The sequence below is a fragment of the Microbaculum marinisediminis genome (assembly GCF_025397915.1).
In the GTDB taxonomy this organism is placed as follows: Bacteria; Pseudomonadota; Alphaproteobacteria; order Rhizobiales; family Tepidamorphaceae; genus Microbaculum; species Microbaculum marinisediminis.
This window is the reverse complement of record NZ_JALIDZ010000008.1, coordinates 1-56,345: the sequence shown is the minus strand read 5'-3', so window position 1 is coordinate 56,345 and position 56,345 is coordinate 1. Positions and strand designations below refer to the sequence as shown.

Annotated in this window: 55 protein-coding genes (1 of these 55 running past the window's edge); 27 read left to right on the top strand and 28 right to left on the bottom strand. The window is 66.9% G+C overall.

The genetic code is table 11. The features are described from left to right. Nucleotides 1-892: the 3' portion of a choline kinase family protein gene (locus MUB46_RS17235; protein ID WP_261617188.1), read on the top strand. 32 nt of this gene lie to the left of the window's left edge; 892 of the gene's 924 nt are visible here — the last part of the coding sequence; the start codon falls outside the window, past its left edge; it ends in the stop codon at nt 890-892. Nucleotides 893-980: 88 nt separating this feature from the next. On the opposite strand, the gene MUB46_RS17230 is transcribed toward MUB46_RS17235, so the two are convergent. Then, on the bottom strand, nt 981-1,793 hold the full coding sequence (locus tag MUB46_RS17230; RefSeq protein ID WP_261617187.1) for a citryl-CoA lyase: 813 nt from the start codon (nt 1,791-1,793) through the stop codon (nt 981-983). Between the two features lie 608 nt (nt 1,794-2,401). Here MUB46_RS17230 and MUB46_RS17225 point away from each other — a divergent pair. From MUB46_RS17225 to MUB46_RS17185, 9 genes are all read left to right on the top strand, one after another. After that, nucleotides 2,402-3,409: a thiamine pyrophosphate-dependent dehydrogenase E1 component subunit alpha gene (locus tag MUB46_RS17225; RefSeq protein WP_261617186.1), complete on the top strand. Its 1,008-nt coding sequence runs from the start codon at nt 2,402-2,404 to the stop codon at nt 3,407-3,409. Beyond that, entirely contained in the window at nt 3,409-4,392 is a 984-nt protein-coding gene (locus MUB46_RS17220) for an alpha-ketoacid dehydrogenase subunit beta (protein ID WP_261617185.1), read from the top strand. Before MUB46_RS17225 ends, MUB46_RS17220 begins: the two co-directional genes overlap by 1 nt. Before the next feature lie 28 nt (nt 4,393-4,420). Beyond that, complete coding sequence (locus tag MUB46_RS17215) at nt 4,421-5,434, top strand: DctP family TRAP transporter solute-binding subunit (RefSeq protein ID WP_261617184.1); 1,014 nt, start codon at nt 4,421-4,423, stop codon at nt 5,432-5,434. Between the two features lie 63 nt (nt 5,435-5,497). Next, on the top strand, nt 5,498-6,010 hold the full coding sequence (locus MUB46_RS17210; protein ID WP_261617183.1) for a TRAP transporter small permease: 513 nt from the start codon (nt 5,498-5,500) through the stop codon (nt 6,008-6,010). Beyond that, nucleotides 6,007-7,305 (top strand): TRAP transporter large permease, encoded by a 1,299-nt coding sequence (locus MUB46_RS17205; protein WP_261617182.1) that lies wholly within the window; start codon nt 6,007-6,009, stop codon nt 7,303-7,305. The genes MUB46_RS17210 and MUB46_RS17205 overlap by 4 nt, the downstream gene beginning before the upstream one ends. A gap of 30 nt (nt 7,306-7,335) precedes the next feature. After that, nucleotides 7,336-9,066, top strand: coding sequence for a thiamine pyrophosphate-binding protein (locus MUB46_RS17200; RefSeq protein WP_261617181.1), 1,731 nt, complete (start codon nt 7,336-7,338; stop codon nt 9,064-9,066). A gap of 84 nt (nt 9,067-9,150) precedes the next feature. Further along, nucleotides 9,151-10,377 carry an aminotransferase-like domain-containing protein gene (locus MUB46_RS17195; protein WP_261617180.1) on the top strand — a complete coding sequence of 409 codons (1,227 nt, stop codon included), beginning with the start codon at nt 9,151-9,153 and terminating at the stop codon, nt 10,375-10,377. A gap of 9 nt (nt 10,378-10,386) precedes the next feature. Beyond that, entirely contained in the window at nt 10,387-11,220 is an 834-nt protein-coding gene (locus MUB46_RS17190) for a hypothetical protein (protein ID WP_261617179.1), read from the top strand. A gap of 9 nt (nt 11,221-11,229) precedes the next feature. After that, nucleotides 11,230-12,027, top strand: coding sequence for an IclR family transcriptional regulator (locus MUB46_RS17185; RefSeq protein WP_261617178.1), 798 nt, complete (start codon nt 11,230-11,232; stop codon nt 12,025-12,027). Between the two features lie 27 nt (nt 12,028-12,054). On the opposite strand, the gene MUB46_RS17180 is transcribed toward MUB46_RS17185, so the two are convergent. The 14 genes from MUB46_RS17180 to MUB46_RS17115 all read right to left on the bottom strand — a co-directional run bounded on the left by MUB46_RS17180 (nt 12,055) and on the right by MUB46_RS17115 (nt 28,961). Then, nucleotides 12,055-12,771 carry an ABC transporter ATP-binding protein gene (locus tag MUB46_RS17180; protein ID WP_261617177.1) on the bottom strand — a complete coding sequence of 239 codons (717 nt, stop codon included), beginning with the start codon at nt 12,769-12,771 and terminating at the stop codon, nt 12,055-12,057. Beyond that, entirely contained in the window at nt 12,764-13,534 is a 771-nt protein-coding gene (locus MUB46_RS17175; protein WP_261617176.1) for an ABC transporter ATP-binding protein, read from the bottom strand. The genes MUB46_RS17180 and MUB46_RS17175 overlap by 8 nt, the downstream gene beginning before the upstream one ends. Beyond that, entirely contained in the window at nt 13,531-14,565 is a 1,035-nt protein-coding gene (locus MUB46_RS17170; RefSeq protein ID WP_261617387.1) for a branched-chain amino acid ABC transporter permease, read from the bottom strand. The genes MUB46_RS17175 and MUB46_RS17170 overlap by 4 nt, the downstream gene beginning before the upstream one ends. A gap of 2 nt (nt 14,566-14,567) precedes the next feature. Beyond that, a complete protein-coding gene (locus MUB46_RS17165) occupies nt 14,568-15,434 on the bottom strand; it encodes a branched-chain amino acid ABC transporter permease (RefSeq protein ID WP_261617175.1) in 867 nt (288 codons plus the stop codon). Nucleotides 15,435-15,521: 87 nt separating this feature from the next. Beyond that, on the bottom strand, nt 15,522-16,697 hold the full coding sequence (locus tag MUB46_RS17160) for an ABC transporter substrate-binding protein (RefSeq protein WP_261617174.1): 1,176 nt from the start codon (nt 16,695-16,697) through the stop codon (nt 15,522-15,524). A gap of 212 nt (nt 16,698-16,909) precedes the next feature. Next, a complete protein-coding gene (locus MUB46_RS17155; protein WP_261617173.1) occupies nt 16,910-17,806 on the bottom strand; it encodes a DMT family transporter in 897 nt (298 codons plus the stop codon). A gap of 40 nt (nt 17,807-17,846) precedes the next feature. Beyond that, nucleotides 17,847-18,599, bottom strand: coding sequence for an SDR family oxidoreductase (locus tag MUB46_RS17150; RefSeq protein WP_261617172.1), 753 nt, complete (start codon nt 18,597-18,599; stop codon nt 17,847-17,849). 161 nt (nt 18,600-18,760) lie between these two features. Then, nucleotides 18,761-20,350, bottom strand: coding sequence for an ABC transporter substrate-binding protein (locus MUB46_RS17145; protein WP_261617171.1), 1,590 nt, complete (start codon nt 20,348-20,350; stop codon nt 18,761-18,763). An 11-nt stretch (nt 20,351-20,361) separates the two neighbouring features. Continuing rightward, the gene (locus tag MUB46_RS17140) at nt 20,362-22,713 is read right to left on the bottom strand and encodes a sensor histidine kinase (protein WP_261617170.1); all 2,352 of its coding nucleotides are present in this window, start codon (nt 22,711-22,713) and stop codon (nt 20,362-20,364) included. Nucleotides 22,714-22,793: 80 nt separating this feature from the next. Further along, entirely contained in the window at nt 22,794-24,050 is a 1,257-nt protein-coding gene (locus MUB46_RS17135; protein ID WP_261617169.1) for an MFS transporter, read from the bottom strand. Between the two features lie 156 nt (nt 24,051-24,206). Next, a complete protein-coding gene (locus MUB46_RS17130) occupies nt 24,207-26,027 on the bottom strand; it encodes an ABC-F family ATP-binding cassette domain-containing protein (protein ID WP_261617168.1) in 1,821 nt (606 codons plus the stop codon). Between the two features lie 60 nt (nt 26,028-26,087). After that, entirely contained in the window at nt 26,088-26,270 is a 183-nt protein-coding gene (gene hemP, locus MUB46_RS17125) for a hemin uptake protein HemP (protein WP_261617167.1), read from the bottom strand. 471 nt (nt 26,271-26,741) lie between these two features. Then, on the bottom strand, nt 26,742-27,929 hold the full coding sequence (locus MUB46_RS17120; RefSeq protein WP_261617166.1) for a pyridoxal-phosphate-dependent aminotransferase family protein: 1,188 nt from the start codon (nt 27,927-27,929) through the stop codon (nt 26,742-26,744). 129 nt (nt 27,930-28,058) lie between these two features. After that, the gene (locus MUB46_RS17115) at nt 28,059-28,961 is read right to left on the bottom strand and encodes a helix-turn-helix domain-containing protein (RefSeq protein WP_261617165.1); all 903 of its coding nucleotides are present in this window, start codon (nt 28,959-28,961) and stop codon (nt 28,059-28,061) included. A gap of 124 nt (nt 28,962-29,085) precedes the next feature. On the opposite strand from MUB46_RS17115, the gene pobA reads away from it, so the two are divergent. Further along, a complete protein-coding gene (gene pobA, locus MUB46_RS17110; RefSeq protein ID WP_261617164.1) occupies nt 29,086-30,261 on the top strand; it encodes a 4-hydroxybenzoate 3-monooxygenase in 1,176 nt (391 codons plus the stop codon). Between the two features lie 22 nt (nt 30,262-30,283). Here the strand turns inward: pobA and MUB46_RS17105 are convergent, their stop codons facing one another. After that, on the bottom strand, nt 30,284-31,984 hold the full coding sequence (locus tag MUB46_RS17105; protein ID WP_425256282.1) for a hybrid sensor histidine kinase/response regulator: 1,701 nt from the start codon (nt 31,982-31,984) through the stop codon (nt 30,284-30,286). A gap of 319 nt (nt 31,985-32,303) precedes the next feature. Here MUB46_RS17105 and aroQ point away from each other — a divergent pair, with 319 nt between their 5' ends. After that, complete coding sequence (gene aroQ / locus MUB46_RS17100) at nt 32,304-32,744, top strand: type II 3-dehydroquinate dehydratase (protein WP_261617386.1); 441 nt, start codon at nt 32,304-32,306, stop codon at nt 32,742-32,744. 137 nt (nt 32,745-32,881) lie between these two features. Continuing rightward, nucleotides 32,882-33,625 carry a response regulator gene (locus MUB46_RS17095; protein ID WP_261617162.1) on the top strand — a complete coding sequence of 248 codons (744 nt, stop codon included), beginning with the start codon at nt 32,882-32,884 and terminating at the stop codon, nt 33,623-33,625. Nucleotides 33,626-33,722: 97 nt separating this feature from the next. Here the strand turns inward: MUB46_RS17095 and MUB46_RS17090 are convergent, their stop codons facing one another. Beyond that, nucleotides 33,723-34,310 (bottom strand): L,D-transpeptidase, encoded by a 588-nt coding sequence (locus MUB46_RS17090; RefSeq protein ID WP_261617161.1) that lies wholly within the window; start codon nt 34,308-34,310, stop codon nt 33,723-33,725. 55 nt (nt 34,311-34,365) lie between these two features. Then, the gene (locus MUB46_RS17085) at nt 34,366-34,770 is read right to left on the bottom strand and encodes a hypothetical protein (protein WP_261617160.1); all 405 of its coding nucleotides are present in this window, start codon (nt 34,768-34,770) and stop codon (nt 34,366-34,368) included. A 276-nt stretch (nt 34,771-35,046) separates the two neighbouring features. On the opposite strand from MUB46_RS17085, the gene MUB46_RS17080 reads away from it, so the two are divergent. The 4 genes from MUB46_RS17080 to MUB46_RS17065 all read left to right on the top strand — a co-directional run bounded on the left by MUB46_RS17080 (nt 35,047) and on the right by MUB46_RS17065 (nt 38,371). Further along, entirely contained in the window at nt 35,047-35,247 is a 201-nt protein-coding gene (locus MUB46_RS17080; protein ID WP_261617159.1) for a hypothetical protein, read from the top strand. Further along, complete coding sequence (locus MUB46_RS17075; RefSeq protein WP_261617158.1) at nt 35,205-35,639, top strand: GFA family protein; 435 nt, start codon at nt 35,205-35,207, stop codon at nt 35,637-35,639. Before MUB46_RS17080 ends, MUB46_RS17075 begins: the two co-directional genes overlap by 43 nt. 252 nt (nt 35,640-35,891) lie before the next feature. Then, a complete protein-coding gene (locus MUB46_RS17070) occupies nt 35,892-36,788 on the top strand; it encodes a beta-keto acid cleavage family enzyme (RefSeq protein ID WP_261617157.1) in 897 nt (298 codons plus the stop codon). Between the two features lie 104 nt (nt 36,789-36,892). After that, the gene (locus tag MUB46_RS17065; protein ID WP_261617156.1) at nt 36,893-38,371 is read left to right on the top strand and encodes a carnitine 3-dehydrogenase; all 1,479 of its coding nucleotides are present in this window, start codon (nt 36,893-36,895) and stop codon (nt 38,369-38,371) included. An 8-nt stretch (nt 38,372-38,379) separates the two neighbouring features. Here the strand turns inward: MUB46_RS17065 and MUB46_RS17060 are convergent, their stop codons facing one another. Then, nucleotides 38,380-38,841: a MaoC family dehydratase gene (locus tag MUB46_RS17060; RefSeq protein ID WP_261617155.1), complete on the bottom strand. Its 462-nt coding sequence runs from the start codon at nt 38,839-38,841 to the stop codon at nt 38,380-38,382. A gap of 702 nt (nt 38,842-39,543) precedes the next feature. Between MUB46_RS17060 and MUB46_RS17055 the strand changes: the two genes are divergently transcribed. Continuing rightward, entirely contained in the window at nt 39,544-40,437 is an 894-nt protein-coding gene (locus MUB46_RS17055) for a phosphatase PAP2 family protein (protein WP_261617154.1), read from the top strand. Nucleotides 40,438-40,480: 43 nt separating this feature from the next. Here MUB46_RS17055 and MUB46_RS17050 read toward each other — a convergent pair whose 3' ends face one another. After that, a complete protein-coding gene (locus MUB46_RS17050; protein ID WP_261617153.1) occupies nt 40,481-41,050 on the bottom strand; it encodes a GNAT family N-acetyltransferase in 570 nt (189 codons plus the stop codon). Between the two features lie 324 nt (nt 41,051-41,374). Here MUB46_RS17050 and MUB46_RS17045 point away from each other — a divergent pair, with 324 nt between their 5' ends. The 3 genes from MUB46_RS17045 (at nt 41,375) to MUB46_RS17035 (ending at nt 43,378) form a co-directional block, all read left to right on the top strand. Next, the gene (locus MUB46_RS17045; RefSeq protein ID WP_261617152.1) at nt 41,375-42,007 is read left to right on the top strand and encodes a protease inhibitor Inh/omp19 family protein; all 633 of its coding nucleotides are present in this window, start codon (nt 41,375-41,377) and stop codon (nt 42,005-42,007) included. Nucleotides 42,008-42,180: 173 nt separating this feature from the next. Then, the gene (locus MUB46_RS17040; RefSeq protein ID WP_261617151.1) at nt 42,181-42,720 is read left to right on the top strand and encodes a protease inhibitor Inh/omp19 family protein; all 540 of its coding nucleotides are present in this window, start codon (nt 42,181-42,183) and stop codon (nt 42,718-42,720) included. 25 nt (nt 42,721-42,745) lie between these two features. Continuing rightward, nucleotides 42,746-43,378 carry a glutathione S-transferase family protein gene (locus MUB46_RS17035; protein WP_261617150.1) on the top strand — a complete coding sequence of 211 codons (633 nt, stop codon included), beginning with the start codon at nt 42,746-42,748 and terminating at the stop codon, nt 43,376-43,378. Nucleotides 43,379-43,601: 223 nt separating this feature from the next. On the opposite strand, the gene MUB46_RS17030 is transcribed toward MUB46_RS17035, so the two are convergent. The 7 genes from MUB46_RS17030 to MUB46_RS17000 all read right to left on the bottom strand — a co-directional run bounded on the left by MUB46_RS17030 (nt 43,602) and on the right by MUB46_RS17000 (nt 50,108). Then, nucleotides 43,602-44,381 (bottom strand): succinate dehydrogenase iron-sulfur subunit, encoded by a 780-nt coding sequence (locus MUB46_RS17030; protein ID WP_261617149.1) that lies wholly within the window; start codon nt 44,379-44,381, stop codon nt 43,602-43,604. Nucleotides 44,382-44,423: 42 nt separating this feature from the next. Beyond that, a complete protein-coding gene (locus MUB46_RS17025; RefSeq protein ID WP_261617148.1) occupies nt 44,424-45,290 on the bottom strand; it encodes an FkbM family methyltransferase in 867 nt (288 codons plus the stop codon). 17 nt (nt 45,291-45,307) lie between these two features. Further along, the gene (sdhA, locus tag MUB46_RS17020; protein ID WP_261617147.1) at nt 45,308-47,149 is read right to left on the bottom strand and encodes a succinate dehydrogenase flavoprotein subunit; all 1,842 of its coding nucleotides are present in this window, start codon (nt 47,147-47,149) and stop codon (nt 45,308-45,310) included. 1 nt (nt 47,150) lies between these two features. Then, a complete protein-coding gene (gene sdhD / locus MUB46_RS17015) occupies nt 47,151-47,525 on the bottom strand; it encodes a succinate dehydrogenase, hydrophobic membrane anchor protein (RefSeq protein ID WP_261617146.1) in 375 nt (124 codons plus the stop codon). A 13-nt stretch (nt 47,526-47,538) separates the two neighbouring features. Next, nucleotides 47,539-47,937 (bottom strand): succinate dehydrogenase, cytochrome b556 subunit, encoded by a 399-nt coding sequence (gene sdhC, locus MUB46_RS17010; RefSeq protein WP_261617145.1) that lies wholly within the window; start codon nt 47,935-47,937, stop codon nt 47,539-47,541. A gap of 229 nt (nt 47,938-48,166) precedes the next feature. After that, the gene (locus tag MUB46_RS17005; protein WP_261617144.1) at nt 48,167-49,219 is read right to left on the bottom strand and encodes a MaoC family dehydratase; all 1,053 of its coding nucleotides are present in this window, start codon (nt 49,217-49,219) and stop codon (nt 48,167-48,169) included. A 4-nt stretch (nt 49,220-49,223) separates the two neighbouring features. Next, entirely contained in the window at nt 49,224-50,108 is an 885-nt protein-coding gene (locus MUB46_RS17000) for an HpcH/HpaI aldolase/citrate lyase family protein (RefSeq protein WP_261617143.1), read from the bottom strand. Between the two features lie 158 nt (nt 50,109-50,266). On the opposite strand from MUB46_RS17000, the gene MUB46_RS16995 reads away from it, so the two are divergent. From MUB46_RS16995 to MUB46_RS16975, 5 genes are read left to right on the top strand one after another with little or no spacing between them, the layout of a single operon-like run. Next, nucleotides 50,267-51,439 (top strand): NAD(P)/FAD-dependent oxidoreductase, encoded by a 1,173-nt coding sequence (locus MUB46_RS16995; RefSeq protein ID WP_261617142.1) that lies wholly within the window; start codon nt 50,267-50,269, stop codon nt 51,437-51,439. A 13-nt stretch (nt 51,440-51,452) separates the two neighbouring features. Further along, the gene (locus MUB46_RS16990) at nt 51,453-52,301 is read left to right on the top strand and encodes a bifunctional hydroxymethylpyrimidine kinase/phosphomethylpyrimidine kinase (protein ID WP_261617141.1); all 849 of its coding nucleotides are present in this window, start codon (nt 51,453-51,455) and stop codon (nt 52,299-52,301) included. After that, on the top strand, nt 52,298-53,038 hold the full coding sequence (locus tag MUB46_RS16985; RefSeq protein ID WP_261617140.1) for a DUF429 domain-containing protein: 741 nt from the start codon (nt 52,298-52,300) through the stop codon (nt 53,036-53,038). Before MUB46_RS16990 ends, MUB46_RS16985 begins: the two co-directional genes overlap by 4 nt. A 58-nt stretch (nt 53,039-53,096) precedes the next feature. After that, on the top strand, nt 53,097-54,032 hold the full coding sequence (locus MUB46_RS16980) for a threonine/serine dehydratase (RefSeq protein WP_261617139.1): 936 nt from the start codon (nt 53,097-53,099) through the stop codon (nt 54,030-54,032). Between the two features lie 46 nt (nt 54,033-54,078). Further along, on the top strand, nt 54,079-54,732 hold the full coding sequence (locus tag MUB46_RS16975; RefSeq protein ID WP_261617138.1) for a carbonic anhydrase: 654 nt from the start codon (nt 54,079-54,081) through the stop codon (nt 54,730-54,732). Nucleotides 54,733-54,871: 139 nt separating this feature from the next. Here the strand turns inward: MUB46_RS16975 and MUB46_RS16970 are convergent, their stop codons facing one another. Further along, entirely contained in the window at nt 54,872-55,897 is a 1,026-nt protein-coding gene (locus tag MUB46_RS16970; RefSeq protein ID WP_261617137.1) for an aspartate-semialdehyde dehydrogenase, read from the bottom strand. 181 nt (nt 55,898-56,078) lie between these two features. On the opposite strand from MUB46_RS16970, the gene MUB46_RS16965 reads away from it, so the two are divergent. After that, the coding region (locus tag MUB46_RS16965; protein WP_261617136.1) for a hypothetical protein at nt 56,079-56,345 on the top strand (267 nt) is incomplete at its 3' end.

Genomic DNA, 56,345 nt, shown 5'->3' with positions numbered 1-56,345 from the left:
TTCCGGCATTCCCGCCTTTGCCGGGAAAGACGTCGCGGCGGCCTCGCTCACGCGGCTCGGCGGGCTCACCAATCTGGTGTTCCAGGTGGATCTCGACGGCGAACGCTACTGCCTGCGCCTGCCCGGCGAGGGAACCTCCGAGTATATCGACCGCAAGGTGGAGGAAACCAACGCGATAGCTGCGGCTGCCGCCGGGGTGTCGCCGGGGGTGGTTCACTTCGGCGCCGATGGTGTCATGGTCACCCAGTATGTCGATCGCTCGACAACCATGAGCGCCGACCTGTTCGCGACGACGCCGGGCGCCGTCGAGCGGGCCGGCAGGGCGTTCCGGAAACTGCACGACAACGCGGGCCGGTTCGACTTCCGCTTCGAGCTGTTCTCGATGATCGACGAGTATCTCGGCCACCTGAAACGACTCGGTGCCGCAGTGCCGGACGGCTATCACGACGTCGTGGCGGACGCCGAGACGGTCCGCCAGGCCTTGTCGGCGCATCCGCTGCCGCTGGCCCCGTGCCACTGCGATCCGCTGTGCGAGAATTTCCTCGATACCGGCGACACGATGTGGATCGTCGACTGGGAATATTCCGGCATGAACGACCCGATGTGGGATCTGGGCGACCTTTCGGTCGAAGGCGGCTTTGACGCCGACATGGACCGCCGGCTGATCGAAGCCTATTTCGACGGTCCGGCGACGCAGGTCGATCGCGGCCGCATGGTCATCTACAAGGCGATGTGCGACTTGCTCTGGACGCTGTGGGGCTTGATCCAGCACGCCAACAAAAACCCGGTCGAGGATTTCTGGGCCTATTCCATCAACCGGTTCGAGCGCTGCAAGGCGCTGATGGCGACGCCGGATTTCGCCCGCCATGTCGAAGCCGTGCGCAAAGGCTGATCCGGCACACAGAACCTCTCGATTACGATGTCGGTACGGACGTGCCGGCCGCGGAGGACGACGATTTCGCGCGGCGCCTCGGCCGATCTCAAGACCCCGACTTCCCCGGGGCGTCGGATTTCGCTCCGTCGTAGCCGATCGCCTTGTCGGCCTCATGGGACATGATGAAGCCGATGGAGCGTTGGGATTCCTCGTAGAGATGCGCGACAAGGCCGGCGGCCCGGGCAAGCAGCGGCACGCCCTTGAGCGCCTCCAGCGGCCAGCCGGCGTCCAGCATCAGTGCGGGGATCGCGCCGGAGACGTTTATCGGCAACGGACGATCCATGATCGCGGGCGCGAGCTCCCCGAGGAGGCGCAGCGTGCGGACATGGTCGCCGGAGACGCCGTTGTCGTCGGCGAGCGTGAGCAGCGCGTTGGCGCGCGGGTCGCCGGCGCTGTGCTGCGGATGACCGAGCCCGGGGACTTTCCGACGTGCCGCCTTCAGCTCCAGCAACGTCTCGCGGCAGACATCTTCGATATCGCGACCGCTGCCGCGGCTTTTCTCCAGGATATCGGCGAGATAGCGCCCCGCCGCCTCGGAGCTGCCGGCGACGACCGATCCCATGCCGAGCAGGCCGGCGGACATGGCGCCCTGCCAGGCTTCGGGCGCGGCCGCAAGAGTCATGCGCGCGGCCTGGACGCTGGGAACCAAACCATGTTCGGCGATCGCGACGAGACAGGCGTTTGTCACGAGGCGCTGTTTGTCGTCGGGACGCTTGCCGGTGACCAGCAGCCAGAAATAGTCGGTGAAATCGATCTTGCCGATCAGATCGTTGCACAGATCGTTCCCGCGAACGGTGATCGCGTGTTCATCCGAGGTGGCGATCGCCGTAAAGGCTTTGTCTTGCTTGCCTATTCGCATCTGTCTTCCAGTCTTCGCGATCCGGTTTTCGCTTCTGCAGAAGTACTGATGGGCGGTCATGGGTCCCTGTCAAGGTCAAGCCCCGGCGCTTTGGCCCACTGCCGTCTGCTCTGGCCAGGGCGCAAAGTCCGGTGGGGTGCACGCTACTGCAGAGCTGGATGCGTTCACCGTAACAATTGCGGAGAATTCGAGGGGCGGCCGAGTTATCGAAGCTCGCGCAAAGGGCGCGGTGATCCCGCGGCGCTTCAATACTGCGCGCCCGGATATGATGTCGGGCCTCTCGATCCGAAGGGGAGTGCAACGACTGCTTGACCGCAAGAATGTTCCATTTTATTTTAAATAAGTTCCGCGATACGGAACAAATTCCGAGCTCGACATGAAAACGAATACGAGACGGATTGGAGGACAACGGACACTGGCGGGAAAACGCGAAGAAAATCGCTCTTCGTGGACTTCAGCTGAAAATACGATCCAAAAACAACCGTTCGCCTGGCGAGATGTGCGTCGCGTTCGAGACCGGACGCGGACATTGATCGGAGGCGATCGACAGTAATTCACGCTACGCGGTTCGGATGCGTTGGCGTGGCAGGGACAGGGAGACTCCAAGGGTGCCGGCTGGCCAATCCACACGTGCCTCCAATCTGAACATCGAGCGCCTGAAGGCGCAGTTCGGCGAGATGTGCCGGATCCGTGAGTTCGAGCGCGCTGCGATCACGGCGTCGACCGAGAAACTGGTCCTGGGCGCCATTCATCCCTCCATCGGACAGGAAGCGGTCGCCGTCGGCGTCTGCGGAAACCTGAAGCGCGACGACATCATCCTGTCGACCCATCGCGGTCATGGCCACACCATGGCCAAGGGCGCCGATGCGCTCGCCATGATGCGCGAGCTGTTCGGTCGGGCCGGCGGCACCAGCGGCGGCAAGGGCGGTTCGATGCATATCGCCGATTTCTCGGTCGGCATGCTGGGCGCCAACGGCGTCGTCGCCGCCAATATCAACATCGCCGCCGGTGCGGCGCACGCGATCAAGCTGAAGGGCGAGGACAAGGTCGTCGTCTGTTTCTTCGGCGACGGCGCGATCAATCGCGGCCCCTTCCTTGAGGGGCTGAACTGGGCCGGCGTGTTCAAGCTGCCGATCGTGTTTGTTTGCGAGGACAACGGCTTCGCGGCAACGACGCGCACCCATGCGATGACCGCCGGCGGGGGCCCTGCGGCGCGGGCGGAATCGATCGGCATCAAGGCCGAGATCGTCGATGGCAACGACGTCGTGGCGGTCGACGAGATCGCGCGTTCGCTGATCGAGGAGGCACGCCGGGGCACGCCGCGGTTCCTTCTGGCGAACACCTACCGCCTTACCGGCCACACCAGCGCGGATCCCGCGCCCTACCGGGCCGAGGAGGAAGTGCAGGAACGCTGGCTCAACGATCCGATCGAGACTGTCCGCAATGCGCTTGTCCGCGCCGGGGTCGCGCCGGACGAACTCGACGCGATGCACCGGGCGGCGGAAGCGGAGATGACGCAGGCCTACGAAACCGCAAAGGCAACCGAGTGGCCCGAAACCGCCCTCGCTTTCGCCGACGTCCAGGATATCGGCGATCCGCGCGAGGAGGCGTTCTGATGGCCCGTGTCAGCTACATCGAAGCCGGCCGCCAGGCGGTCGCGGAGGAAATGCGCCGGGATCCGCTCGTCTGGGCGGTCGGCGAGGACCTCGGCCGGGGCGGCGTGTTCGGCCAGTACACGGGCCTGGCCGACGAGTTCGGTTCTGACCGGATCTCGGACGCGCCGATTTCGGAATCCTGCATCCTGGGCGCCGCCGTCGGCGCGGCGATGACGGGCACGCGGCCGATCGTCGAGATGCGGTTCTCCGACTTCGCCCTGTGTGCCGTCGACGAACTCGTAAACCAGGCCGCCAAGGCGCGCTACATGTTCGGCGGCCAGACGCGTGTGCCGATCGTGGTGCGCGAGCCCATCGGCATGTGGCGCTCGTCCGCGGCGCAGCATTCGCAGTCGCTGGAGGCCTGGTATGCCCATATTCCCGGCCTCGTCGTCGCGGTGCCGTCGACGCCGGCCGACGCCAAGGGGCTGTTGAAAGCCGCGATCCGCTGCGACGATCCGGTCGTGTTCATGGAACACAAGAACCTGTGGCCTCTCGAGGGCGAGGTGCCGGACGGCGACGTCGTGGTCGACTTCGGCAAGGCACGCACGGTTCGCGAAGGCAGGGACGTCACGATCGTTTCGTGGTCGGCGGCGGTGCATACGGCCGAGGAGGCCGCGAAAACGCTGTCGGGCGAGGGCGTCGAGGCCGACGTCATCGATCTGCGCACATTATGGCCCTGGGACAAGGCCGCGGTGCTGAAAAGCGTGGAGACGACGGGTCGGCTCCTGGTCGTCCAGGAGTCGGTCTCGGTCGCCGGATTCGGCGCGGAGGTCGCGGCCACCGTTGCCGAGGCTCTGCACGGCGTCCTGAAGGCGCCGGTGCGGCGGCTCGGCGCGCCGCGCATCCCGATCAGCTATGCCCCGCCGCTCGAGGACGAGGTGCGGGTCACCGCGGACGCCGTCGCGGCTGCCGCGCGCGATCTCGTGACCCGTATCAACAGGTAAAAAACGTACCAAGGAAGGGAGAATGCTCATGCGTATCTTGAAAGTCGCTCTGCTTGCCGGCCTGGCCGCCCTGACGGCGATGCCGGCAGCTGCCGAGTACAAGGAAGAGTACAAGATCTCGACCGTCGTGCCGGCGCCGTTCCCGTGGGGTATCGCGGCGGAGAAATGGGCCGAGCTCGTCGGCGAGCGCACCGACGGCCGCATCAAGATGAAGGTCTATCCGGGTGCCCAGCTCGTGTCCGGTGACCAGACCAAGGAATTCACCGCGATGCGTCGCGGCATCATCGACATGGCCGTGGGCTCGACGATCAACTGGTCGCCGCAGATCAAGGAACTGAATCTCTTCTCGCTGCCGTTCCTGATGCCCGACTACGAGTCGATCGACGTGCTGACCCAGGGTCCCGTCGGCGAGAAGCTGTTCGCGATCCTGCGCGAGAACGGCGTCGAGCCGCTCGGCTGGGCGGAGAATGGCTATCGCGAGGTGTCGAACTCCAAGCATCCGATCCGCACGCCTGACGACCTCAAGGGCCTGAAGATGCGCGTCGTCGGTTCGCCGCTGTTCAACGACACCTTCACCGCGCTCGGCGCCAACCCGACCCAGATGAGCTGGGCCGACGCCAAGCCGGCTCTGACGACGGGTGCCGTCGACGGACAGGAGAACCCGCTGTCGGTCTTCACCATCGCCAAGATGCATGAGATCGGACAGACGAACCTGACGCTGTGGCACTACGTCGCCGATCCGCTGATCTTCGCGGTCAATCAGGACGTCTGGAATTCGTTCTCGCCCGAGGACCAGGCCATCGTCCGCCAGGCGGCGCTGGATGCCGGCGCGGTCGGCATCGAGGTCGCGCGCAAGGGCCTGACCGGTGGCGACAATTCCGCCATCGAGGAAGTCCGCGCGCTCGGCGTCGAGGTGATCGAGCTGACGCCGGAAGAGCGCCAGGCCTTCGTCGACGCGACCCGGGGCGTCTACGCCGACTGGAAGGAAAAGATCGGCCCGGAAATCGTCGAAATGGCCGAAGAGTCGATCGCCAACCGCTGATCGGACGACGGAAGCGGGCGCGCCAGCGCCCGCCTCCTTTCCTGTCGAACAAGGCGCGGACCCGTGTCAGACACCGGCGCAGACCTCCCCGAGAAGCCCAGCGCGAACCACGCGCGGGTGCCTATCTCGCTCGAGCGCGCGGCGGGCGCCGTCGCCATGGGGCTGATCTGCCTGATCAGCTTCGCCAACGTGGTGGTGCGCTACGCCACCGACGTCTCCTTCGCCTTCACCGAGGAATTTTCCGTCTTCCTGCTGGTGTTCATGACCTTCGTCGGCGCCTCGCTCGCCTTCGCCACGAACGAGAACATCCGCATCACCTTTCTCGCCGACAGGCTGTCGCCGCGCGGCCGGCTCGCCTGCGAGGTGATCGCCGCGCTTGCCTCGTTCCTCATGTTCGCCCTGGTGGTCTGGTACTCGGGTGAGCTCAGCTGGGACGAGTTCCGCTACGGCGAGACTTCGCCGGGGCTCGGCTATCCGACCTGGATCTACACGATCTGGCTGCCGATCCTGGGCATCGTGATCCTGCTCAGGATCCTCGGCCGGCTGATCGCCACGCTCAGGGGCACGGCGTCATGATCGCGGCGAATTTCATCCTGATCGGGGTCTTCGTCCTTCTCCTCGCCATCGGCACGCCGATCGCCGTGGCGCTGGGGCTCGCGGGCGCGGCGGCCGTCGCCGTCGGCCTCGATCTGCAGACGGTGGCGATGATCGGCACCAATACCTACACCTCGATCGCGAAATATCCGCTGATCGCGATCCCGCTGTTCATTCTGACCGGCATGGTGTTCGAGCGCTCCGGCGTCGCCGGCCGGCTCGTTACCTTCGCCCAGGCGATCGTCGGTCCGCGCCGCGGCGGGCTCGCGGTCGTCGCCACGCTCGTGTGCATGATCATGGGGGGGATGTCGGGGTCCGGCCCGGCCGATGCCGCCGCCGTCGCCACCATCATGATCCCGTCGATGATGAAGGCCGGCTATCCGCGCGAATTCTCGGCCAGCGTCATCGCCGCCTCGGCTTCGACCGCGATCCTGATCCCGCCGTCGATCGCGCTGATCGTCTATTCGATCCTGGTGCCGGGCATGGATCTGCGGGCGCTGTTCGCCGCCGGGCTCGTCCCGGGCGTGTTGGCGGGCGCCGCGGTGATCCTGCCGACGCTGATCCTGAGCCGGCGGCACGATTTCGGCGCGCAAGAGCTCGCGGAACGGCCCGAGTTCTGGAAAAGCCTGTGGCAGGCGGTTCCCGGCCTGCTCGCGCCGGTGATCATCCTCGGCGGCCTGCGCTCGGGCCTGTTCACGCCGACGGAAGCCGCCGCAGTGGCGGTCGCCTACGGCTTCCTCGTCGGCGTCCTGATCTATCGCAAGATGGGCTGGCGCGATGTCTGGTCGGTGCTCGCCGACAGCGCCGAGACCTCGGCGGTGATCATGGTCATCATCTCGCTGGCCGGCCTGTTCGCCTGGGCAGGCTCGACGCTGGGCGCCTTCGACCACGCGGCGCAATCGATCCTGGCGGTGAGCGACTCCGGCCTGGTGGTGCTGATCCTGGTGATGGCGGTACTGCTGGTCGCCGGCATGATCCTCGATGGCGTGTCGATCTACCTGATCACGCTGCCGCTGCTGGTGCCGATCGCGATCGCCTTCCAGTGGAACCTCACCTGGTTCGGCGTGCTGATGGCCATGAACATCGCCATCGGCCAGTTCACGCCGCCGGTCGCCGTCAACCTGATGGTCACCGCGCGCATCGCGCGGGTGCCGATCGAGGCGACGGTGCCTTGGATCCTCTGGCTCATGCTGACGATGGGCACCGCGATGCTGCTCGTCATCCTGTTTCCGGAAATCGCCCTGTGGCTGCCCAAGATGCTGGGCTACCGGGTGTGACATGCCTTCAATACGCGTAGGAGAAGTGCGGTGAGTTCCAACGAGATGACCGGCGGCGAGGCGATGGCCCGCATGCTGAAGGCCTGCGGCACCGGGCCGATGTTCGGCATGGGCGGCTTCCAGCTCCTGCCCTTCTACGACGCGGCGCGGCGGATCGGGCTCGATCACAACCTGATCAACGACGAGCGTTGCGCGGTGTTCATCGCCGACGCCTATGCCAAGGTTTCCGGCCGCGTCGGCGTCTGCGACGCCACGCTGGGGCCCGGCGCCACCAACCTCGTCACCGGTCTCGTCGAGGCGCTCAACGCCGGCTCGCCGCTCGTCGTCTTCGTCGGCGACACCCACCGCATGCACGCCTGGAAGAACATGACGCAGGAGACCCGGCAGATCGAGATCCTGCGCCCGGCCTGCAAGGAACTGATCCGCATCGAGATGGTCGAGCGCATCCCCGAGCTCGTCCGCCGCGCGTTCCAGGTCGCGACGTCCGGGCGGCCCGGCCCCGTCGTCGTGGACGTGCCCGAGGATGTCTGCCACGGCACCCACCCCTTCGACGACGCGGAGTTCGCGGTCGACCCCGGGATATCGATGGCCCCGTCGCTGCGCTGCCGTCCCGCCTCGGAAGACCTTACGCGCGCCTCGGCGATGCTCGCCGGCGCCAAACGGCCGCTGATGCTGTGCGGCGGCGGCGTCCATATCAGCGGCGCCACGGCGGCGGCGGAAGCGCTGGCGCACGCGATCAACCTTCCGGTCGCCCACACCATGACCGGCAAGGGCGCGATCGCCTGTTCCGACCCGCTCAATGCCGGCCTCTTCGGGCGATACGACCGCATCGCCAATGCGCTGATCGATGCCTCCGACTGCCTGCTGGTCGTCGGTTGCAAGCTGGGCGAGATCGCGACCAAGCGGTACACCGTGCCGGCCGCCGGCAAGACCGTGATCCATCTCGATAACGTGGCCGAGGAATTCGGCCGTACCTTCCAGCCGACGCTCAGGCTGTGGGGTGACGCCCGCGAGGGCCTGCGCGACCTGGCCCTGGAACTTGCCGGCGAGGCGGATGCGATCCGCGCGCGCCAGCAGGGATATGCCGACGAGGTCGCGACGAAGATGGCCGAGTGGCGCGGGTCGGTCGAGGCGCGCCTGACCTCCGACGAACGGCCGATCAACATGGCGCGGCTGCTGAACGAGCTGAACGCGGCGATGCCGGCAGACGGCATTCTCGTCGCCGATGGCGGATTCGCCGCGCATTGGGGCGGGCTGCTCTACGATACCAAGCAGGCCGGTCGCGGCTTCGTGCCCGATCGCGGCTTTGCCTCGATCGGCTACGGCCTGCCCGGTGCCATGGGCTGTGCGCTCGCCGCGCCCGGCCGTCCCGTCGTGGGGCTGACCGGTGACGGCGGCTTCAATATGGTGATGGGAGAGCTGGAAACGGCGCGCCGGCTCAAGCTGCCGCTCACCGTCATCGTCGTCAACAACGCGGCGTCCGGCTACGTGAAGGCGCTGCAGCACCTGATGTATGGCGCGGGCAGCTACCAGTCGAGCGACCTCGCCGAGGTCAACTATGCCCGCGTCGCTGAGTCGCTCGGCTGCACCGGCATCCGCGTCGAGGACCCGGCCGACATCGCCGGTGCGCTGCGGCAGGGCATTTCGGGTGCGAGCGGGCCGACGTTGATCGACATCGTCGTTACCCGCGATCCCGCGCACATGCTGCCGGGCGTCGACAACCGCACGGTGCAGGTGAAGAAGGGCGACCGGGTCGCCTGACGACACGGCGCGCCGCGCAAGATCTGACATGCAGCGAGGTCGAGGCGGCGCAGACCGCCCGGCCGGTAGAGGGGGAGTACGGCCATGACCGAGTTCAGGTACAAGGACGCGTTCAGCGCGAACGGCCCGGAGCCGGCGGCGCGATTCACCGGCCTGCCGAAATACAATTTCGTCTACGGCCACAACGATCCCGCCCAGGTCCCCACCGAGGCGCTTGCCGAGGCGGCCGCCAGGGCCATTCGCGAGAACGGGGCGCGGCTGGCCATGTATCACCTCGGCGACGGCCCGCAGGGGTATCGGCCGCTGCGCGACTTCGTCGCCCGCAAGCTCGGCGCGACGCGCGGCATCAGCTGCACCGCGGATGACGTGGTCCTCACCTCCGGCTCGCTGCAGGGCATGGATCTGGTCAACGCGACCTTCCTGGACGCCGGCGACACCGCGATCTTGGAGGACTTCACCTATGGCGGGGCGATCGGCAAGCTCCAGCGCCTCGGCGTCGAGGTGATCGGCGCGCCGCTCGATTCGGACGGCATCCGCATGGACGCGCTCGAGACCATCCTGAAGGACCTCGCCGGGCGCGGCGTGACGCCGAAGTTCATCTACACCATACCGACGGTGCAGAACCCGACCGGATCGGTAATGCCGCTCGCGCGACGCCGGCAGCTGCTGGCGCTGTCCGCCGAGTACGGCGTGCCGATCATCGAGGACGAGTGCTACACCGATCTCGCCTGGGAGGAGGGCCAGCCGCCGGCGCTCTACGCGCTCGATCCCTCGCGCGTCGTCCATATCGGCTCGTTCTCCAAGTCGCTGGCGCCCGCGCTCCGGGTCGGCTACGTCGTTGGCGGCTGGGACGTGCTGTCGCGCGTGCTCGCCCGCAAGACCGATGCCGGGTCTCCGGCGATCGAGCAGATGGTCATCGCCGAATATTTCGGTGCGACGTTCGATCAGCACGTGGCGAGCCTGAAGGCCGCGCTGCGCCGCAAGCTGGACGTGATGGTGGAGTCGCTGGAGCGGGAATTCGGCACGTCGGCGGAACTGTTCGTGCCGAAGGGCGGGATCTTCCTGTGGCTGAAGCTGCCCGACCATGTCGACGTCAGGACCTTCGCCCAGTCGGCGCTGGATCAGGGCGTCGCCTTCAATCCGGGGCCGGAATGGGCCTGCGATCCGGACGCCGCCAAGAGCTACATGCGGCTGTGTTTCGCCCTGCCGGCCGAGCACATGATCCGGGAGGGCGTCGCGGAACTGGCACGGATCTGTTTCGAGCATACCGGGGTACCGGAGCGCCGCGGCAACGTACAGCAGACGTCCTAGGAGCCGGGAATGACGGTTCGTTCAGACACCCGGGGGCACGACCTACCCCACGGGGTCGTCGTCGCCGATACGATCACCAAGCTCCCGGCCGAGGCCGCGGGCGGTGTCGTCGTGTCGGGCTCGCACGGCGGGCGCTATCCTGGCTATCTGGCGGCGGCGGGCGGCGTCCGCGCTGTGATCCTGTGCGATGCCGGCATCGGCAAGGACGAGGCCGGCATCGGCGCGCTGCCCTATCTCGGCGCTCTCGGCATCGCCGCGGCGGCGGTGTCGCATCTGAGTTGCCGGATCGGCGATACCGGCGACATGCTCGCGCGGGGAACGATCAGCCGCGCCAACCCGGCTGCCGCGCGCCTCGGCGTGCGGGCCGGCGATACGACGCGCGATGCGGCGGTCAAGCTGCGCGCCGCGCCGAGCGTCGTCGTGACGCCCGAACCGCTGGGCGAAGGGCGCGCCTATGTCGACCAGCCCGGGCCGCGCCGGATCGCGCTCGTCGATTCCGCGGCGATGGTGGGCCCGGAGGACGTCGGCCAGATCGTCGTGACCGGCTCGCACGGCGGCCTCGTCGGCGGCAATCCGGCGATGGCGCTGCGGGTCGACGGCTTCGCCGCCGTCTACAACGACGCCGGGATCGGTATCGAGGACGCTGGCATCGCCCGCCTGCCGGCGCTGGATACGCGCGGCATCGCCGCCTTCACCGTGGCCGCCGCCTCAGCCCGGATCGGCGAGGCGCGCTCGACATTCGAGGACGGGGTCATCTCGGCGGTGAACCGCACGGCGGCGGCGATGGGCGCGCGGGTCGGCGCGCCGGCGCGCGATATTTTGCTTGTCTGGGTGGCAGGATGAGGCGGTGACGTGAGCGGCGACCGAACCGTCCAGTCTGTCCAGCGCGCGGCCGATATCCTCAAGCTCCTCGCGGGCGAGCCGACCGCCGGCTGGCGCCTGTCCGACATCGCCCGCGCGTCGGGCCTGGGCAAGGCGACGACGCACCGCCTGCTGTCGGCGCTGTCGGACGCCGGGTTTGTCTATCAGTCGCCCGAGACGCGGCGCTATCTGATCGGCTACGCGCTCGTCCGGCTGGTCCGGCAGGCGACGCGCTTCAATATTGGCGACCTGGCGCGGCCGTCGCTGTTGCGGCTCGCGCGGGAGACCGAGGACACGGTGTTCCTGTCGGTGCGCGAAGGGCTCGACGCGCTGTGCCTGGAGCGTGAGGTCGGCGCGTTTCCGATCAAGACGCTGACGCTCGACGCCGGCGACCGGCGTCCGCTCGGGGTCGGGGCCGGCAGCCTCGCGCTGCTCGCGTTCCTGCCGCAGGAGGAGGTGGCCGAGGTGATCGCCAGCAACGCGCCGCGGCTTGGCGGCTATCCGCGCTTCGGTCCGGCGGAGCTCGCCGCGCTGGTGGAGGAGACGCGCCGCCGGGGCTATTCCTTCAACGAGGGCCGCATCGTCACGGCCATGTGCGCGGTCGGCGTGCCGGTGTTCGATCTGGGCGGTCGTGTGGTCGCCTCGATCAGCGTCGCCGCGATCCGCGAGCGCATGGACTCAGACCGGATCGCCTGGATCGTTTCGCGGCTGAAGGCGGAGGCGGACAGCCTGCAAGCGCGGCTTGGCGGACCGGCCGGCCCGACCCCCGTCAACGGCGAGACCGCCTGAGCCGGCGCAACCGACGCGGGCAGCGCGTCACGCCTCGGCGAGTTTCAGGCCGATATAACGGTCGAGGACGGCGCTATCGTCAAGCAGCGCCCTGGAGGGGCCGCGATGGGCGATGGCGCCGCGCTCGATGACGAGCGCCTGTTCGGTAAGCGACAGCGCGATCTCGGCATGCTGCTCGACCAGGATGAGCGCGGTCTTCTGCGCCGCGCTCATCCGTTCGATGGCCGACGACAGTTCCTCGACGACGACGGGGGCGAGGCCCTCCAGCGGCTCGTCGAGAAGCAGGATGGCCGGATTGGTCATCAGCGTGCGGGCGATGGTCAGCATCTGCTGCTCGCCGCCGGAGAGCTGGTTGCCCATGTTCTGGCGTCGCTCGGCCAGGCGCGGAAACAGGCCGTAGACGGCGGCGAGATCCCAGTGTCCGGGCCGGGCCGCGACCGTCAGGTTCTCCTCCACCGACAGCGTCGCGAAGATGTCGCGCTCCTGCGGCACCCAGCCGATGCCGGCGCGCGCCCGGCGGAACGGGGCCCTTCGCGTGACGTCCAGGCCGCGCCAGCGGATCGCGCCGCGCTCCACGGTGGTGTAGCCCATGATGGTCAGCAGCAGCGTCGACTTGCCGACGCCGTTGCGGCCCAGAACGGCGAGGCTGCCGGTCTCGGGTACCTCGAAGGAAACGCCGTCGAGCACGATGGACTCGCCATAGCCCGCGCGGACATCGGACAGTGCGAGCAGCGGTTCAGCCATGTCGGGCTCCGTGCGGCTGCGTGCTGCCGAGATAGACCTCGCGGACCCGCGAGTCGGAGGAAATCTCCTGCGGCGTGCCCTCCACCAGGGTCGCGCCGCCGACCAGCACGATGATGCGCGTGGCGAAGCGGAACACGATGTTCATGTCGTGCTCGATGAACAGCACGGTGATGTCGTCCGGCAGGCCGGCGATCGCCTCGAACAGGGCGGCGCTCTCGCCGCTCGGCACGCCTGCGGCGGGTTCGTCGAGCAAGAGAACCTTCGGTCTCGTCGCCAGCGCCAGCGCGATTTCCAGCAGCCGCTGCTGGCCGTAGGCGAGCGCGTGCGTCGGCCTGAGGCACACCGGGCCGAGCTGCATCGCGGCGAGGATCGTGTAGGCCTCGTCGACCGCATCGGCATGGTTGGGCAGCGGCCGCCACCAATTGCCGGCTTCGCCGCGGCGTTCGCAGACGGCCAGCGTGACCGATTCCAGCGCGGTCAGATGCGGGAACAGGGTGTTGATCTGGAATGTGCGGGCCAGGCCCTTCTTGACTCGTGCATCCGGCTTGAGCGCGGTGATGTCCTCGCCACCCAGCAGGATGCGGCCGGAATCGGGGCGCAGCATGCCGGTGATCATGTTGATCAGGGTCGTCTTGCCGGCGCCGTTTGGCCCGATCAGCGCGTGGCGCGCGCCCTGCGGCAGGATGATGTCGATCGACTGGGCGACCCGCAGCGAACCAAACTGCTTGTCGAGGCCGCGGGTGGCCAGTGCCGGCGCGGTCACGGTTTCCTCCAGCGCGCGGGCACCAGCCGGGCGAGGCCGCCGACGATGCCGTCGGGCAGGAACAGCACGACGGCCATCAGCAGGAGGCCGATCCAGAAATACCAGTACTGCGGGTTCATGTCGGCGAGCTGGTCGCGGGCGATCATGAAGATGGCCGCGCCGACGATCGCGCCATACAGGCGACCGGTGCCGCCGAGGATCAGCATGACGGCGAGGTCGGCGGAGCGCTGGAAGCCGAGCACCTCGAGCGAAGCGAATTCGGTGGTCTGGGTGAGCAGCGCGCCGGCGACACCGGCGATCGCCGCGGAGATGACGTAGACCTTCTGCAGGCGGCGCTGGTTCGGCGCGCCGATCGCCGGCATGCGCACCGCGTTCTCGCGGATGCCGCGCAGGGACAGGCCGAAGGGCGAATGCACGAGGCGGCGCGACACGACGAACAGGATGAACAGCACGACCAGCGCATAGACATAGGCGGTCCGGCCCCACAGATCGAAGTCCCACACGCCGAAGATCGGCCAGGTGTCGACGCCGAGAAGGCCGTCGGCACCGCCGGTCAGCCAGGCGGCGCTGTTGGCCAGCTCCACGGCGATGAAGCCGAGGCCGAGCGTGATCATCAGCAGCGCCAGGTGCTGCACGCGCACGATCAGGAAGCTGGTCAGGTATCCGACGATGGCCGCCGCGAAGGCCGAGATGACAAGGCCGCTGATCGGCTCGCCCCAGCCGTATTTCGAGATGATCCCGGCGGTATAGGCGCCGACGCCGAAATACACGGCGTGGCCGAGCGAAATGATGCCGGCATAGCCCAGGATCAGGTCGAGAGAGAGGGCGAACAGCGCGGTGATGGCGATCTGGCTGGCCAGGCTCAGATAGGTCGGCAGCAGGAAGAACGGCAGGATCGCGGCAAGCCAGAACAGGACCTCGAAGACGCTCCAGCGGGCCTGTCCCGCAAGGAAGGCGCGCGGATCGACGCCGGCGCCCGCGCTGAACGCCGGGGCCGTCGCCGCTTCGGTCTTTGCCGGCGTCTCGGTCATCGTCACGCCCGCTTGCCGAACAGACCGAGCGGCACGAAGAACAGGATGCCGATCATCAGTCCGTAGATCAGGAAGGCGCCGATCTCGGGAACATAGTACTTGCCTGCGACATCGCCGATGCCGAGAAGCGTGGCGGCGACGAAGGAGCCGCGGATCGAGCCGAGGCCGCCGACGGCGACCACGATCAGCATGTAGACGAGGTAGTGGAAGGCGAAGGAGGGATCGAGGCCGACGATCTCGATCGACAACGCGCCGCCGAGACCGGCGAGGCCGCTGCCGAGCGCAAAGGTGATGGCGAACACGGTCTCGACGTCGATGCCCAGTCCGCTGGCCATGCGCTGGTTGTCGACGGCGGCGCGCACCATGGCGCCGAAGCGGGTGTATTCGAGGCCGATGACCAGCAGCGCGGTGATGACGAGGGCCACGGCGATCAGGAAGATGCGGTAGACGCCGAACGTGTAGTCGATCGCCTCGATCGACCCGCGCAGATAGTCCGGCACCCGCACCGGCTGGACTTCGGTGGTGAACAGGTAGGCGGCGATCGCGGAAATGACGAAGACGAGGCCGATCGTGAACAGCACCTGTTGCAGCGGATCGGACGTGTAGAGCCGGCGGAACAGGGTGCGCTCGAGCGCCACGCTGACGATGGCGGCGGCGAGGAAGGCCATCGGCAGGGAGGCAAGGAACGGCCAGCCGAGATAATTCATCAGGGTGACGGCGACGTAGCCGCCGATCATGGCGAAGGCGCCATGCGCGAGGTTGATGAAGTTCATCAGCCCCAGCGTCACCGACAGGCCGACGGACAGCAGAAAAAGAAGCATTCCGTAGGCGAACCCGTCGAAAAGAACGCCCAGGATCTGCGCGCCCATGCCCCGCTGCCTGTTTTTCGCGTCGTTTCAGGGATGCGGCGACCGGACCAGAGGCCCGGTCGCCCGTTCTGTGCGGCCCCGGCGGGACTACATGCGCGCCTTCACCGGGTCCTTGACGTTCTCGACCTTGTCGAACTCGACGTTGATCAACTTGCCGTTCGGGCCCTTCTCGACGCGGCGGATATAGATGTTCTCGATCACGTCCCGGGTCTCGGGGTCGATCGACATCGGGCCGCGCGGGCTTTCCCAGGCCATGCCCTTGGCGGCGTCGATCAGCGCCTCGCCGTCGGTGCTGCCGTCGGTCTTCTCCAGCGCCGCGTAGATGAGGTGCATGCCGTCATAGCCGCCGACCGAATAGATGTCCGGGTTGCGGCCGAACATCGCGTTGTACGCCTTCACGAAGGCGGCGTTCATGTCCGACTTGTGATTGTAGTCGTAATGGAAGCCGGTGATGATGCCGACGGCGCTGTCGCCCATCGACTCGAGCGCCGCCTCGAAGGTGAGCTCGCCCTGACCCATGATCGTGGTGTTCTGGGGCGTCAGGCCGCGCTCGGCGAGGGCCTTGCCGAGGGCGGCGGGCTGGGCGCCGCCCGGGATGAAGACCCAGATGCCCTGCGGATTGGCGTCCTTGGCGCGCTGGACGAACGCCGAGAAGTCCGGGTTGGCGACCGGGGTCTTGTCGGCGCCGACGATCTTGCCGCCGGCGGCCTCGAAGGCCCGCTGGAACGCGGACTGGGCGTCGTTGCCCGGCCCGTAGTCGGCGTTGATCGTATAGGCTTCCTGGACGCCGTTGTCGTAGGCCCATTTGCCGAGAACCTCGTTGACCATCGGCGTGGTCATCGAGACGCGGGCCATGTAGGGCGACTTGGTAGTGATGATCGAGGTCGCGGCGTTCATCACGACCATGAACTTCTTGGCTTCCTCGGAGATCGGCCCGACGGCCAGCGCGTTCGGCGTCAGCGCGAAACCGGCGAGGATGTCGACCTTGTCGCGGACGACCAGTTCCGTGGCCAGACGCTTGGCGACGTCCGGGGCGATGCCGCCGACGTCCTTGGTGATGATCTCGACCGTCTTGCCGGCGACGGTGTCTCCGTTTTCCTTCATGTACAGCTTGATGCCGTTATCGACCTGTATGCCGGTATCGGCGAAGGGGCCGGTCAGGGGCAGGATCACGCCGATCTTGACGGTCTCCTGCGCCTGGGCGGTGCCGAAGCCGGCAAGACCGGCTGCGAGTACCAGGACGACTGCATTGGCCTTCCACATGGTTCTCTCCCTCGATGGCGATTGCCTATTGTAATTTTGGTATCAAACTATGTCCCCTGATCTATGCGGTCAATTTCGACGGCTAGAAAATCCGTATTGTCGGAAAGTTGAAAAACCGGGCAAATCCGGTGCCCCTTCGTGCGCCTGGGCGTCGTGGAGGCCGACCGAGATGTCGCCGCCGGACGCATGGACTGCGCCGGGCGGCTGCGGCGTCACCCGTACAGGATCATGATGACGCCGAGCACGAGCAGGCCGATGCCGACGGCCTCGATGCGCGACGTCTGTTGGCGGAACAGGCGCCGCGACACGATCTGGGCGAACAGGATCTCGATCAGGCCGAGGGTGCGCACCGGCGCGGCATGCTGGATCGCGAAGGCGAGAAACCAGAACTGGGAGGCGAGCGCGCCGAGGAACCCGGCAGTCATGGACGGCCGCCACATCCGCAGGATCGAGCGCAGCGTCTGCGGCCGCCGCAGCAGGAGCAGTGCGGTGACCGTCGCCGTCTGCAGGGCGAGCGCCACCACGAGGGTGCTGGAGGCGGCAATGATGAAGCTATCGGCGGTGCTGGCCTGGATGCCGCCGCGATAGGCGACCGCCGACAGGGCGAACATCGCGCCCGAGCCGACGCCGAGCGCGCTCGCGCGGGCGATGCCGTCGCGGTTCGCCGTCCCGGTCGGCCAGGACATCAGCAGGACGCCCGCAGTGGCGATCACGACGGCGAGCACGACCGTGCCGGTCGGCAGCTCGGACAGGAACACGACCGAGAAAAGCAGAACCAGAACGGGTTCGGTCTTGGTGTAGGCGATGGCGACGACGAAGGAGCGCAGGTCCATCGCCGCCAGCATCAGCGCGGTAGCACCGAACTGCATGCCGGCGCCCACGGCGGTCCAGGCCAGGGCGCTCGCGCCCGGCAGCGGCGGGGCTTCGCCGGTGACGGCAACGACCGCGATCAGAAACACGACGGCGAACGGCAGGCCGAACAGAAAGCGCACATGCGTTGCGCCGACCGTGCCGAGCGTTGCGGTGAGCTCCTTCTGCATGGCGTTGCGCATCGTCTGCGCACCGGCGGCGGTCACCGTGAAGACCGCCCAGAGCCATTCGCCGAACATGATTCAAACCATTGAGGATTGGAAGGACCGTTGCCCGTCCCTAGCCGCGGCCGACGAAAGGCATCTTGGTGGCCATCACCGTGATGGTCTGGACGTTGGCGTCGAGCGGTAGCCCGGCCATGTAGACGATCGCGTCGGCGATATGGCTGGAATCCATGGTCGGCTCGGGCATGGTATCGCCGTTTGCCTGCGGCACGCCTTCGGAAAACCGCGCTGTCATCGGCGTGGCGGCATTGCCGATGTCTATCTGGCCGACGGCGATATCGTACTTCCGCCCGTCGAGGGCCGCCGACTTGGTGAGGCCCGTCACGGCATGCTTGGTCGACGTGTAGGGCGCGGAGTTGGGCCGCGGTGCGTGCGCGGAGATCGAGCCGTTGTTGATGATGCGGCCGCCGCGCGGCGACTGGTCCTTCATCAGCCGGAAGGCCTCTCGGACGCACAGGAACATGCCGGTGAGGTTGACGTCGACGACCTGTTTCCACTGGTCGACCGTCAGGTCCTCGAGCAGGACCGGCGGCGCGCTCATGCCGGCATTGTTGAACAGAACGTCGAGACGCCCGTAGGTGTCCTTCGCGGCCTTGAACAGGGCGGCGACCGAGTCGGCGTCGGTGACGTCGGCCGGCACGGCAAGGGCCTTTCCTCCGGCGTCGGCGATTTCCGAAGCGACCGTCTCGAGCGGCTCCTTGCGCCGTCCGGCGAGCACCACCGCGAATCCGGCAGCGGCGAGCGCCAGAGCGGCCGCCTTGCCGACGCCCGTTCCTGCCCCGGTCACCAAAGCAACTTTCTCGACCATTTCGTTCTTTCCTCCCGGTAGAGGCACGACGCGGCGTGCGACTCGTTTGCGGCGCAACGTATACAGCCGTGCGGCGCTATTCCAGCGGAACTCTGTAGACGGTGTTCAGGGGCCGGCGGTCCCGGGGCGGCGTTCAAGGGGGGCGGCGGTTCGGCGTCTCCTCAGTACTTGAGGTCGACGTGATCGAAGGGATGGCGGCCGAGCGGATCCATCTTGAAACCGTCGACCTCCTTGCGCGCGGCCATGAAGACCACCGAGTGAGCGAGCGGCACCCAGGGCGCCTCCCGCTTGAAGATCTGCTGCGCCTGGCCGTAGAGCTTCTCTCGGACTTCCTGGTCGTAGCTGAGCTTGGCCCGGGTGACGAGGGCGTCGTATTCGTCGTCGCACCAGCGTGCGACGTTGTTGCCGCCTATGCGCGCGGCGGTGCAGCCCAACAGGACATGCAGGAAGTTGTCCGGATCGCCATTGTCTCCGGTCCAGCCGTAGAGCGCCATGGAATGCTCGCCGTCCTGCAGGCTGGTGCGGTAGGCGCCCCATTCCTTGGTGACGAGTTCGGCGCGCACCCCGATCCTGGTGAGGTCCGCCTGGATCATCTCGGCGATCCGCTTGGCGTCGGGGCTGTAGGGGCGGCTCACCGGCATGTACCAGAGGTCGGTCTCGAAGCCGTTCGGGTAGCCGGCTTCGGCGAGCAATCTCTGGGCGGCCGCGGGGTCGTAGGGATAATCCTCGATATCGTCTGCGTAGGACCACAGGGTCGGCGGCACCGGGTTCTTCGCGACCACGCCGGCCCCGGCATAGGCGCCGTCGATGATCGCCTGCTTGTCGATGGCCATGTTGATGGCGCGGCGGACGCGCACATCGTCGAAAGGCGGCTTCTGGGTGTTCAGCGCCAGATAGCCGATGTTGAAGCCTTCCTGCTTCAGTAGCTTCAGGTTCGGATCGTCGGCGATGCGCTGGGTATCGGTCGGATTCGGGAAGGCCATGACATGGCACTCTCCGGCCTTCAGCTTGGTGAGGCGTACCGCCGGGTTCGGCGTAATGGAGAAGACCAGCGTGTTGATCGGCTGGGCGCCCTCCCAATAGTCGGGAAACACTCTGTAACGGACCGCGATGTCGCGCTGGTATCCGGCGAAGGAAAACGGGCCGGTGCCGACCGGTTGCCGGTCCAGCAGCTCGGGCGTGCCGGCGGCAAGCAGCTTGTCGGCGTACTCGGCCGACAGGATCGAGTTGAAGGGCATCGCCATGTCGGCGAGGAACGGGGATTCCGGTCGCGTCAGCTGGATGCGCACCGTCATGTCGTCGACCTTGTCGATCGACTTCAGCAGCTCCGGCATCCCCATGTCCTTGAAATAGGCGTACTCGGCCGCGGACACGTTGTGGAACGGATGATCCTCCTTCCATTGCCGGTGCAGGGAAAACAGAACGTCTTCGGCGTTCATGTCGCGCGTCGGAGTGAAGTCCTCGCTGGAATGGAACTTCACCCCGGGGCGCAGGTGGAAGACGTATTCGGTTCCGTCGGGCGAGATCTGCCAGGATTCGGCCAGGGCCGGCCGGATCCGGGTGGAGCCCGGCACGAACTCGACCAGCTGGTTGAACATCGGCCGCGCCGCGTTGAGGCCCGTCGTCGTGGTGACGATCTGCGGATTGAGCGCCTCCGGATTGCCCTCCGAGCAGAACACCAGCGTCTTGGCGCCGGCCGGTGCCGCCGCCAGGACAAAGGCCATGGCGGCGATCTGGATCGAAACCCTCATGTCTTCCTCCTTCAGGCCACGGTCGCGACGCGATCAGGGACGGAATCGGCGACGGAGGCCGGTATCTCGACGATGAACGTCGTGCCCTTGCCCGGGGTGCTCTCGACGTCGATCTTGCCCTGCAGGGTGCCGGTCACGAGATTGTAGACGATGTGAAGTCCGAGCCCGGTGCTGCCGTATCGGCGGCCGGTCGTGAAGAACGGATCGAAGACCTTGCCGACATCGTCCGCGCCGATGCCCTTTCCGTCGTCGGCGAAGGCGATCCGCACCTCGTTCTCGGACGGCTCGCTCACGGTGATCGATATCTCTCCCGCCTGCTCGTCGTCGTAGGCATGCGTGAGGGCATTCATGATCAGGTTGGTCAGCACCTGGCCGAGGGTGCCGGGATAGGTATCGAGTACGAGCCCGTCCCGGCACGAGAACGTCACCTTGTGTCGCGACTTGCGCAGCACCGGGCCGAGGCTGGTCATCAACTCGTCGAGCCATGTGCGCATATCGAACTGTCGCCGTTCCCCGCTGGCCTGGTCGGCGGCCACCTGCTTGAAACTGTGCACGAGTTCGGCCGCGCGGTTCAGGTTCGCGAACAGGAGGCCCGCCCCCTCCTTCATGCGATCGACGAAATTGTGCAGTTGCGACCGCCTGATCTGTCCGGATTCGGCGATTTCGGAGAAGCGCTTGACCTCCTCGCCGATCTGCGTGCCGGTGGTCAAAGCGATGCCGACGGGCGTGTTGATCTCGTGGGCGACGCCGGCGACGAGCTGGCCGAGCGAGGCGAGCTTCTCGGCCTGGATCAGCTCGGCCTGGGTGCGTTGCAATTCCGACAACGCCAGGTCGGCCCGTTCCTTGGCGCGGCGCAGGTCCAGTTCTCGCTTGCCGATCTCGGCGACGAAGAAATTGGCCGAGCGGGCCATTTCGCCGAGTTCGTCGGCGCGTTCGGCATCGGCGACGGGCCCGGCCATCGGGTCGGCGGCGAGATGGACCATGCCCTGCTGCAGCCGGAGTAGGGGCCTGGTGATCGAGCGGGCGACGAAATAGGCCGTGGCGGCGCCGAAGAGCAGGCCGGCGGCCGCGCCGAACACCAAGATGTTCCGGATGGTGTTGCCGATCTTCTCGGCGTCGGCGGTGAACAGGTCGTTGAGGGCGCGGGCGCCCTCGATCATCGTCACGGCGGACCGGTCCATGTCGGCGATCCGCTCGTTCTGCTGGCGCAGCACCTCGGTCGCGGTGCCGAGCCCTTCGCGCCATTGGTCGATCGCGTCGATCATCTCGGACTGGATCAGCGGCGAGATCGGCAGCGCGGCGACTGTCTGCGGCAGCGTGGCGCTTTCGGCGAGAATCGTCGCGGTAGCCTCGGGATCGCGTTCGACGAGAGCGGCCGCGGTGCGCTGGCCGAGCTTGAGGATCTCGATGGCGATATTCTGGGTGGCGCGCTCGGTCTCGTTGGCCTCCACCGAATAGGCGACGAGCTGGGCGATCTCCTCGTAGAGCGCCCGTTGCTCCGTCGTCTGGACCTTGAGCAGCCGGTCAGACCAGTCGGCGAGCGCCTTGCTGTCGTCGGCCAGCGACCGCTCATCCGAGATGACCGGCTTCCGGTCTCCTTCCAGAAGCGCGGCGATCGCTTCCTCGTAGGCCGTGGCGAGCGACTGTAGCTCCACCATCGCGGAGGAATCCGCGCTGGCGAGCGAGGCGGACAGACGGGTCGTGGCGTTGCGCAGCCGGCCGATGTCGAAACCGAGCTGCAACATGTTCTTGTCGATGTCGCCGGGATCGGCCAGGACGAACATGGCGGAGTGCAGTTCGGCCGCGTCGATGGCGTTGCGCAACTCCTCTGCCGCGTTGACGAGTTCGCGGATGCGCCGGTAGGCGGCGTCGCGATCGTGCAGGGTCTGGATGATCTCGGCGTTGGATGTGCGCTGGCGCTCGCGGGCCTCGTCGGTCAGCGAAATCAGCAAGCGCGCCCGTCCGCCCATCTCCTCGACGAGCCGGTCGTTCTGGATCGTCGCGCGCATGAACTCGTTCATGCTGCCGACATAGTGGGATAGCGCGTCGCCGGAGGCCGTCGTCGCTTCCCGCAGGGCGGGCGCCCGGGCGACCTGCGCCAGGTCTTCCAGGTTGGCTCGCGCATCGGAGGCGAACGTGGCGAAGCGCTCGGCGTTCACGCCCCGGTTCGAGGGCGTCGCGTTCACATATTCGTCGCGTGCGGTCATGGCGACGAGCAGGTTGCGGTAGGTCGCGCCGGCAAGCACCGCGCCGCTGCGGGCGCGTTCGGCCTCGTTGAGCAGAATCCAGGCAACCGCGGCGATTGCCGCTGCTATGGCGATTGGAATTCCGCCGACAAGGAACACCCGGTAGGTGATGCGCATGCGGGCTTTTTACCTTGGGTCGGGCCAAATCACCACGGATTCCAAGGTTTCGGTTCGGGATTTATTGTTTCCGACCCGTGTCAGACCCGGCCGGTGAGGTGGCGCGCCCGGCGCAGCGCCGGGAACAAATAGGCCCAGATTCCGGCGACGGCCATCGTGCCCATGCCGCCGACGACGACCGCGGGCACCGTTCCGATCAGCGCGGCGGAGATCCCGGCCCGGAATTCGCCGAGCTCGTTGGAGGCGCCGATGAAGACGAGGTTGACGGCGTTGACGCGCCCGCGCACGGAATCGGGCGTCCAAAGCTGCAGAAGCGTTTCGCGGATATAGACGCTGATCATGTCGGCGGCGCCCATCAGCATCAGCGCGGCGACCGAAAGCCAGACGATCGTCGACAGGCCGAAGACGACCGTGAAGAAGCCGAATGCGGCAACGAACACGAACATGGCCAGGCCGGCATGGTCGCGGATCGGCCGCTTCGCGAGATAGAGCGCGACCGCCACCGCGCCGATGCCGGGCCCGGCGCGCAAGAGGCCAAGGCCCCAGGGGCCGACATCGAGGATGTCGCGGGCATAGACGGGCAAGAGCGCCACGGCGCCGCCGAGCAGCACGGCAAACAGGTCGAGCGAGATGGCCCCGAGCACGACCTTCTCGCGCCAGACATAGCGGAACCCGGCCAACAGCGTCTCCCAGTTCGATTTCTGGGGCACGGTCTTCTGCACGGGCCGCGGCACGAACAGCATGAGGACGGCGCCCAGCGAGAACAGCGTCAGGGCGGTGGCCAGCGCCGTGCCGGCCGAGATCCCGTAGAGCAGGCCGCCCGCGACCGGTCCGACGATCGTTCCGATCTGCCAGGACGAGGTGTTCCAGGCGATCGCATTGTTCAGATCCTCCGGCGGCACCAGATTGGCGACCAGCGACTGGGCCGCCGGCCCGACGAAGGCGCGCGCGATGCCGAAAAAGGTCAGCACGACGAAGATCGGCCACACCGCCGACGGGCCGGCGACGGTCAGGCCGAGCAGAGCGGCGGCGCAGGCGCCTTCGGCCAAAAGGCAGACGGCCATGATCAGGCGGCGATTGTAGCGATCCGAGACGGCGCCAGTCACAAGCACGAGCAGCAGGGCGGGCAGGAACTGAACCAGTCCGACGAGGCCGAGATCGAACGGATCCCGGGTCATGTCGTAGATCTGCCAGCCGATCGAGACCGAGACGATCTGGATCGCGAACATGGAGACGAAGCGGGCCGCCCAGTAGAGCGCGTACCCGCGGTGCCGGAAGGCACTTCCCATCCGGTGCTCGGCGATGTCCCTGTCGGCTATCGGATCGTCGGAGGGCATCGGCTGTTCGGGGGCTGTTCGGGGGCTCTTCGGGACGGTTCCGGTGAAGGCCGGCGCGAGCGGTCTGCAAGCGCCGGGAAAATATCTCCCTTACAGAAAGACCGGTGCTCCGTCACGCCTGTCTTGCAGGATCGCGGCCGGCGCGACCGCGATGGGTCAGGCGCTCTCGATCTCCTCGCGCAGGATCTCGAGTTCGAGCCATTGCTCCTCCGCCGCCGCCAGATCGGCTTCGGCGCGGGTCAGCTTGTCGCTCGTGTCGGCGAAGGTCTTTGGATCACGCGCGTAGAGGTCCGGATCGGACAGCGCTTGGCGGGCCGCGGCGATTTCGGCGTGCAGCGCCTCCATCCGCGCGGGCAGGGTTTCGAGCGCGTGCTTGTCCTTGAAGGACAAGCGCCGCTTGGGCTGCGCGCGATCGGGCTGTCTGTCGGCCTGGTCGCGGGACCTGGCGGGTTTCGATGCGGACGCCTTCGGTTCGCTGGTCTCCTCCGCCTTGCCGCGCTGCGCGATCATGTCGGAGTAGCCGCCGGCATATGTGAGCCAGCGGCCGTCGCCCTCCGACGCGATGACGGAGGTGACCGTGCGGTCGAGGAAGTCGCGGTCGTGGCTGACCAGCAGCACGGTGCCGGAGTAGTCGGCGATCAGTTCCTGCAGCAGGTCCAGCGTTTCCAGATCGAGGTCGTTGGTCGGCTCGTCCAGGACGAGGAGGTTCGAGGGCCGGGCGAAGGCAAGCGCCAGCATCAAGCGGCCGCGTTCGCCGCCCGACAGCGCCGAGACCGGGGACCCGGCCTGTTCGGGCGTGAACAGGAAGTCCTTCATGTAGCTCATGACGTGGCGCGGCTTGCCGTCGACCATGACGGTGTCGCTGCCGCCGCCGGTCAGCGTGGCCCGCAGGCTGGTCTCGGGATCGAGCCGGGCACGGCGCTGGTCCAGGCTTGCGACGTCCAGGTTCATGCCGAGCTTCACCCAGCCGCTGTCCGGCGCGAGGTCGCCGATCAGCATCTTCAGCAGCGTCGTCTTGCCGGCGCCGTTCGGGCCGATGATGCCGATCCGGTCGCCGCGCTGGATGCGGACCGAAAAGGGTTCGACGACGGTGCGGTCGCCGAAGGCCTTGGTGATGGTCTTGGTCTCGATGACCAGCTTGCCGGAAATCTCGCTCTCGGCGACCGCCATGCGCGCGGTGTCGGGCGCGTGGCGGTGCTCGCGGCGGGCCTTGCGCAGGTCGTGCAGGTTGCCGAGCCGGCGCTGGTTGCGCTTGCGCCGGGCGGTGACGCCGTAGCGCAGCCAGTCCTCCTCCATGGCGATCTTGCGGTCGAGCTTGTGGAGGTCGCGCTCCTCCTCCTCGAGCACCTTGTCACGCCATTCCTCGAACCCGCCGAAGCCGCGGTCCGTCGAGCGGGTCGTGCCGCGATCGAGCCAGACGGTCGCGCGCGACAGGGTCTCCAGGAACCGCCGGTCGTGGCTGATGATCACCATCGCCGAGTTGGACGATCGCAGCTCGCGTTCGAGCCACTCGATCGCGGGCAGGTCGAGGTGGTTGGTCGGCTCGTCGAGCAGCAGGATGTCCGGGCGCGGGGCGAGGGCGCGGGCGAGGGCGGCGCGGCGGGCTTCGCCGCCCGACAGGGTCGCCGGGCTCTCCTCGCCGGTGAGGCCGAGCTTCTCCAGGACGCGCAGGGCCGTATACGGATCGTCGGTCGGCCCGAGGCTGGCCTCGACATAGGCGCGCGTCGTCTCGAAGCCGGCGAAATCCGGTTCCTGCTCGAGATACTGCACCGTCGTGCCGGGCTGCAGGAAATAGCGTCCGGAATCGGGTTCGATCCGGCCGGCGGCGATCTTCAGCAGGGTCGACTTGCCGCAGCCGTTGCGGCCGACGAGGCAGACGCGGGCGCCCGGCTCGACCGACAGATCGGCGCCCTCGAGCAGCGGTGTGCCGCCGAAGGTCAGATGGATGTCCTGGAGGAGAAGGATCGGGGTTGCCATTGTCCCGGGGACGTAGCCGCTCCCGGGGCGCGCCGCAAGAGCGCGCGCGCGTATCCGGGGCTACTTGTTCAGGATCAGTTTGCCCTGGCGGGTGATGCGCAGCACGTAGCGCTCCTGATTGTGGCGGATAATCAGTTCACGCCGTCCCTTGAACAGGTCGCTGGACTCGACGGAGTCCTCGGGCTGGGACGCGGTGTCCGCCGGGGCGGCGGTGGGGGAAGGCGAACGCCTGCCGGTGTGCATTTGCCAATTCGATCCCTTGCTACGATTGGTGTTCCGGTCGCCTCGATGCGTCCGTTTATAAACTTGACTTTTATATTCATATTATCGTAGAAGACAACTGCCGACGGCGTCGCCACCCGCGAGCGACCGCTTGAGGCAGACGTCGCGCAAGCAAACGGCCAGCCGGCCGGGCAGCCAGCAAAAAATCAACGGTTCTCAAAGCGTGGACTGCCGCGCGCCTCGGCGGGCGGCGTCAGCGGAGAGCCAGGGATACGGAGCTCTTGTCAGACGGATAGCCGTTCACAGGCCGGCCGGGCCCGTGGTCGGGGGATCTGGGCCTTGTGGGCCGGATGTCCGGGTGTAAGGGAAACGTAGCCAGCCGCCGGGACGGGTGCCGGACTTCCTTCTCCTCCTCCGACACCTGCCCGGCGGCACTCTTTCAAGCCGCCATCGAGCCGGCCAGGTCAAGCCGGCCGCATCAAGCTGGCCACATCAAGCGGGGACGTTCTCGCCCAGATAGTCGACGGCGGCCTGAATCGCGCCGGGACCGTGCGGGATCTTCAGGGCCTTCAGCGCCATGTCGATCGAGGCGAGCATGCCGAGAACCATCGGCGCGTTGGCATATCCCATATGGGCGATGCGCAGCGCCTTGCCCTTCAGATCGCCGATGCCGCCGCCGACGGTGACGTTGCACTTGTCCAGGCAGTAGGCCTGGATTGCCGCGACGTCGAAACCGCCGCCGACCAGAACCGCGGTGATCGACGCCGATCGCGACTGCGGATCGAGGATGTTGAACTCGATCGCGCCGCCTTCCGCCCAGGTCTCGACGGCGCGGTGGGTGGCGCCCGCCAGCAGCCGGTGGCGGTTCCAGGCGTTTTCCAACCCTTCCCCGAGCAGGATGTCGAGCGCGGCGCGCTGGCCGAACAGCAGGTGCTCGGGCGGCGTGCCGCAGTATTTCTGGTAGTGCAGCTCGCCCTCGCGCGCCGTCCAGTCCCAGTAGAGCGTGCGCAGGTCGGCGGTCTTGTGGGCGGCGAGCGCCTTGTCGTTGGCGGCGACGAAGCCGAGGCCGGGCGGCGTCATCAGGCCCTTCTGGGCGGCGGACACGGTGACGTCGATCTTCCAGGCGTCCATCTCGAAGGGCATGCAGGCGAGCGAGGCGATGGTGTCGACCAGGAACAGCGCGTCATGGCCGGCCGCGTCGATCGCGGCACGGATCGCCGGGATGTCGTTGACGACGCCCGAGGCTGTGTCGATCTGGACGACGAGGATCGCCTTGATGCGGCCCTCGGTGTCGGCTCTCAACCGCTCTTCCACGGCGGCGGGGTCGACGGCATGGCGCCAGGTGCCCTCAAGCGTCTCGATCTCGACGCCCAGCATCCGGGCCATCTCGCCCCAGTTGTGGGCGAAGCGGCCGCTCTCGAGAACCAGGACGCGGTCTCCGCGCGACAGGACGTTGGTCAGCGCGGCTTCCCAGGCGCCGTGGCCGTTGGACGCGTAGATGTAGGCGCGGCCTTCGGTGCGGAAGATGCCCTTCAGGTCCCGGAGGATGCTGTCGGTGTATTCGACGAGTTCTCCGGTGTAGATCTGGATCGCCGGACGGTGCATGGCGCTCAGTACCTCGTCGGGTATCGTCGTCGGGCCCGGAATTCCCAGTACGTCGCGGCCGGTGCGCACCGTCATGTCTCAATTCCCGTTCTCGTTTGTGGGACCGTCCGCTCTTGAAGCCGGCGGACGATGACCTTGAAGGATACCGCCTCGCTTATCTCCGCGGGCGGGGGGCGAGGTCAAGCGACTGTCGCATGCGCGGGCCTAGCGGCCGCCGTTCCGCTCGCGCCGGAACTCGCTCGGCGTCCTTCCGGTGCGCCGCTTGAAGAACCGGCAGAAATAGGCCGGATCGGCGAAGCCGAGCTCGTAGGCGACCATCTCGATCGTCGCGGACGTGTAGATCAGATGCCGCTGGGCCTCGAGCGCCAGCCGGTCGTGCAGGAGATCCAGAAAGGTCTTGCCGGCGAACCGCTGGCATAGCCGGTTGAGGCGCGGCTGGCTCATGCCGAGGCGCGTGGCATAGGCGGAAACCGTCATGTGCTCGCGGTAGTGATCCTCGATCAGCCGGCAGGCCTCGGAAAAGGTCTCGCGGTCCTCTCCCTTCGTCTCGGCGCTCTCGCGTTCGGTCGCGATCTGCCGGCGGATCGCCATCAGAAGGGCATGGAACAGCCATTCGAACATGGCGTTGCGGCCGAGTTCCCGGGCCTGGAACTCGTGCGCCATCTGTTCGAGCAGCGTCCTGACCAGCCCGGCACGCGCTTCGTCCTGGCGAAAGGAGATGACCCGTGCCTCGGCGAGCAGCGGATCGAACAGGTCGTGGGCGTCGCGGTGGCCGGTATCGAGCAACAGGGTTTCCGAGACGGTGACGACGAACCCGAGGGTGCGGGGCGAGAAGCCGAAGCCGTGCACCACGTTGCCGGGAATACAGATCGCGCAGGGGCCTTCTGCCTCCTCCAGCCGATCCTCGATCTGCACGCTGGCCGGGCCGTCGATCACGTGGACGATCTGGAACATACGCCGGTGCAGGTGCGGCGCGATCCGCCAGTCGTACAGGCTCGAGCGGACCTGGATGTCCTCGATATGGATGAACTCGGGGTCGTCGGCGCCCGGCGTCTCGCCGTAGAGCGCGAAGCGGGAAACCGGTCCGCTCGCCGGATCGATATGCATGGCGCTGTCCCCTCAAGGGAGTTAGGTGACCGAAAAGTACAAAGCGATACGCCTGTCTGTCCATTAATTCGCTCCGCCCCTGTCGATAAAGTGCAGAAAAAAGCTCTGCATACAGGTGGGAAACATGCGCACCCAGGTGGGGATCATCGGTGGCGGTCCGTCGGGACTGCTGCTGTCGCAGTTGCTGCACCTCCAGGGTATCGACACTGTCGTCCTGGAGCGCCACAGCCGGGACTACGTGCTGGGCCGCATTCGCGCGGGGGTGCTCGAGCACGGCTTCGCCGACCTGATGCGCGAGGCGCAGGTCTCCGATCGCATGGACGCCGAAGGCGAGATCCACGACGGGTTCGACATCGCCTATGACGGCAAGCGGCACCGGGTCGACCTGAAGGGCCTGACCGGCGGCAACACCGTCATCGTCTACGGGCAGACGGAGCTGACCAGGGATCTCTACGAGGGCCGCGACCGGTTGGGCGGCGTCGTCGTCCACAATGCCGAAGACGTTACGCCGCATGCCTTCGACGGCAACGGGTCGCCCTATCTCACCTACCGGCTCGGCGAAGCGGTGCATCGCGTCGACTGCGACTTCATCGTCGGTTGCGACGGCTTCCACGGCGTCAGCCGCACGTCGATCCCGAAGGACGTCCTGAAGGAGTACGAAACCGTCTATCCGATCGGCTGGCTGGGCGTCCTGTCACGCACGCCGCCGGTCTCCAAGGAACTGATCTACGTCAACCACGAGCGCGGCTTCGCGCTGTGCTCGCTACGGTCACAGGTGCTCAGCCGCTATTACGTCCAGTGCACGCTCGACGACAGTGTCGAGGATTGGTCGGATGAGCGGTTCTGGGCCGAGCTGATCGCCAGGTTGCCGGAGGACGCCGCCGCGACGATCGTCACCGGACCATCGATCGAAAAGTCGATCGCGCCGCTGCGCAGCTACGTGGCCGAGCCGATGCGCTATCGCAACCTTTTTCTGGCGGGCGATGCCGCGCATATCGTGCCGCCGACCGGCGCGCGCGGCCTCAACAGCGCGGCGTCGGACATCTACTATCTCTATCACGCGATGGTCGACCACTACAGGAAGGGCGATCCGACCGGTCTCGACCGCTACTCCGAGCGCGCGCTGGCGCGGGTCTGGAAGGGCCAGCGGTTTTCCTGGTGGATGACGCGGCTCCTACACCGTTTCCCCGACGCCAACGATTTCGACCGGCGCCTGCAGAAGACCGAGCTCGATTATCTGTTCTCGTCGCAGGCGGCGATGCAGTCGCTGGCGGAAAACTACGTCGGGCTGCCGTTCTGAGCCCGGTCGCTTCCAAACCCGTTCATTGCGAGAGTGGCAGCTCGATCCGGAAGGTGGTGCCACTGTCGGCCAGCGTCGGCTCGGCGGAGATGGCGCCGCCGTGCAGCTCGACGATCCGCTTGACGATCGACAGGCCCAGGCCGGTCGAGCTTTCGCCGCCTGTGGGCTGCGCCGACAGGCGCTGGAAGCGGCCGAACAGGCGGGTCCTGTCTTCTTCCGACAGGCCGGGGCCGGTATCGGAGACGCAGATCGTCGCGAGGCTGCCGTTCTGGTCAGCGGAAATCCGGATACGGCCGCCAGCGGGCGTGTACTTGATGGCGTTCGACACCAGATTTTCGATCGCCTCGCGCAACCGGTCGTAATCGGCCCGGATCGGCAGCGACATCGGCGCCGCCACCGCGACATCCTGCGATTTGCGCTCGGCCAGCGGCCGATTGTTCTCGGCGACCGCGTGGACGAGACGGACGAGATCGAGCGGATGGCGGCGGATCGTGATGTCGAGCGCGTCGTTCATCGCCTCCCTGATCAGCCCCTCGATCATCGACGTCATCCGTTGCGCGGACAGGGTGATCTGGTCGACCTGCTTGCGGATGCTGTCGGCGGGCAGGGGATCGCGCGTCACCTGCTGGCGCAGCATGTCGGCGCGACCGAGGATGACGCTAAGGGGATTCTTCAGGTCGTGCGCCACGATCCCGAGGACCTCCTTCTTGAAGGCGTTGGCGCGGTTGAGTTCCTCGGTGCGCTGGGCGACGCGCTCCTCCAGCCGGGTGTTCGCTTCCTGCAGTTCTTCGTAGAGGACGACGTTATCGAACGCGACCGCCAGCCGGCTGCAAAAGACCTCGATCAGCGCCCGATCGGTTTCCGACAGTCCCCCGCCGGTCTCGAGCAGGAATGCGACCTCGCGGTTCGTCCGGAAACGAAAGCACGCCGCAAAATCCGACTCGCCGAACACGATGCCGTCTTCGTCGACCGCGGCGTCGATAAGGGCGCGCGCGTCGTCGCTCAGGTCGGCGGCGGATGCCGGCCGGTCGGCAGACTCATAGGATCCGCACGCGGCGATCACCGCCATGTCCTGCCAGCCGGCCTTGCCGCTGCCGAGAACGGCGACACCGCTGCACGCGCCTGCGACCAGTCGGGCGAGCTTCTCGAGCACCGCTTCCGTCAATCGCTCGATGGAGTGGGCGTCGAACAGGGTCGAGGCGGCGTCGATGATGACCTCGAGGCCCCGCAGGGTCTCGTCCATGCGGCGAAGCTGCTCGTAGGAGCGCAGCGCCGCGGTCAGGGTGGTGAAAAGCTTGTCGGCGGTTAGCTCGGTCTTCGCCTTGTAGTCGTTGATGTCGAAGTCGACGATGACGCGCCGTTCCGGCGCCTGTCCCGGCTGGCCGGTCCGCAGGATGATACGGACGGTCTCGTTGTTCAGCTCGGAGCGGATTTGTCCGACCAGCTCCAGCCCGGCCGTGTCCGTCTCCATGACGACATCAAGCAGCACCACGGCCGTGTCCGGGTGCTCGGCGATCAGGCGCCGGCCTTCTTCGGCGGAATAGGCCGAAAGGATCTCCAGGCCGCGATTCTGCAGGCTGTAGCCGTGCAGGGCGAAGCGCGTGCCGTCATGAACGGCGGGATCGTCGTCGACGACGACGATCTTCCAGGGTTCTCCCGGATCCGGTGTGCCCGGCTCGGCTTCGTCGCCGAGAACAATGACAAGATCGTCGTCGTTCATCACAGGATACCGTGGATCATGCCGTCACGATGATGCCGTCGCCTTGCCGCGCTGACCGGCAAACGTCTTCTGTCATCCGGAAACTCGTCCCAGCTCTCGGCGTCGAAACGATGCCCGATCAGATCCCCAAAATAGCTGGTTAGCGCGATTATAGACGATGTTCGGGGCAATCCCAGTATTTTGGCGACGGCATGGTGTCGGCGCGGCGGCCGCCCGATCGGTGCGGGCGACGCGGATGACGCTGAACTGGCGATGAACCGCGCGGGATGGCATGCTCGCCGGAAGATTCGAAACCATCGCATTCAGGGACCGCAAGCGCCTCATGACCCGCAAGATCCTCGTCCTCAACGGGCCGAACCTCAATCTCCTGGGAACCCGGGAGCCGGACATCTACGGATACGATACGCTCGGCGATATCGAGGCGCGGCTGCGCGAGCGCGGCGCCGCCCTCGGCCTCGAGATCGATTTCCGCCAGTCGAACCACGAGGGCGAGCTGGTGACCTGGATACAGGAGGGCCGCGGCACGGTCGTCGGCGGGATGATCAACCCCGCCGGCTACACGACCACCTCCGTCGCGCTGCTCGACGCCATTCTGGCGTGCGGCTATCCCGTGCTCGAGGTGCACCTCAGCAATATCCACCAGCGTGAGGCATTCCGGCAGAAATCGCTGATCTCGACCGCCGCGAAGGGCGTGATCTGCGGCCTTGGCCCCGCCGGGTACATGCTGGCGCTGGACGCTCTCGACGGGCTGACCGCGAAATAGTCGGCAGCGGCGCGCTCGCGGGGGGCTCTCCCGGGGCCGCCCTGCCGTGCCGCCTTTCCGGTACGAAAGCTGATGCACCTCCGCGCACCGTCCGCTAGTATCGGTGCGCTGGAACCGAATGGCGTCTGCGTGATTTCGTGACTGACAATCCTCATATATTGGTCGTCGACGACGATCCGGACGTGCGGGAGATGGTCCGAGACTACCTCCTGACCAACGAGTTCCTCGTGTCCACGGCCGAGAACGGTGCGGCGATGAAGGCGGTTCTGGCCGAAAGGCCCGTTCATGTCGTTGTGCTCGACCTGAAGATGCCCGGTGAGGACGGATTTACCCTTACCCGCTATCTCCGCGATCGCGGCCCGGTCGGCATCATCATGCTGACCGGCAGCGGCGAGATGGTCGACCGGGTGGTCGGCCTCGAGCTCGGCGCCGACGACTATCTGACCAAGCCCTTCGACCCGCGCGAGCTGCTGGCCCGCATCCGCAGCCTGCTCAGGCGGCTGGCAAGCGGCGAGGCGCGCGACGACGAGCCGCCGGCCACGATGGGGCACGAGGTCGTCATGGGACGCTGCATCCTCAATCTCGATTCCAAGCGGCTCTATACCCGCGAGGGCGAAGACGTGCCGATGACGTCGATGGAGTTCGATCTGCTGAAGTCCTTCGCCGAGTGCCCGAACAGGGTGCTGTCGCGCGACCAGCTGCTCGACATGGCGCACAACCGGGACATGGAGGCCTTCGACCGGTCGATCGACATCCGCATCATGCGGCTTCGGCGGAAGATCGAAACCGACCCGAGCAAGCCGGAAGTGCTCAAGACCGTGCGCGGCCTCGGCTACATGTTCGTGCCGGCGGGAAAGCGGGCGAGAAGCGCGCTGGACTAAGCGTCGCTCAAGAACGCCACCGGCGGCCGGGAGGTCAGGACCGGCCGCCGGTGATCGATCAACAAGCCGCGGGGACAGCTTGTTCAGGTGGATCGTTTCAGAGGACGACGACCTGGGCGCCGATCCTGACGCGTTCGTAGAGGTCGACGACGTCCTCGTTGAGCATACGGATGCAGCCCGACGACATGGCCTGGCCGATCGAGGCCGGCTGGTTCGAGCCGTGAATGCGATAGATGGTCGAGCCGATATACAGGGCGCGCGCGCCCAGCGGATTGTCGATGCCGCCGGGCATGTAGTCGGGCAGGCCCGGCTGCCGTTTCTTCATCTCTTCCGGCGGCGTCCAGCCCGGCCATTCGCGCTTCATCGAGATCTTGTGCGCACCGGACCACTCGAAGCCGGGACGAGCGACGCCGATCCCGTAGCGGATGGCCTGTCCGCCATCCATCACATAGTAGAGCCGGCGCTCATTGGTATCGACGACGATGGTGCCCGGGGCGTAGGGACCGGCGTAGCGGACGATCTCGCGGGGGATCCGCTTGACTTGCTGTGCGGTCGTGGCGACACGGGCCGGCTTCATCACCCGCATCGTCAACGGGTCGAATTGAACATTGGCGTTGGCATTCGCCGGAGTGCCGGCCGCGAGCGCGGCTGCGGCGACCGCAATGGCAAGAGCGATCCGTTTCATTGTTACCTCCCTCAAACTCTTTTTCCTGTGTAACCGACAGGCGTTGAGATCGCGTTCAGCGTTGGGCGACAATCGTCACGGCCGGGGTAACGATCGATACACGTTCGGCCGGGCGGTCCTCGACCGTGACCGCACGCGGCCCCGTGCCGGACGTGTCGTTGGTCGCGACGGTCAGGCAGGCGGTCGGGATCTTCGGCCAGGTGTAGCTATCGCAGCTCCTGATAACGACGTTGAGCTGATCGGCCTTCGGGGTCGATTCCGGCGCGGGCACCGTCTCGCCGGCGCGTTCGGCGCCGAGCGCGCCACGCAGGGCATCGCCGACATTGAAGGACGGGTGGCGGTCCTGAAGTTTGACATGTTCCACGCCGACCGTCTGCTCGCTGTGCGAGGGCTGGGTCAGGATGACGATCCCGGTTGCGGCGACGGCCGACAGAAAGATCATCGAATGGGTGGTCAACATGGTCCTCTCCTGCAACCCCATTTGCGGGGCTTTTTTCCTCCGATGCTGCCAAACTAACGTTCGTGCTTTTCGATCGTTTCACGCGACGAGCAGAATTTCGTTTCAATGATTTCGGGAAATGGAGGGATTACTGTCAGTTCTGCTTACCTAATGCGCGGCCTATCGGGGCGTCGCGACGAAACGCGCGGCGATCACCGGCGCCTGCCCATTGCCGTGTCGCGCGAAGATCTCGCTACCGCAACCTTCACAAGCTGATCCGGCGCGAGTACCCTGCCGATGGTGATCCTCTCGAAGGCCAAGCCCGGAATCACCCCGGACATCAGCGTGTTGTCGACGATTGTCTTCGTCACGGGCGCTGGTGTCGCCGGGACGATCGTGACGAATCGCGTGCAGGCGCGGCGGCTTGCCGAAAACGAGAAGGCATTTGCTGGGAAATGGGTGAGCCACGCAGGATCAAGTACCTGGAACTGCCGCTGACGGGCGGATGCGCGTGCGGGCGTATCCGCTACGAGATCACGGTGCCGCCGATCGATGCCGGCTATTGCCACTGCGGCCTGTGCCGGCTGACCACGGGGGCGGTGATGCTCGCCTGGGCGACGGTCCCGATCGACGGTTTCAGGTATGTGGTCGGCGAGCCGAGCGTCTATCGGTCCAGCGAATGGGGCGAGCGCCGGTTCTGTTCGAATTGTGGTGCCCAGTTCGAATACAGGGCGCAGAAGGAGCCGAAGGTCGTCGACGTCAATATCGGTCTCCTTGATCAGCCCGATCAGGTGCCGCCGGCGAGCCATGTCTGGGTCGAGGACGAAGTGACATGGCTCAAGATCCAGGACGACCTGCCGCGTTACCTCGGGCGAGGGCCGGAAAACTGACGGTTTCCAGGCCGTCCGCGCGCAGACCGTACCCGTAGCGAGCGTGAAGCGGGCTCCGCCGCGCCAGGGGCGGCCGCATGACCGATCGCGCGGGGCGCCCGATGTCACGGGTGACAAGGGCTCAGCCGTCTTTCCGTCGTAAGTGATATCGTTTTTGTCGTGACGCGTGGTTTCACGGGGCGCTGCCGTCGTATCCTCCGGAAAAAGGCCGAAGCGGATCGGCACCGTTTCGGCGGACCGACGGGAGGAGCCATGAATACCGACGTATTCATCACCTGCGCGGTGACGGGCGCGGGCGACACGGCGGGCAGGAGCGAGCACGTGCCGGTGACGCCGGAGCAGATCGCCCATTCGGCGATCGAGGCGGCGAGGGCCGGAGCGGCCATCGCCCATATCCATGTCCGCGATCCGGAGACCGGCAGGGGCGCGCGCGATCCCAAACTGTACGCGGAGGTGGTCGATCGGGTGCGTTCGTCCGGCGTCGATGTCGTGCTCAACCTGACCGCGGGGATGGGCGGCGATCTGGTGCTTGGCGGCACGGAAAGGCCGCTGCCCGTCGACGAGCGGGGCACCGACATGGCCGGTGCGACGGAGCGCCTTGTCCATGTCGAGGCGCTGCTGCCGGAAATCTGCACGCTGGACTGCGGCTCGATGAACTTCGCCGCCGGCGGCGACTACGTGATGACCAACACGCCCGACATGCTGCGGGCCATGGCCAAGCGCATCCAGGCGGCCGGCGTGAAACCGGAACTGGAGGTCTTCGACTTCGGCCACATGGTCATGGTCAAGGAGCTGATCGAGGAGGGCCTGATCGACGATCCGGCTATGATCCAGCTTTGCATGGGCATTCCCTACGGCGCGCCGGACGATCCCGACACCTTGCTGGCGCTTGCCCGCCAACTGCCCAGGGGCGCCGTGTTCTCGGCCTTCTCGATCGGCCGCATGCAGCTGCCCACTGTGGCGATGGCCGCCCTTGCCGGCGGCAACGTTCGGGTCGGGCTGGAGGACAATCTCTATCTGTCGCGCGGGCAGCTTGCGACCAATGCCATGCTGGTCGAGCGCGCGGTGACCATCCTCGAGGCGATGAACGCCCGTGTGCTCGGTCCCGACGAGGTGCGCGGCAGGCTCAATCTGCAGAAGCGGTGGTGACGTCGAGAAAGCGCCCAAGTCCCGCCGGATGAAGGCCGATGACGAAAGCGACCTGCCGTCCTGCGATATCCGCGAGACCGCATTGTTCCCAGGGAGCCGGTGCAATGACTGACATCCGCAGGGTCGGCCTCATCGGCGGCGGTGTGATCGGCGCGGGCTGGGCGGCGCGCTGCCTGCTCAACGGGCTCGACGTCGATCTTTTCGACCCCGATCCCGAGATCGGCCGCAAGATGGAAGCGGTGCTCGGCAACGCCAGGCGCGCCTATCGCCGGCTGTTCCCCGACGCCGGCGCGCAGGAAGGGAGGCTGCGCCTCGTCTCCTCTGTCGAGCCCGCCGTCGAGGCCGCGGATTTCGTGCAGGAGAGCCTGCCGGAGCGCCTGGATCTCAAGCAGGCGGTGCTCGCGGCGGCGAGCCGGGCGGCGGGGGACGACGTCATCTTCGGTTCGTCGACCTCGGGTCTCCTGCCGAGCGACATGCAGAAAGACATGGCCGGGGCGGACCGGCTGGTCGTCGGCCATCCGTTCAATCCGGTCTACCTGATGCCGCTGGTCGAGGTCTGCGGCGGGGCGCTGACATCAGAGGACGCAAAGCGGAAGGCGGCTGCGTTCTACCGATCGATCGGCATGCATCCCCTGATGCTGAAGCAGGAGATCGACGGCTTCGTCGCCGACCGGCTGATGGAGGCACTGTGGCGCGAGGCGCTTTGGCTCGTCCATGACGGCATCGCCACGACGGAGGAAGTCGACGAGGCGATCCGCTTCGGGCCGGGACTCCGCTGGTCGTTCATGGGGACCTTCCTGACCTACCGGATCGCCGGCGGCGAGGCGGGCATGCGCCACTTCATGGCGCAGTTCGGCCCGGCGCTGAAATGGCCGTGGACGAAACTGACCGACGTGCCGGAGCTGACCGACGCCTTCGTCGACCGAATTGCCGGCCAGTCCGACGATCAGGCCGGGAGCATGTCGATCCGCGAGCTGGAACGGCTGCGCGACAACTGCCTTGTCTCGGTGCTCTCGGCGCTCAGGACACAGGGCTACGGGGCCGGGGCGACCGTGGACCGCCACGGGGACCTGCTGCGGGACAGGGCGCAGGCCGCGGCGCGCGAAGGAGGCATCGATCCGTCGATGCCGCTGCATCTGCACGACTGCCGGGTCGAGAGCGACTGGACCGACCATAGCGGCCACATGACCGAGGGCCGTTGTCTCCAGGTGTTCGGGGCCGCGTCAGACGCGCTGTTGCGCCATGTCGGCGTCGATGTTGCCGACAGTCATAGGGGGAAAGGGTACCGCACGGCCGAGAGCCATGTCGTGACCATCGGCGACGCCGCCCTGGGCGAGCCGCTCTACGTGACGACGCAGGTGCTCGGCGTGGAGGCGACGCGGCTGCAGGTCTTCCACACGCTCTACAAGCGCGACGACGACACGCCGGTGGCGACGGCAGAGCAGATGCTGATCCATGTCGACGCGGGGTCCCGCCGGCCAACGTCGGCCGACGATAGGGTGCTGGACGGCCTTAATGCCATCGCCGCGGCGCAGAAATTCCTGCCGAAACCCGCCGGTGCCGGGCGCTTCGTCGGCGCTTGACCGGCCGATCAGGCGGGGGAGCGCCGCCGCACCATGTGCAGGCAGAGGGCGGTGAATACCGTCTCGCCGTTCTGGTTCACCGTCTCGTGGCTGGTGGTGACGACGCCGCGGTCGGGCTTCGACCGCGATGGCTTGACCGCGACGACTTCCAGTGACGAGGTCAGCGTGTCGCCGGGCTTGACGGGGCGCGTCCAGCGCACCTCGTTCATGCCGGGCGAGCCGATGATCCCGTTCGGCCAGAGCTTGAGATCGAAGAACAGCCGCATCGTCACGCTCAGCGTATGCAGGCCGGAGGCGACCAGGCCGCCGAACGCGGATCCTTTCGCCGCTTCGGGATCGACATGGAAGTACTGCGGATCGAAGCGTTCGGCGAAATCGATGATATCGGCTTCGGTAATCGTCTCGGAGCGCGTATCGAAGCGCAATCCGGGACGGATATCCTCAAGATACAGATCGGGCGAATTTGGCATGGGCTGTCGGACGTGTGCGGGGCGGGCGCCGGGCCGCGCCATCAGGAAAGGGAGGGACGTTGCGAGTGGATGGATAGCCGGTCCGGGCGCGAATTCAAGTGCCGGGCTGTTCGCCGCGCCCGGTCGGGATGTGGGCCGACCTAATACTGGCCGACCCACGATCCCTTGATACCCGATCCCCCAACACGATATCGGGCATCTGGCAAACTGTCAGCGTACGCTGGAAAATGGTTCGCCGGGTAGATTTGGCAAGGCCTTTTCACAGCGTTCAGCATGAATGCGCCAGTCAGGATTTCCCGACCCACGAGAGCGGAACATCCGGCCAGCCGGAGGCGCGTGACGCTGGCATCGATCCGGGGGTTCGAGGGCCTCGACCATGGCCACGGTCGAACAGGCCCGATCGGCTATCCTGGCGCCTGTGAGATCGGTCAGGCGATGCATTGGGGTCACGTCGATCGTCGCGTCGATCCTATGACCGGGACGCGTATTCTTTAGCAGGCGTGGGCAGGGTGGCGGTTCCTGCGGATCGAGCATGACCGAATCGTTAAGATATCAACCAAGTGCCATTTAAGTTGCCGGTTCACTGTTTGACAAGTCGCCAGTCACGTGTGCGCTTGGCAAACGGGAAAACCTTGCCGCGATCGCGATTCGATGGTCGTATCGGCGCGTGACCCGTATCGATTCCATCCCTGAACAATCCGCATGACCCTGGAACCCCTGTCCAATACCGGGGCGTTGGTCTTCGTCGCCTCCGGCGCGCTGGCGGCGCTCGCCCTTTACGCGTTCGGCTGGTGGCTCCTGTCCCGAGGGCCGGCGATGCTGCGCCGGCTGCGGCCCCGTCTGGGCGAAGCCTACGTGGTGGCGCGCGGGCGCCCGATCCACGAATGGCTTGGCGGCCGTTTCCCGCGGCTCTATCCGGCGCTCGCCGGGCGCTTCGATCCGCGGCATTTCCGCGGGCTTCCGCTCACGCTGATCGCGGTGGCAGGGGTTTATCTGGCGGTCGTGTTCTTCGGTCTCGTCGAGGCGGTGCTGGAATCCGAGGGCATCGATGCGTTCGACGACTGGGTCGTCGCGTTGGTCGCGCCGCTGCGTAATCCGTATCTGGTCAAGCTGTTCACCGGGCTGACGAAACTGGGCGACACGGCGACGCTTGCCGCCGTGGCGATCGTGGCGACCGGCTTCCTGTGGGCGCGCGGTCCGACCTGGGGCATCCCGGCTGTGTGGATCGCCATCGCCGGATCACAGGTGACGACATGGACCGGGAAGTTCCTGATCGACCGGCCGCGGCCGGCGTTCCTGCTGGAGGTGACCGCCTGGTCGCCGTCCTTTCCGTCCGGCCATGCCACGGGGGCGATGGCGGTCTACGGCATCGTAGCCTATGTGATCGCCCGCGACCTGCCGGTCTACCGGCGCCGCTACGACGTCACCTACTGGACCGGGGTGCTGATCGCGGCGATCGCCTTCAGCCGCGTCTACCTGTCGGTGCACTACCCGAGCGACATCGCCGCGGGTCTGATCGTCGGCGGCTTCTGGCTGCTGGCGGGGATCGCGGCCGCCGAGCTGTTGCGTCGGCGGCCGGATGGGACGGGCGGCTAGCGCGGACGCAGGGCCGGGTACGGCCGGCCGCGTGCCGGTCTGGCTATTCCGCCGCGACCTTCGGCGGGCGGAACAGCGCGTTCATGAAGCCTTCGCCTTCTTCCATCGCCTCGCGCCACAACGATATCGGCGTGGGCACCGGCGGATTGATCAGGCCGTGCACGTCGCCCTCCTGCCATTGCAGGCGTGCGCCGTGCTTGCGCGCGACCCGCTGCATGCGGGCGTTTTCCGGCAGGCAGGTCATGATCAGACGGCTCAGGCCCCGGTTCCGCGCGGCGCGCAGGACGCGTCCGAGCAGGGCGGTGCCGACGCCGGTATCCTGCCAGCCTTCCTCGACGCTGAAGGCGGCCTCGGCGGTTGCCCGGAGCGGGCCGCCGACGGGGTGCAGTTCGGCGCCGGCGCGGATGACGCCGTCGACGACCCAGCCGTAGACGATCGCCTCCGAGGAAAAGAGGCGATCGACATGCTGTTCGATGAACAGGTCGGACACGCTGCCGGTAAACCGGCTGCGTCGGCTCTTCGGTGAGAGCCGCAGAAGATGGTCACGGAAATCCTGCCGCTCCGTGCCGCTTACCCTCCGGATGACGCCCTCCTTCAAACCGATGTGCGGCATGTCCGCCTCCTGAAGGATGGTGATCCGTGTTTCGATGGGAAATTGTGCACCGCAGCATGGCTTTTCAAGGGCAGCCTCCGTTTCTGCTCAAAAATGATGCGGTTTGGTGAATGGCTCGTTTCGCGCCAGCGAAAATCAAGGGAAAACCGCGGCACTTGCCCGGCCGGGGAACCGGCAGCGCCGCGGGCGTTCGCGCCGCAAAAAGGGGCGTGACGGTCGAAAGCGAGGCGTCCGACTAACGGAAATTTAGAGGCGGAGGGCTATCGGCAGCGGTGTCGCAGCGGAAATTCGGTGCGACCGGAATTCAAATATGTGGAGGCAACAATGAACCGTGGACTTCAATTCATCCTGATCGGCGGCGTGGCGAGCCTGCTGGCGGCCTGCCAGAGCAGCTCGAACCATGTCCGTCCGACGGGAATGACAGCGTACGGCACGCCGACGAGCGTCGTGGGCAAGCCGGGCGGCAATCCCAATGCCACGGTCTACTCGAAATCCAAGTCGAAATCCTGGACCAGCGCAGACGGCCGCACGAAGGTGACGAAGACCAAGGGGCGGTCGGCCAGCGTGTCTGTGGATCCGAACGCGATGATCGCCAGCGCGGCGTTGCTTGCCGGCGGGGCGATGGCGTCCGGCTATGGCGGGTCGGGTGCCAATGGGAGCGTGTCGGCGGCCGGGGCACCGGGATACGTGGGCGCCTGGCAGATGACCGACGGCGACAACTATCGCAATTGCTCGATCGACCTGAAGCCCGACGAGAGCTTCGGCGCCTATCGGGCGTGGACGCAGGGCTGCTACACGACCGAACTCTTCCGGATCGGCAAGTGGCAGGTCAGGGGGCGCGAGGTCGTGCTCCTGGACATGGCAGGCAAACCGCAGGCCAATCTGCGGCAAACCGGGCCGGGCCGGCTGGACGGGCGTATCCTGGCCAACGGTCAGCCGATCAGCATGTGGCGCTGATGTTTGACCGGTATTCGTCGCGTCGCCTCCGTTCGGTGCACCGACCGGGGCATGGACCGGGGCGGAAGGCCGCGTGACGATACCGGTGCGAGCGGTGAGCGTATCGGCAGACTTGTCGATACCCGCCACGGCTTGTAGGGTCTCGCCTCAGGGACCTGCGGCGGGAAACAAATATGTCGATACGATTGACCCCAAAACTGGGCGTTCTGCTCCTTGCGCTTCCGGCGCTGGCGGCGTGCAGCAGCAATTCGCAGCGCGTTCGCCCGTTGCCGCCGGCGCCGGCAGGCTCGGTCGTGAACCAGCCGCTGGCCGATCCGAGCGCCATGAACACCCAGACCCCCGAGGCGCCGCCACCGCCGCCCTTCGATTCGCAGGCGGACGGCGCGATGCAGGACACGCAGCAAATGGCCGCGCTGCCGCCGGCGCAGGAAACGCCGACCAAGGAAAGCGTGCTGGGCCAGTGGGCGCTGGCCGGGCCCGGCGATTCCTGCCAGCTGTTCGTGACGCTGACCGGCTGGACCGGCGGCTATCGCGCCTCGACGCGCGGCTGTTCGTCGCCGGAACTCACCAGCGTCGGCGCCTGGAACATCGAGGGCAACCTGGTCGTCCTGAAGGACAACGAGGGCAATCCGGTCGCCCGCCTCGCCAAGGCAGGCGCCACTCAGTACAACGGGCGCCTCGATCTCGGCGGCGCCGTTTCGATGAGCCGGTAACAACGACCCCAACGCGGACGCCCGAATGGCCGAGTATCATCTCTACTGCTTCGCCCAGTCCGGAAACGCCTACAAGGCAGCGTTGATGCTGGAGACGACGGGCTGCGACTGGGGCTCGCGCTTCGTCGATTTCTTCAACGGCGAGACGCGCACGCCCGAGTACCGGCGCATCAACGTGATGGGCGAGGTGCCGGTGCTGGTGCATGGCAACACGACGCTGTCGCAGTCCGGGGTGATCCTCGACTATCTCGCCGAGAAGACGGGCAAGCACGGCTGGCGAAACGACGACGAGCGGCGCGAGGTGCTGCGCTGGCTGCTGTTCGACAATCACAAGTTCAGCAGTTACACCGCGACCTACCGGTTCATGAAGACCTTCGTGAAGGAGCCGAACGCGGAGGTGCTGGAGTTCCTCGGGGGCCGGATGAAGGCGGCCTTCTCGGTGCTTGCCGCCCATCTCGCGGACCGGGACTGGGTCGCCCTGAACCGGGCGACCATCGCCGACCTGTCGCTGTGCGGCTACCTGTTCTTCGAGGACGAGATCGGCGTGAATTTCGCCGAGAGCTACCCGGCCATCGCCCGCTGGCTGGACCGGGTGAAGGCGCTGCCGAACTGGAAGCACCCCTACGAGCTGATGCCCGGGCACCCGATCCCGGGGTAGTCGCCAACCGACTGCCGGAATGACGTGGCCGATCGCGAGATCTGACCCGGGTGCCGCTATGGGCCTCGGATCGGGGCCGGGGCACGCGGGTTCTGTATCGGGATGAGCCTGTATTTTACAGACAGCTTCATGTCCTGGATGTGATCCAGGATTGGAAGGTGGCCCGGGACGTGGCCTGTCCCGGGTTTGCGGCCGGACGCCGGGCCGGCGTCCGGACCCTGACCTACATCCGCCGTTCGACCATCTTCTTCTTGATGTCGGCGATCGCCTTGGCGGGGTTGAGATGCTTCGGGCAGGTCTGCGCGCAGTTCATGATGGTGTGGCAGCGATACAGGCGGAACGGGTCCTCGAGGTTGTCGAGACGTTCCCCGGTTGCCTCGTCGCGGCTGTCGACGATCCAGCGCTGCGCCTGAAGCAGCACGGCGGGGCCGAGATAGCGGTCGCCGTTCCACCAGTAGGACGGGCACGACGTCGAGCAGCAGGCGCACAGGATGCATTCGTAGAGGCCGTCGAGCTTCTCGCGGTCCTCGTGGCTCTGGCGCCATTCCTTCTCCGGCTGCGGCGTGGTGGTCTGCAGCCACGGCTCGATCGAGCGGTGCTGGGCGTAGAACTCGGTGAGGTCCGGCACCAGGTCCTTGACCACCGGCATGTGCGGCAGCGGATAGACCTTCACCGCGCCGTCCACTTCGTCCATGCCCTTGGTGCAGGCCAGCGTGTTCATGCCGTCGATGTTCATGGCGCAGGAGCCGCAGACGCCCTCGCGGCAGGAGCGGCGCAGCGTCAGCGTCGGATCGACGTTGTTCTTGATCCACAGAATGGCGTCGAGAACCATCGGGCCACAGTCGTCGAGGTCGACATAGTAGGTGTCGACGCGCGGGTTCTGGCCGTCGTCCGGGTTCCAGCGGTAGATGCGCAGCTCGCGGACGCGCTTGGCGCCCTCGGGCTTCGGCCAGACCTTGCCCTCGGTGATCTGCGAGTTCTTGGGAAGCGTGAGCTGGACCATATCGGCTCCTGTACGACCTGTCGGCGTGCACTCGGGCGGGGACTAAACCCGCTCTCGGATTAAGACTGTGTTGGCCGCGGTCTTCGTCAAAGGCTCATAACCGCGCGCGGCCAGCGCGGCAAGGCAATCGGTTTCCCAGCGCTCCGAGACATCCGTCTCGACCAGCACGGCGCGGGGCAGAAGCGTGTCGGGCGCGACGCGCAGGAACGGCACCAGCGCGCGGTCCTCGTAGCCCTCGATATCGACCTTGAGGACGTCGATCGCGGAAACGCCGGCGTCGGAAAGGATATCGAGGAGCGGGCGGACCGGTACGTCGAAGCGGCCCTCGGGCCGGAAGGCGACGTCCTCGATCAGTGAGGACTGACCGACATTGCCGCCGGCGCTCGCGTGCAGCGCCGCGGTTCCTTCCGAGGCACCCGCGGCGGCGCGGACGATGCGGATGTTGGCCAGCCCGTTGGCGGCGATGTTGAAGGCCAGGCGGTCGGCGGTGCCGGGATGCGGCTCGATCGCGATCACCCGGCCCGAGGGGCCGAGGCGCCTGGCCGCCCACAGGGCGTAGAGACCGATATTGGCGCCGACATCGACGAGCGTGCCGCCCCGCTCGAGGAACGGCGCGATCGCGGCGCGTTCGTCCCGATCGGGCAGACGGCCACGCGCCATGGCGACGCGGTCGGAATGGTTGTCGGCGGGATAGGCGCGCAGGCGGATAGCCTCGGCCTCGATGTCGAAAGGACCCGGCGCGAGGCGGGCGAGCAGAAGACGGAAACGGGCACGGTGACGCGGCGACAGGCGCCGGGAATCGGCGACGCGCCACAGGGCCCGCGCGACCACGCCGGGCCGGCGGCAGCCGAACCCGGTCGCGGCCCCGGAAGGGCCGGTCGGCAGGATTTGCGTCATGGCGGTCGCCATCGCGTGCGTTCCCGGCCTCAGTAAACCCGGGCCTTGGGCTCGATGTACTGGATGTCGTTGGACATCGTGTAGGAGTGGACCGGGCGATAGTCGATCGTGACCTGGTGGTTCGCCTGATCGGCCCACGCGAGCGTGTGCTTCATCCAGATCTTGTCGTCACGGTCGGGATAGTCCTCGCGGGCGTGCGCGCCCCGGCTCTCGGTCCGGTTCGCCGCGCCGTCCATGGTGACGACGGCCTGGGTGATCAGGTTGTCGAACTCCAGCGTTTCGACGAGATCGGTGTTCCAGATCAGCGAGCGGTCGGTGACCTTGACGTCGGCGGACGCCTTCCAGACCTGATGGATCAGATCCTTGCCCTCGGCGAGGATATCGCCGGTGCGGAACACCGCGCAGTTGGTCTGCATGACCTTCTGCATGTTCAGGCGCAGCTCGGCCGTCGGCGTGCCGCCGTCGGCGTAGCGGAAGTGGTCGAGCCGCTCGATAGAGTTCTGGCCGGCGTCCTTCGGCAGGTCGGGATGCTTCTCGCCGTGCGTGATCGTCTCGGCGCAGCGCAGGCCGGCGGCGCGGCCGAACACCACAAGGTCGATCAGCGAGTTGGAGCCGAGGCGGTTGGCGCCGTGAACGGAGACGCAGGCCGCTTCGCCGATGGCCATCAGGCCGGGCACCACCGCGTCCGGGTTGTCGCCGTCCTTCGTCAGTACCTCGCCGTGATAGTTCGTCGGGATGCCGCCCATGTTGTAGTGGACGGTCGGCAGCACCGGGATCGGTTCCTTGGTGACGTCGACGCCGGCGAAGACGCGCGCGGATTCCGAGATGCCGGGCAGGCGCTCGGCCAGCACCTTCGGATCGAGGTGATCGAGGTGCAGGAAGATGTGGTCGTTGCTCTTGCCGACGCCGCGACCTTCGCGGATCTCGATGGTCATCGCGCGCGAGACGACGTCGCGCGAGGCCAGGTCCTTGGCGTGCGGGGCATAGCGCTCCATGAAGCGCTCGCCTTCCGAATTGACCAGATAGCCGCCTTCGCCGCGCGAGCCCTCGGTGATCAGGCAGCCGGCGCCGTAGATGCCGGTCGGGTGGAACTGGACGAATTCCATGTCCTGAAGCGGCAGGCCGGCGCGCAGCACCATGCCGCCGCCATCACCCGTGCAGGTGTGCGCCGAGGTGCAGGAGAAGTAGGCGCGGCCGTATCCGCCGGTCGCCAGGATCGTCTTATGGGCCCGGAAGCGGTGCAGCGTGCCGTCATCGAGGCACAGGGCCACGACGCCGCGGCAGGCGCCGTCTTCCATGATCAGGTCGATGGCGAAATATTCGATGAAGAACTCGGTGGCGTGCCGCAGCGACTGGCCGTACAGCGTGTGCAGCATGGCATGGCCGGTGCGGTCGGCCGCGGCGCAGGTGCGCTGGGCGATGCCTTCGCCGAAATGGGTGGTCATGCCGCCGAACGGGCGCTGGTAGATCTTGCCGTCCTCGGTGCGCGAGAACGGCAGGCCGTAGTGCTCGAGCTCGTAGACGGCGGCCGGCGCGTGGCGGCACAGATATTCGATGGCGTCCTGGTCGCCGAGCCAGTCGGAGCCCTTGACGGTGTCGTACATGTGCCAGCGCCAGTCGTCCGCGCCCATATTGCCGAGTGAGGCGGCGATGCCGCCCTGGGCCGCGACCGTGTGGCTTCTGGTCGGAAACACCTTGGTGACGCAGGCCGTCTTCAGCCCGGCTTCCGCCGCGCCGAGCGCGGCGCGCAGACCGGACCCGCCGGCGCCGACGACCACGACGTCGAAGGTGTGGTCGATGAAGGGATATTCGCGGCCGTTGACGCTCGGCACGGCCATGCCGTTGCCGCCGGTCTCACCGTTCTTTGCCATGTCAGCCTCCGAAGGCGAGCTTGAGTATAGCGAACGCGGCGGACAGGCCGACGATCGCGCAGAAGAAGGTATTGGCCACGATCAGCAGCAGCTTGCTGGTCTCGCCGTGGACGTAGTCCTCGATGATCACCTGCATGCCGAGCTTCATGTGCGTCACCACCGACAGGACGGCGAGCAGGAGCAGGATGGCGATCACCGGGGAGGACAGGGTGGCCGCGACCACCTTGTACTTGTCGCCGGCGAGCACGATGACCAGCAGGACGAAGAAGACCGTCAGCGGCACGTTGGCCAGCGCGGTCAGCCGCTGCTTCCAGAAATGTTCGGTGCCGTCCTTGGCGGAGCCGAGGCCGCGAACGCGGCCGAGAGGGGTGCGCATCGCTAGAATCTCCTCACTTCACCGCGTAGCCGACGACCCAGACCAGGATGGTCAGCGATACCGAGCCGATGATCGTCGCCCACGCCATGGCGTTGGCGGTCTTCAGCGAGAAACCGTGGCCGAGGTCCCAGACGAAGTGGCGCAGGCCGCCGAGCATGTGGTGGATCAGCGCCCAGGTGAAACCGAACAGGACGATCTGGCCGACGATCGAGCCGAACAGACCGTTGACGAAGTTGAAGTACTGCGGTCCGTAGGCCGCCGCGAGCAGCCACCATGCGAACAGGGCCATGCCGAAATAGAGCGCGGCACCGGTGATCCGGTGCAGGATCGACATGACCATCGTGACGATGGGCCGGAAAATCTGGAGATGGGGAGATAGTGGCCGCTCGGCCGAGAGTTTCGCGTTTGCCATGGCTTTCTGCGGGTCTTCCCGCCATCTTTGCCGTCGAATCCGACAGCTGTTGCCTTTACACGTTGCGTTCTATCGTCCAGTTGCCCGGCTGGCAACGCATCCTAACGTATGCAAGCCATGTCGAGCCCGCCCATCCTGGGCGGATAACGATCCGATCCGCCGGACGGGCCCGGTTCACGGTCGTTTTCTTGTCGATCCCGGGTCGCGCGCTACGCCGACCGTCGCGATGTCAGCGCGGGATCAGCGCCCAGTAGTCGAGATCGAGGATCACCGACGGATCGTAGCGGTTCCCGGCGTCGACATGGGGGAAGTCGGCGCAGGCGCGGTCCTTGGTGGCGATGGTGCGCAGGCGCAGCGCGCCTATGTCGTCGCGGCCGGGAAGCTCGGCGCGATCGATCACCTCCGACCACGCATAGACCGTCTCGCCGGCGAAGAGCGGCGCGACGTGCCGGCCGCCGTTGATGGCGGCGACATGCCAGGCGTTGGCCAGGCCGTTGAAGGAGAGCGCGCGGGCGAGACTGATAACGTGGCCGCCGTAGATGAGCCGCCGGCCGAAGCGGCCCTGGCCCTCGGTGTGCTGGTTGAAATGCACCTTGGCGGTGTTCTGATAGAGCCGCGTGGCGATCTGGTGCTCGGCCTCCTCGACGGTCATGCCGTCGACATGGTCGATGCGCTCGCCGGGCAGATAGTCGGCGAACCGGTGCGGGCTTCCCGACAGCCGGTCGTCCCAATAGGTGCCGCTGATGACGGGCGCGGCGTCGCCGAGCGTGTCGGCGGCGAGGGCGGCGGGCACTTCCGGCACGACCGCTTCCGGCGCCGGAGAGGCTTCGTCGCGCTTGCGGACCATCACCCAGCGGATGTAGTCGAGCACCTCGGTGCCGTCCTGCTTGAAGCCCTGCGTACGGACGTAGACGACGCCGGTCCTGCCGTTCGAGTTCTCCTTGACGCCGATCACCTCGGAGATCGCCGACAGCGTGTCGCCGGGATAGACCGCATGCAGGAAACGGCAGCCGGCGTAGCCGAGATTGGCCACGGCGTTGAGCGAGATGTCGGGCACGGTCTTACCGAAGACGATGTGGAAGACCAGCAGGTCGTCGACGGGGGCGTGCGGATAGCCGACGCCGCGGGCGAAGGCATCCGCCGACTGGACCGCGAAGCGCGAGCCGTAGAGTGCGGTATAGAGCGCCACGTCGCCGGCGGTCACCGTGCGCGGGGTGGCGTGGTGGATCGTCTCGCCGACGACGAAATCCTCGAAGAAGCGGCCGGTGTTGGTCTTGGTCATGGCCTCACTCCCCTTCGCGGGCTTCGATCGCGTCGCTGAGCGCCACGGTGCGCCCGGCCATCTCGGCGTGCAGGAGCTCGACCATGCGGCCGTCGAGCGAGATCGCGCCCTTGCCCTTGTTCTCGGGCAACTCGAAAGCCGCGATGATCTTGCGGGCCTGCGAAACTTCCGCTTCGGAGGGCGCGAAGGCCTCGTTGGCGCCGGCGACCTGGGCGGGATGGATCAGGGTCTTGCCGTCCATGCCGAGATCGCGGGCCTGCTGGCATTCGGCCATGAAGCCGTCGGTATCGCGAAAGTCGTTGTAGACGCCGTCGATGATGTCGAGGCCGTAGGCGCGGGCGGCGAGGATCGAGGTCACCAGCCAGGGCATCATCGGCGCGCGGCCGGGCACGAAGCGGGCGCGCGTTTCCTTGGCCAGGTCGTTGGTGCCCATGACGAAGGCCGTCAGCGGCGCGTGCGAATGGGCGGCGCAGCCGGCGATCTCCTGGATGTTCAGGAGGCCGAGCGGCGTCTCCATCATCGCCCACAGCGGAATCGACTTGCCGGCCATCTCGACCTTGCGGGCGACGGCGTCGAGATCGGCGGCGCGGTTCGGCTTGGGCACGAGGATCGCGTCGGGCCCGGCCTCGATCGCGGCCTCCAGGTCGTCGTGGCCCCATTCGGTGTCGAGGGCGTTGATGCGGATGATCAGCTCGCGCGACCCGTAGGATCCGGACTTGACGGCTTCGGCGACCTGGGCGCGGGCCGCCGCCTTCATGTCCGGGGACACGGCGTCCTCCAGATCGAGGATCAGCGCGTCGGCGGGAAGGGTCCGGGCCTTCTCAAGCGCGCGCTCGTTGGAACCGGGCATGTAGAGCACGCTGCGGCGCGGGCGGATGGTCTTTGTCACGTCTTTTACCCCGTCACGGTCGATTTTGCGGTGCACACTAGAGCCGTTCCCGTCCAAATGGAACCTATCGGCAAACGGAACCTGTCTGGACACAAAGGGCTCTGGCTCGCGCGGGCGGCCTGTGTCACCTTTCCCGCCGGTGTCATGGGGGGCGAGACGTGACGCGATCGAACTATGACGTGGTCATCATCGGTGGCGCGGTTGTCGGCAGCGCCATTGCCTGGTTCCTGAAGGGCGAGCTGGGATTTTCCGGCTCGGTCGCCGTGATCGAGCGCGACCCGACCTATTCGCGCGCCGCCACGACCCTTTCGGCGGCCTCCATCCGCCAGCAATTCTCGACGCCCGAGAACATCCGGATGTCCCGTTTCGGGCTTGCGTTCCTAGCAGGGCTTGAGAGCCGTTTCGGCGCCGAATCGGACGTTGCCTTTCGCGAGGCGGGCTATCTGCTGCTCGCGTCCGGTGCGGGCCGGTCGGTGCTGGAAGCCAATCACGCGGTGCAGCGGGCAGAGGGCGCGGATGTCGTGCTGCTGGAGCCGGACGCGCTCGGGCGCCGCTTTCCGTGGCTGTCGACGGACGGCGTTGCGCTGGGTTCGCTGGGGCTGTCGGGCGAGGGCTGGTTCGACGCCCACGCGCTGCTGCAGCTCCTCAAGTCCGGCGCACGGGCGGCCGGTGCGGACTATATCGAGGGCAAGGTCACGGCGATCGACAGCGCGACCGGCCATATCGAGGCCGTGCACCTGGCCGACGGACGACGCATCGCCTGCGGGACGCTCGTCAATGCCGCCGGGCCGCAGGCCGGGCACGTGGCGCGACTTGCCGGTCTGGCGCTTCCGGTCGGCCCGCGCAAGCGATCGGTCTTCGTGTTCCGATGCCGGGACGCCGTCGGTGCGATGCCGTTGATGGTCGATATCTCCGGCGTCTGGGTGCGGCCGGAGGGCGACGTCTACATCACCGGCATCTCGCCGCCCGAGACCGAGGATCCGGAGACCGACGATCTCGAGGTCGACTATCCTCTGTTCGAGGAGATCATCTGGCCCGCCCTGGCCGAACGCGTGCCCGCCTTCGAGGCGATCAAGATGGAACGCGCCTGGGCCGGACACTACGACTACAATTCGCTCGACCAGAACGCGATCATCGGTCCGCATCCCGACATGCCGAACCTGATCTTCGCCAACGGCTTCTCCGGCCATGGCCTGCAACAGGCGCCGGCGGCTGGACGGGCGGTCGCCGAGCTTATAGTGCTCAGCCGCTACGACACGCTGGACCTCTCCATATTCGGCTATGATCGTATCGCGGCGCGCCGGCCGGTGCGCGAACTCGCAGTGATCTGAGCGCGGGACTTCGATGGCGACGCTTCTGTCCATTTCCTCCTGGGTCGCCCGCGGACATGTCGGCAACGCGGCGATCCGCTTTCCGCTGATGCGCCGCGGCATCGACGTGGTTGCGCTGCCGACCGTGATCCTCGCCCATCATCCCGGTCATGCCCGGGACGTTTCCAGAGCGGAGATGCCCGATATCCTGGCGATGGGGCAAGACATCCTCGGCTCGCCGAGCCCCCATCCGGTGGACGGGGTGCTCGCCGGTTATGTCGCGCTGGCGCCCCAGGCCGTCGCCATCGCCGGCCTCGTCGCCGAAGCGCGGGCCTATCGCGAGGGAATCCCGATGCTGCTCGACCCGATCGTCGGCGACAACGGCCAGCTCTATGTCGATCCGCTGATCGTCGACGAAATTCGCGCGAACCTGGTGCCGATGGCCGATATCGCGACGCCCAACGTCACCGAACTGGTGGCCCTCACGGCGCCGAAGCGGATCAGGAAGGCGCCGAGCCTCGAAGAGGCCGAGATCGTGAAGCTGGCACGCAAGCTTCCGGTCCCCATCGTCGTCGTCACGTCCGCGCCCGCGAGTGGCGACGGTCGGTCGGCGAACATCGTCATCACCGAGGATATCGCCGTGCGCGTCGAAACGCCGACGGTCGACGTTCACGTGCACGGTACGGGCGATCTGCTCGCCGGGCTCATCCTCGGCGAGACCATCGGCGGCGGGGATATCGTGCCGGCCGTGGCGACGGCCTCCGCGATCGTTCACGACGTGCTTGCGATCACCGCGAGGGCGGGCCGCGACGAACTTGCCGTCGTCGCCGCGCAAAAACTGATCGCGTCGCCGAAGACGACCGCCGAGGTGACGATGCTATGACGGCGCGCTGGGTCGCCGGCGTGGACGGCTGTCCTGGCGGCTGGATCGCGGTCCTTCTCGATACCAGCGACACCGACGGGCCGCGGGTGGCGGTGCGCCCGCGCTTTTCCGATGTACTAGACCTGCCGGAGGACCCCGTCGTCATCGGTGTCGACATGCCGATCGGGCTGCCGGACAGGCTGGTCGGGGCCGGGCGGGCCTGCGAAATCGCGGTGCGCAGGCATCTTGGGCCCCGCCAGTCGAGCGTGTTCTCGATCCCTGCGCGCGCGGCGGTCATGGAGACCGACTATCGCAGGGCCTGCGCCCTTGCCGCGGCGAACTCCGAACCGCCGCGGCGCGTCTCAAAGCAGGCCTTTCATCTGTTCGCCAAGATCCGGGAAATCGATCTGCTGCTGCGGGAGCGGCCGCAGCAGCGGGACCGCGTCTTCGAGACCCATCCGGAGGTCTGCTTCCTGCACATGAACGGCGGAAAGCCCGCTTCGTGGCCGAAGAAGATCAAGAGCCGCGTCAATCCGGAGGGGCTGGAGGAGCGGCGCGGCCTGCTGCGGGCGGCCGGTTTCCCGACCGATTTCCTGGACACCGGACGCAGGCCGCCGAAGCCGGCGGCGGCCGACGATTTCCTCGATGCCTGCGCGACCGCGTGGACGGCCCGGCGCATCCTCGACGGGCAGGCGGCCTGCTATCCGGACGTGCCGCCACGGGACGCGTTCGGCCTCGAAATGGCGATCCGCGCCTAAACCGAGACGTTGCGTCGGCGGCGCTCCCCGGTTACGAGGTGGCTCGGGAGTTCAAGTCATGCTCGGGTCCGCAGACATCGAGGCCGCCTACGAGCGGATCGTCGGCCGCGTGCGCCGCACTCCGGTGATGGAGGTGGAGGCGGCGGCCTTCGATACGTCCAATCCGGTATGCCTGAAGCTCGAGCTCACCCAGCATTCCGGATCGTTCAAGGCGCGCGGCGCGTTCAATACCCTGTTGTCGCGGCAGGTGCCGGCGGCGGGCGTCGCGGCCGCGTCGGGCGGCAACCATGGCGCGGCGGTCGCCTATGCGGCGCAGGCGCTCGGCATTCCCGCCCATATCTTCGTGCCGGAAATTTCGAGCCCGGTGAAGATCGCGCGGATCAAGGGATTCGGTGCCGACGTCGTGGTCGAGGGGGCTGCCTATGCCGACGCGCTGGAGCGCTGCGAGGCGTTCATGGCGAAGACCGGCGCGGTCGGCATTCACGCCTATGACGCGGAGGAGACCATCGCCGGGCAGGGCACCGTCGCTCTCGAATGGCAGAAGCAGGACGGACATCTCGACACGGTTCTGGTCGCCGTCGGCGGCGGCGGTCTGATTTCCGGCATCGCCGCCTGGTATGCCGGCCGGGTCAAGGTGGTCGGCGTCGAGCCCGAAACCTCCTGCGCCCTGCACGCGGCGCTCAAGGCCGGCCGTCCGGTCGACGTTTCGGTTTCCGGCCTTGCCGCGGATTCGCTTGGCGCGCGCAGCGTCGGTGCGTTGAACTTCGAGATCTGCAGGGCCCATGTCGACGGCGTGGCGCTGGTGCCCGACGGCGCCATCGCGCAGGCGCAGCGTTGCTTGTGGGACCGCCTCAGGGTTGCCGCGGAACCCGGCGGCGCGGCTGCGCTGGCCGCGCTCCTGGCCGGAGCCTACAAGCCGGCGCCCGGCGAACGGGTGGGTGTTCTGGTGTGCGGCGGCAACGTTGATCTTTCCAAACTGGCCGCCCTGACATAAATCCGTAGCGGGATATTGCGCTGCAACACAACAAAAGAGGTCAACAATGCCCTTTCCAGCCGATCTGATTAACGGCTACCGGCGTTACGCCGGCGAACGGCTGCCGGAGGAACGCGGCCGGCTCGCCCAGCTCGCGAAGCTCGGGCAGGCGCCCCGCGCCATGGTGATCGGCTGTTGCGACTCGCGCGCGGCTCCGGAGACCGTGTTTTCCACGCGGCCGGGCGAGCTGTTCGTCGTCCGCAACGTCGCCAACATCGTGCCGCCCTACGCGCCCGACGACGCGCACCACTCGACCAGCGCGGCGATCGAATTCGCAGTGCGCGAGCTGATGGTGCCGGATATCGTTGTTCTCGGCCATTCGCTGTGCGGGGGCATCGCGGCCTATCTCAAGGGCCGGCAGCTCGAGGAGATCCGCGGCGATTTCATCGGTCCGTGGATTGATCTCCTGAGCGGGTCGCAGTCGGAGGCCGAGGCGACGGACAAGGACCTCGCCGATGCCGACATGCAGCGCGCGGTCGAGGAAGTGGTGGTTCGCCGCTCGCTGAAGAACCTGACGACGTTCCCGTTCGTGCGCGAGAAGGTCGAAGCCGGCGAGGTCACGCTGCATGGCGCCCATTTCGGCATCGCCACCGGCGAATTGCGGATCCTCGATCCGGAGACGGGACGCTTCGAGGCGGTTGCGCCGGCTGAAGACGCGTAGGCGCGGCCGTTCGTCGACACGTTATTGCCGATCCTGACCGGGGCCGGGTCTGCCCCGGCAATCTTGGCGAAGTGGCATGTCACGCCCGGATCAAGTCCGGGCATGACGTGCGAAAGGGACCGGTTCCGTCCCTCGGGCCTCAGGCCGCCTTCTTCAGAAGGCCGCGGTTGATCACGGTCTCGGCGATCTGGACGGTGTTCAGCGCGGCGCCCTTGCGCAGGTTGTCGGAGACGACCCACAGGTTCAGCCCGTTCTCGACCGTCGCGTCCTCGCGGATGCGGGAGACGAAGGTGGCGAAATCGCCGACGCATTCGACCGGCGTGACGTAGCCGCCGTCCTCGCGCTTGTCGACGACGAGCACGCCCGGCGCCGTGCGCAGGATCTCGCGGGCTTCCTCCGGCGTGATCGGCTTCTCGAACTCGATGTTGATGGCCTCGGAGTGGCCGACGAAGACCGGCACGCGCACGCAGGTCGCGGTCAGCTTGATCTTCGGATCGATCATCTTCTTGGTCTCGGCGACCATCTTCCATTCCTCCTTGGTCTGGCCGTCTTCCATGAAGACGTCGATGTGAGGAATGACGTTGAAGGCGATCTGCTTGGTGAACTTCTTTGGCTCGGGCGCGTCGGTGACGAAGATGCCGCGGGTCTGGGTCCACAGCTCGTCCATCGCATCCTTGCCGGCGCCGGAAACAGACTGGTAGGTGGCGACGACGACGCGTTTGATCCGGGCAACGTCGTGCAGCGGCTTCAGCGCCACGACGAGCTGGGCGGTCGAGCAGTTCGGATTGGCGATGATGTTGCGCTTGGTGAAGCCGGCAACCGCGTCGGCGTTCACTTCCGGCACGATCAGCGGGACGTCCGCGTCGTAGCGGAAGGCCGAGGAATTGTCGATGACGAGACAGCCCTTGGCGCCGATCCTCGGCGACCATTCCTTGGAGACCGAACCGCCGGCCGACATCAGGCAGAAATCGACGCCCGAGAAGTCGAACTGCTCGAGGTCCTTGCACTTCAGGGTCTTGTCGCCGAACGAGACCTCGGTGCCGAGCGAACGACGCGACGCGACGGCATAGACCTCGTCGGCGGGGAAATCCCGCTCGGCGAGGATATTGAGCATTTCGCGGCCCACATTGCCCGTGGCACCGACGACAGCGACCGAATAACCCATCGGTTAAGTCTCCTGAAGCCTTCCAGCAGTTCTGATCTTGAAGCTGGTCCCGTCTCTCCCCGCGGGTCGGGTCGCCTCAAACCGGCCATTGCCGGCTCGGGGCCCGCCCTCTCGCCCCGCCGGGGAGAGGGACCGGGGACGAGCGAACGGTCAGGCGCCGGTGGTGCCGGTGCCCGGTTTGGTGACCGTTTTGGTCGTCGCTTTGGTGGCGACCGTCGGGGCCATCGCCTTACATCCTCGTTGCGCCGCGACTGCGGCCGACCATGCGAAACAGTATTCCGGCGAAAAAGTCAATGAAAACCGCTCGGCGCTGCCCGATTGCGACATCGCGCCCGCAAGCGTTGCTGATGTCTTTGCTCGGTGTTGCTATCGCACCGGTCCTGTTCGCTGCCGACAGGTGCAAGATGGGCGCCCGGCCGTGCGTATCAGGGGGGAAACGGCGTCGCGG

Coding starts and splice junctions, on each gene's coding strand:
- MUB46_RS17165 (WP_261617175.1), bottom strand. CDS start 15,434: ATGGGCGCGCAGATCCTGGGCGTTCTTTTCGACGGGTTCGCCTACGGA.
- MUB46_RS17130 (WP_261617168.1), bottom strand. CDS start 26,027: ATGGCAACCCCGATCCTTCTCCTCCAGGACATCCATCTGACCTTCGGC.
- MUB46_RS16980 (WP_261617139.1), top strand. CDS start 53,097: ATGCTCGGGTCCGCAGACATCGAGGCCGCCTACGAGCGGATCGTCGGC.
- sdhA (WP_261617147.1), bottom strand. CDS start 47,149: ATGGCAAAGAACGGTGAGACCGGCGGCAACGGCATGGCCGTGCCGAGC.
- MUB46_RS17035 (WP_261617150.1), top strand. CDS start 42,746: ATGGCCGAGTATCATCTCTACTGCTTCGCCCAGTCCGGAAACGCCTAC.
- MUB46_RS17180 (WP_261617177.1), bottom strand. CDS start 12,771: ATGGCTGAACCGCTGCTCGCACTGTCCGATGTCCGCGCGGGCTATGGC.
- MUB46_RS17170 (WP_261617387.1), bottom strand. CDS start 14,565: ATGACCGAGACGCCGGCAAAGACCGAAGCGGCGACGGCCCCGGCGTTC.
- MUB46_RS17025 (WP_261617148.1), bottom strand. CDS start 45,290: ATGGCGACCGCCATGACGCAAATCCTGCCGACCGGCCCTTCCGGGGCC.
- MUB46_RS17205 (WP_261617182.1), top strand. CDS start 6,007: ATGATCGCGGCGAATTTCATCCTGATCGGGGTCTTCGTCCTTCTCCTC.
- MUB46_RS16970 (WP_261617137.1), bottom strand. CDS start 55,897: ATGGGTTATTCGGTCGCTGTCGTCGGTGCCACGGGCAATGTGGGCCGC.
- pobA (WP_261617164.1), top strand. CDS start 29,086: ATGCGCACCCAGGTGGGGATCATCGGTGGCGGTCCGTCGGGACTGCTG.
- hemP (WP_261617167.1), bottom strand. CDS start 26,270: ATGCACACCGGCAGGCGTTCGCCTTCCCCCACCGCCGCCCCGGCGGAC.
- MUB46_RS17075 (WP_261617158.1), top strand. CDS start 35,205: ATGGGTGAGCCACGCAGGATCAAGTACCTGGAACTGCCGCTGACGGGC.
- MUB46_RS17065 (WP_261617156.1), top strand. CDS start 36,893: ATGACTGACATCCGCAGGGTCGGCCTCATCGGCGGCGGTGTGATCGGC.
- MUB46_RS17055 (WP_261617154.1), top strand. CDS start 39,544: ATGACCCTGGAACCCCTGTCCAATACCGGGGCGTTGGTCTTCGTCGCC.
- MUB46_RS17030 (WP_261617149.1), bottom strand. CDS start 44,381: ATGGTCCAGCTCACGCTTCCCAAGAACTCGCAGATCACCGAGGGCAAG.
- MUB46_RS16990 (WP_261617141.1), top strand. CDS start 51,453: ATGGCGACGCTTCTGTCCATTTCCTCCTGGGTCGCCCGCGGACATGTC.
- MUB46_RS17085 (WP_261617160.1), bottom strand. CDS start 34,770: ATGTTGACCACCCATTCGATGATCTTTCTGTCGGCCGTCGCCGCAACC.
- MUB46_RS17145 (WP_261617171.1), bottom strand. CDS start 20,350: ATGAGGGTTTCGATCCAGATCGCCGCCATGGCCTTTGTCCTGGCGGCG.
- MUB46_RS17115 (WP_261617165.1), bottom strand. CDS start 28,961: ATGCATATCGATCCGGCGAGCGGACCGGTTTCCCGCTTCGCGCTCTAC.
- MUB46_RS17060 (WP_261617155.1), bottom strand. CDS start 38,841: ATGCCAAATTCGCCCGATCTGTATCTTGAGGATATCCGTCCCGGATTG.
- MUB46_RS17195 (WP_261617180.1), top strand. CDS start 9,151: ATGACCGAGTTCAGGTACAAGGACGCGTTCAGCGCGAACGGCCCGGAG.
- MUB46_RS17040 (WP_261617151.1), top strand. CDS start 42,181: ATGTCGATACGATTGACCCCAAAACTGGGCGTTCTGCTCCTTGCGCTT.
- MUB46_RS17045 (WP_261617152.1), top strand. CDS start 41,375: ATGAACCGTGGACTTCAATTCATCCTGATCGGCGGCGTGGCGAGCCTG.
- MUB46_RS17215 (WP_261617184.1), top strand. CDS start 4,421: ATGCGTATCTTGAAAGTCGCTCTGCTTGCCGGCCTGGCCGCCCTGACG.
- MUB46_RS17140 (WP_261617170.1), bottom strand. CDS start 22,713: ATGCGCATCACCTACCGGGTGTTCCTTGTCGGCGGAATTCCAATCGCC.
- sdhC (WP_261617145.1), bottom strand. CDS start 47,937: ATGGCAAACGCGAAACTCTCGGCCGAGCGGCCACTATCTCCCCATCTC.
- MUB46_RS17135 (WP_261617169.1), bottom strand. CDS start 24,050: ATGCCCTCCGACGATCCGATAGCCGACAGGGACATCGCCGAGCACCGG.
- sdhD (WP_261617146.1), bottom strand. CDS start 47,525: ATGCGCACCCCTCTCGGCCGCGTTCGCGGCCTCGGCTCCGCCAAGGAC.
- MUB46_RS17150 (WP_261617172.1), bottom strand. CDS start 18,599: ATGGTCGAGAAAGTTGCTTTGGTGACCGGGGCAGGAACGGGCGTCGGC.
- MUB46_RS16985 (WP_261617140.1), top strand. CDS start 52,298: ATGACGGCGCGCTGGGTCGCCGGCGTGGACGGCTGTCCTGGCGGCTGG.
- MUB46_RS16975 (WP_261617138.1), top strand. CDS start 54,079: ATGCCCTTTCCAGCCGATCTGATTAACGGCTACCGGCGTTACGCCGGC.
- MUB46_RS17155 (WP_261617173.1), bottom strand. CDS start 17,806: ATGTTCGGCGAATGGCTCTGGGCGGTCTTCACGGTGACCGCCGCCGGT.
- MUB46_RS17005 (WP_261617144.1), bottom strand. CDS start 49,219: ATGACCAAGACCAACACCGGCCGCTTCTTCGAGGATTTCGTCGTCGGC.
- MUB46_RS17220 (WP_261617185.1), top strand. CDS start 3,409: ATGGCCCGTGTCAGCTACATCGAAGCCGGCCGCCAGGCGGTCGCGGAG.
- MUB46_RS17070 (WP_261617157.1), top strand. CDS start 35,892: ATGAATACCGACGTATTCATCACCTGCGCGGTGACGGGCGCGGGCGAC.
- MUB46_RS17050 (WP_261617153.1), bottom strand. CDS start 41,050: ATGCCGCACATCGGTTTGAAGGAGGGCGTCATCCGGAGGGTAAGCGGC.
- MUB46_RS17080 (WP_261617159.1), top strand. CDS start 35,047: ATGGTGATCCTCTCGAAGGCCAAGCCCGGAATCACCCCGGACATCAGC.
- MUB46_RS17230 (WP_261617187.1), bottom strand. CDS start 1,793: ATGCGAATAGGCAAGCAAGACAAAGCCTTTACGGCGATCGCCACCTCG.
- MUB46_RS17120 (WP_261617166.1), bottom strand. CDS start 27,929: ATGACGGTGCGCACCGGCCGCGACGTACTGGGAATTCCGGGCCCGACG.
- MUB46_RS17190 (WP_261617179.1), top strand. CDS start 10,387: ATGACGGTTCGTTCAGACACCCGGGGGCACGACCTACCCCACGGGGTC.
- aroQ (WP_261617386.1), top strand. CDS start 32,304: ATGACCCGCAAGATCCTCGTCCTCAACGGGCCGAACCTCAATCTCCTG.
- MUB46_RS17160 (WP_261617174.1), bottom strand. CDS start 16,697: ATGTGGAAGGCCAATGCAGTCGTCCTGGTACTCGCAGCCGGTCTTGCC.
- MUB46_RS17090 (WP_261617161.1), bottom strand. CDS start 34,310: ATGAAACGGATCGCTCTTGCCATTGCGGTCGCCGCAGCCGCGCTCGCG.